At 31.2% G+C, this 57,671-nt stretch carries 51 protein-coding genes (2 of these 51 cut by a window edge); 6 read left to right on the forward strand and 45 right to left on the reverse strand.

The window, feature by feature from the left end:
• The 6 genes from ACTT9C_RS00640 to ACTT9C_RS00665 all read right to left on the reverse strand — a co-directional run.
• Positions 1–1,094: the 5' end (the start) of an autotransporter domain-containing protein gene (locus ACTT9C_RS00640; RefSeq protein WP_440922578.1), read on the reverse strand. Its footprint begins 1,306 nt before the window's first position; only the first 1,094 of its 2,400 coding nucleotides appear in the window; its start codon is at positions 1,092–1,094; its stop codon lies off the left edge, out of view.
• A 9-nt stretch (positions 1,095–1,103) separates the two neighbouring features.
• Positions 1,104–3,158, reverse strand: coding sequence for a CHASE2 domain-containing protein (locus tag ACTT9C_RS00645; protein ID WP_440922579.1), 2,055 nt, complete (start codon positions 3,156–3,158; stop codon positions 1,104–1,106).
• A gap of 57 nt (positions 3,159–3,215) precedes the next feature.
• On the reverse strand, positions 3,216–4,370 hold the full coding sequence (locus tag ACTT9C_RS00650; RefSeq protein ID WP_440922580.1) for a FecR family protein: 1,155 nt from the start codon (positions 4,368–4,370) through the stop codon (positions 3,216–3,218).
• A 115-nt stretch (positions 4,371–4,485) separates the two neighbouring features.
• Positions 4,486–5,832 carry a tetratricopeptide repeat protein gene (locus tag ACTT9C_RS00655; RefSeq protein ID WP_440922581.1) on the reverse strand — a complete coding sequence of 449 codons (1,347 nt, stop codon included), beginning with the start codon at positions 5,830–5,832 and terminating at the stop codon, positions 4,486–4,488.
• Positions 5,833–5,841: 9 nt separating this feature from the next.
• Positions 5,842–6,246: a type IV pilin protein gene (locus ACTT9C_RS00660; protein ID WP_440922582.1), complete on the reverse strand. Its 405-nt coding sequence runs from the start codon at positions 6,244–6,246 to the stop codon at positions 5,842–5,844.
• A gap of 15 nt (positions 6,247–6,261) precedes the next feature.
• The gene (locus tag ACTT9C_RS00665; RefSeq protein ID WP_440922583.1) at positions 6,262–6,741 is read right to left on the reverse strand and encodes a type IV pilin protein; all 480 of its coding nucleotides are present in this window, start codon (positions 6,739–6,741) and stop codon (positions 6,262–6,264) included.
• 135 nt (positions 6,742–6,876) lie between these two features.
• Between ACTT9C_RS00665 and ACTT9C_RS00670 the strand changes: the two genes are divergently transcribed.
• The 3 genes from ACTT9C_RS00670 to ACTT9C_RS00680 are packed head-to-tail and all read left to right on the forward strand — an operon-like array spanning position 6,877 to position 7,898.
• Positions 6,877–7,161: an STAS domain-containing protein gene (locus ACTT9C_RS00670; protein WP_440922584.1), complete on the forward strand. Its 285-nt coding sequence runs from the start codon at positions 6,877–6,879 to the stop codon at positions 7,159–7,161.
• Positions 7,158–7,457 carry an STAS domain-containing protein gene (locus ACTT9C_RS00675; protein WP_440922585.1) on the forward strand — a complete coding sequence of 100 codons (300 nt, stop codon included), beginning with the start codon at positions 7,158–7,160 and terminating at the stop codon, positions 7,455–7,457. The genes ACTT9C_RS00670 and ACTT9C_RS00675 overlap by 4 nt, the downstream gene beginning before the upstream one ends.
• A 6-nt stretch (positions 7,458–7,463) precedes the next feature.
• Positions 7,464–7,898, forward strand: coding sequence for an ATP-binding protein (locus ACTT9C_RS00680; protein WP_440922586.1), 435 nt, complete (start codon positions 7,464–7,466; stop codon positions 7,896–7,898).
• On the opposite strand, the gene ACTT9C_RS00685 is transcribed toward ACTT9C_RS00680, so the two are convergent.
• The 8 genes from ACTT9C_RS00685 to ACTT9C_RS00720 form a co-directional block, all read right to left on the reverse strand.
• Entirely contained in the window at positions 7,895–9,136 is a 1,242-nt protein-coding gene (locus ACTT9C_RS00685; protein ID WP_440922587.1) for a type II secretion system F family protein, read from the reverse strand. The genes ACTT9C_RS00680 and ACTT9C_RS00685 overlap by 4 nt on opposite strands.
• A 13-nt stretch (positions 9,137–9,149) precedes the next feature.
• Positions 9,150–10,901 (reverse strand): GspE/PulE family protein, encoded by a 1,752-nt coding sequence (locus ACTT9C_RS00690; protein WP_440922588.1) that lies wholly within the window; start codon positions 10,899–10,901, stop codon positions 9,150–9,152.
• A 4-nt stretch (positions 10,902–10,905) separates the two neighbouring features.
• Positions 10,906–12,465, reverse strand: coding sequence for a secretin N-terminal domain-containing protein (locus ACTT9C_RS00695; RefSeq protein ID WP_440922589.1), 1,560 nt, complete (start codon positions 12,463–12,465; stop codon positions 10,906–10,908).
• Positions 12,466–12,468: 3 nt separating this feature from the next.
• Positions 12,469–12,972: a pilus assembly protein PilP gene (locus tag ACTT9C_RS00700; RefSeq protein WP_440922590.1), complete on the reverse strand. Its 504-nt coding sequence runs from the start codon at positions 12,970–12,972 to the stop codon at positions 12,469–12,471.
• Positions 12,959–13,657 (reverse strand): pilus assembly protein PilO, encoded by a 699-nt coding sequence (locus ACTT9C_RS00705; protein WP_440922591.1) that lies wholly within the window; start codon positions 13,655–13,657, stop codon positions 12,959–12,961. The genes ACTT9C_RS00700 and ACTT9C_RS00705 overlap by 14 nt, the downstream gene beginning before the upstream one ends.
• A 2-nt stretch (positions 13,658–13,659) precedes the next feature.
• On the reverse strand, positions 13,660–16,047 hold the full coding sequence (gene pilM / locus ACTT9C_RS00710; protein ID WP_440922592.1) for a pilus assembly protein PilM: 2,388 nt from the start codon (positions 16,045–16,047) through the stop codon (positions 13,660–13,662).
• A 574-nt stretch (positions 16,048–16,621) separates the two neighbouring features.
• Entirely contained in the window at positions 16,622–16,903 is a 282-nt protein-coding gene (locus ACTT9C_RS00715; protein WP_440922593.1) for a hypothetical protein, read from the reverse strand.
• Between the two features lie 23 nt (positions 16,904–16,926).
• Positions 16,927–18,276 carry a GAF domain-containing SpoIIE family protein phosphatase gene (locus tag ACTT9C_RS00720; RefSeq protein WP_440922594.1) on the reverse strand — a complete coding sequence of 450 codons (1,350 nt, stop codon included), beginning with the start codon at positions 18,274–18,276 and terminating at the stop codon, positions 16,927–16,929.
• A gap of 99 nt (positions 18,277–18,375) precedes the next feature.
• Here ACTT9C_RS00720 and ACTT9C_RS00725 point away from each other — a divergent pair, with 99 nt between their 5' ends.
• A complete protein-coding gene (locus ACTT9C_RS00725; RefSeq protein WP_440922595.1) occupies positions 18,376–19,140 on the forward strand; it encodes a prepilin peptidase in 765 nt (254 codons plus the stop codon).
• A gap of 16 nt (positions 19,141–19,156) precedes the next feature.
• On the opposite strand, the gene ACTT9C_RS00730 is transcribed toward ACTT9C_RS00725, so the two are convergent.
• From ACTT9C_RS00730 to ACTT9C_RS00760, 7 genes are read right to left on the reverse strand one after another with little or no spacing between them, the layout of a single operon-like run.
• Complete coding sequence (locus tag ACTT9C_RS00730) at positions 19,157–24,085, reverse strand: PilC/PilY family type IV pilus protein (RefSeq protein ID WP_440922596.1); 4,929 nt, start codon at positions 24,083–24,085, stop codon at positions 19,157–19,159.
• Between the two features lie 2 nt (positions 24,086–24,087).
• The gene (locus tag ACTT9C_RS00735; RefSeq protein ID WP_440922597.1) at positions 24,088–24,621 is read right to left on the reverse strand and encodes a hypothetical protein; all 534 of its coding nucleotides are present in this window, start codon (positions 24,619–24,621) and stop codon (positions 24,088–24,090) included.
• 53 nt (positions 24,622–24,674) lie between these two features.
• Positions 24,675–25,292 carry a pilus assembly protein PilZ gene (locus ACTT9C_RS00740; RefSeq protein ID WP_440922598.1) on the reverse strand — a complete coding sequence of 206 codons (618 nt, stop codon included), beginning with the start codon at positions 25,290–25,292 and terminating at the stop codon, positions 24,675–24,677.
• Entirely contained in the window at positions 25,292–26,440 is a 1,149-nt protein-coding gene (locus ACTT9C_RS00745; RefSeq protein ID WP_440922599.1) for a PilW family protein, read from the reverse strand. The genes ACTT9C_RS00740 and ACTT9C_RS00745 overlap by 1 nt, the downstream gene beginning before the upstream one ends.
• Before the next feature lies 1 nt (position 26,441).
• Entirely contained in the window at positions 26,442–27,140 is a 699-nt protein-coding gene (locus ACTT9C_RS00750; protein ID WP_440922600.1) for a prepilin-type N-terminal cleavage/methylation domain-containing protein, read from the reverse strand.
• A complete protein-coding gene (locus ACTT9C_RS00755; protein ID WP_440922601.1) occupies positions 27,130–27,972 on the reverse strand; it encodes a prepilin-type N-terminal cleavage/methylation domain-containing protein in 843 nt (280 codons plus the stop codon). The genes ACTT9C_RS00750 and ACTT9C_RS00755 overlap by 11 nt, the downstream gene beginning before the upstream one ends.
• Positions 27,947–28,960, reverse strand: a complete 1,014-nt coding sequence (locus ACTT9C_RS00760; protein ID WP_440922602.1) for a type IV pilus twitching motility protein PilT — start codon at positions 28,958–28,960, stop codon at positions 27,947–27,949. Before ACTT9C_RS00760 ends, ACTT9C_RS00755 begins: the two co-directional genes overlap by 26 nt.
• A 162-nt stretch (positions 28,961–29,122) precedes the next feature.
• Here ACTT9C_RS00760 and ACTT9C_RS00765 point away from each other — a divergent pair, with 162 nt between their 5' ends.
• Positions 29,123–31,366 carry an autotransporter domain-containing protein gene (locus ACTT9C_RS00765; protein ID WP_440922603.1) on the forward strand — a complete coding sequence of 748 codons (2,244 nt, stop codon included), beginning with the start codon at positions 29,123–29,125 and terminating at the stop codon, positions 31,364–31,366.
• 400 nt (positions 31,367–31,766) lie between these two features.
• Here ACTT9C_RS00765 and ACTT9C_RS00770 read toward each other — a convergent pair whose 3' ends face one another.
• The 21 genes from ACTT9C_RS00770 to hflK form a co-directional block, all read right to left on the reverse strand.
• Complete coding sequence (locus ACTT9C_RS00770) at positions 31,767–33,542, reverse strand: hypothetical protein (RefSeq protein WP_440922604.1); 1,776 nt, start codon at positions 33,540–33,542, stop codon at positions 31,767–31,769.
• A gap of 94 nt (positions 33,543–33,636) precedes the next feature.
• Positions 33,637–33,981 carry a hypothetical protein gene (locus tag ACTT9C_RS00775; RefSeq protein WP_440922605.1) on the reverse strand — a complete coding sequence of 115 codons (345 nt, stop codon included), beginning with the start codon at positions 33,979–33,981 and terminating at the stop codon, positions 33,637–33,639.
• A gap of 11 nt (positions 33,982–33,992) precedes the next feature.
• Positions 33,993–34,364, reverse strand: coding sequence for a peptide-methionine (R)-S-oxide reductase MsrB (msrB, locus tag ACTT9C_RS00780; protein ID WP_440922606.1), 372 nt, complete (start codon positions 34,362–34,364; stop codon positions 33,993–33,995).
• A 4-nt stretch (positions 34,365–34,368) separates the two neighbouring features.
• Positions 34,369–35,262: a histone deacetylase family protein gene (locus tag ACTT9C_RS00785; RefSeq protein ID WP_440922607.1), complete on the reverse strand. Its 894-nt coding sequence runs from the start codon at positions 35,260–35,262 to the stop codon at positions 34,369–34,371.
• Between the two features lie 6 nt (positions 35,263–35,268).
• On the reverse strand, positions 35,269–36,000 hold the full coding sequence (locus ACTT9C_RS00790) for an FkbM family methyltransferase (RefSeq protein WP_440922608.1): 732 nt from the start codon (positions 35,998–36,000) through the stop codon (positions 35,269–35,271).
• A complete protein-coding gene (locus ACTT9C_RS00795; RefSeq protein WP_440922609.1) occupies positions 35,997–36,947 on the reverse strand; it encodes a D-2-hydroxyacid dehydrogenase family protein in 951 nt (316 codons plus the stop codon). The genes ACTT9C_RS00790 and ACTT9C_RS00795 overlap by 4 nt, the downstream gene beginning before the upstream one ends.
• Positions 36,940–37,833, reverse strand: coding sequence for a DMT family transporter (locus ACTT9C_RS00800; protein ID WP_440922610.1), 894 nt, complete (start codon positions 37,831–37,833; stop codon positions 36,940–36,942). The genes ACTT9C_RS00795 and ACTT9C_RS00800 overlap by 8 nt, the downstream gene beginning before the upstream one ends.
• 4 nt (positions 37,834–37,837) lie before the next feature.
• Positions 37,838–39,079, reverse strand: a complete 1,242-nt coding sequence (locus ACTT9C_RS00805) for an NAD(P)/FAD-dependent oxidoreductase (protein ID WP_440922611.1) — start codon at positions 39,077–39,079, stop codon at positions 37,838–37,840.
• A 50-nt stretch (positions 39,080–39,129) separates the two neighbouring features.
• Complete coding sequence (gene rodA, locus ACTT9C_RS00810; RefSeq protein WP_440922612.1) at positions 39,130–40,254, reverse strand: rod shape-determining protein RodA; 1,125 nt, start codon at positions 40,252–40,254, stop codon at positions 39,130–39,132.
• Positions 40,254–42,128: a penicillin-binding protein 2 gene (gene mrdA / locus ACTT9C_RS00815; RefSeq protein WP_440922613.1), complete on the reverse strand. Its 1,875-nt coding sequence runs from the start codon at positions 42,126–42,128 to the stop codon at positions 40,254–40,256. Before mrdA ends, rodA begins: the two co-directional genes overlap by 1 nt.
• A gap of 491 nt (positions 42,129–42,619) precedes the next feature.
• Positions 42,620–43,840, reverse strand: coding sequence for a rod shape-determining protein MreC (gene mreC / locus ACTT9C_RS00820; protein ID WP_440922614.1), 1,221 nt, complete (start codon positions 43,838–43,840; stop codon positions 42,620–42,622).
• 5 nt (positions 43,841–43,845) lie between these two features.
• A complete protein-coding gene (locus ACTT9C_RS00825; protein WP_085148877.1) occupies positions 43,846–44,880 on the reverse strand; it encodes a rod shape-determining protein in 1,035 nt (344 codons plus the stop codon).
• Positions 44,880–46,457, reverse strand: coding sequence for a 2-isopropylmalate synthase (locus tag ACTT9C_RS00830; RefSeq protein ID WP_085148880.1), 1,578 nt, complete (start codon positions 46,455–46,457; stop codon positions 44,880–44,882). The genes ACTT9C_RS00825 and ACTT9C_RS00830 overlap by 1 nt, the downstream gene beginning before the upstream one ends.
• Before the next feature lie 86 nt (positions 46,458–46,543).
• Positions 46,544–47,566: a ketol-acid reductoisomerase gene (gene ilvC / locus ACTT9C_RS00835; protein WP_440922615.1), complete on the reverse strand. Its 1,023-nt coding sequence runs from the start codon at positions 47,564–47,566 to the stop codon at positions 46,544–46,546.
• A 21-nt stretch (positions 47,567–47,587) separates the two neighbouring features.
• A complete protein-coding gene (ilvN, locus tag ACTT9C_RS00840) occupies positions 47,588–48,136 on the reverse strand; it encodes an acetolactate synthase small subunit (protein WP_440922616.1) in 549 nt (182 codons plus the stop codon).
• Entirely contained in the window at positions 48,136–49,902 is a 1,767-nt protein-coding gene (locus tag ACTT9C_RS00845; protein ID WP_440922617.1) for an acetolactate synthase 3 large subunit, read from the reverse strand. Before ACTT9C_RS00845 ends, ilvN begins: the two co-directional genes overlap by 1 nt.
• A 53-nt stretch (positions 49,903–49,955) precedes the next feature.
• Positions 49,956–50,864, reverse strand: a complete 909-nt coding sequence (gene miaA / locus ACTT9C_RS00850) for a tRNA (adenosine(37)-N6)-dimethylallyltransferase MiaA (RefSeq protein WP_440922618.1) — start codon at positions 50,862–50,864, stop codon at positions 49,956–49,958.
• 3 nt (positions 50,865–50,867) lie between these two features.
• Positions 50,868–52,280: a Do family serine endopeptidase gene (locus tag ACTT9C_RS00855; protein ID WP_440922619.1), complete on the reverse strand. Its 1,413-nt coding sequence runs from the start codon at positions 52,278–52,280 to the stop codon at positions 50,868–50,870.
• Between the two features lies 1 nt (position 52,281).
• Entirely contained in the window at positions 52,282–52,467 is a 186-nt protein-coding gene (locus tag ACTT9C_RS00860; RefSeq protein ID WP_440922620.1) for a DUF2065 domain-containing protein, read from the reverse strand.
• A gap of 6 nt (positions 52,468–52,473) precedes the next feature.
• Positions 52,474–53,343, reverse strand: a complete 870-nt coding sequence (gene hflC / locus ACTT9C_RS00865; RefSeq protein WP_440922621.1) for a protease modulator HflC — start codon at positions 53,341–53,343, stop codon at positions 52,474–52,476.
• A gap of 1 nt (position 53,344) precedes the next feature.
• Positions 53,345–54,460, reverse strand: a complete 1,116-nt coding sequence (gene hflK, locus ACTT9C_RS00870; RefSeq protein WP_440922622.1) for an FtsH protease activity modulator HflK — start codon at positions 54,458–54,460, stop codon at positions 53,345–53,347.
• A gap of 51 nt (positions 54,461–54,511) precedes the next feature.
• Between hflK and ACTT9C_RS00875 the strand changes: the two genes are divergently transcribed.
• Positions 54,512–55,339, forward strand: a complete 828-nt coding sequence (locus ACTT9C_RS00875; protein WP_440922623.1) for an Mrp/NBP35 family ATP-binding protein — start codon at positions 54,512–54,514, stop codon at positions 55,337–55,339.
• On the opposite strand, the gene ACTT9C_RS00880 is transcribed toward ACTT9C_RS00875, so the two are convergent.
• The 3 genes in view from ACTT9C_RS00880 to ACTT9C_RS00890 are tightly spaced (at most 17 nt apart) and all read right to left on the reverse strand, a layout consistent with a single transcriptional unit that may run on beyond the window.
• Entirely contained in the window at positions 55,331–57,166 is a 1,836-nt protein-coding gene (locus ACTT9C_RS00880; RefSeq protein WP_440922624.1) for a carbamoyltransferase family protein, read from the reverse strand. The two genes, ACTT9C_RS00875 and ACTT9C_RS00880, sit on opposite strands and share 9 nt — an antisense overlap.
• A 1-nt stretch (position 57,167) precedes the next feature.
• Positions 57,168–57,317, reverse strand: a complete 150-nt coding sequence (locus ACTT9C_RS00885) for a DUF5989 family protein (protein WP_440922625.1) — start codon at positions 57,315–57,317, stop codon at positions 57,168–57,170.
• 17 nt (positions 57,318–57,334) lie between these two features.
• A protein-coding gene (locus ACTT9C_RS00890) for a hypothetical protein (RefSeq protein WP_440922626.1) crosses the window boundary here: on the reverse strand, positions 57,335–57,671 show its 3' portion. The gene runs 896 nt beyond the window's last position; only the last 337 of its 1,233 coding nucleotides appear in the window; its start codon lies off the right edge, out of view — the gene reads right to left on this strand; its stop codon occupies positions 57,335–57,337.

A 57,671-nucleotide genomic window follows, 5' to 3' on the forward strand; every position in this document is an offset into this window, starting at 1 on the left:
CCATAAGGACAGTCTAATTTAAATTGGTTTATCTGGTGGACGCCAGTACCTGCTACGTTATCTAATAAATACAAATTCATTCCATCTCTAGAAAAACCAAATCCACTAGGTTCTCCGAATCGATCATCGGCATCTCTGTTCATAAAAATTGCACCAACATGAAACCTTCCAGCTTTAACTGCGGTTGAAACGTCATAGTTTTTTGCTAAATCAAAATGATAAATGTATTCTTGTTCTTTATCTGTATTACCAACTAAAACAAACAAAACACTACCATCAGAGTTAAATTCTAAATCCATGCCTTCTTCATCTTCACCATCAACATCCTCAATATCGAGATCATATAAGTCGACTTTATGGATTTCTGTTTTTGAGGAAATATCATAAGCTCCTGGTAATTGATATGTTGCAATAGTTGGAGAATTATCAGCTTCATCTAAAGCAAAAATTTTTGTTCCATCTCTATTAAACTCAATACTATTTTCTTCACCGTTTAAAGTTAAATGTGTTTCAAATGTTAAAGTATTAAGATCGTAAGGTTTGCTTGCGGTAAACTTTCCAAGTCTTTGACTATCATCTAAAAAGAAAAATAATCTTCCTTGTTGATGAATTTCTATATCCTGTGATTTTTGACCTAATATATTTCCAGATTGAAATTTTGGGTCTGTCCCTTTCAGGTGATCACAATTAAAAGTTCCTGCCCTAATAGCGTCAGATAAAATTTGATAATTTTCAAGAAGCTTATTTTGACTTATTGAATTAGCTGCCATTCCAGACATATTCTTATTAGATGTAAAAACAAAACTTCCATTCTCATCAAATTCAATGTCAGTTGGCGCAGTTGTTCTGTCATTGGCAAGAAGACTATTTCCTGAGTTATTTCCTCTACACTGTTGTTGCGGTACATTACCCAAAGGCGTATTGTTATTACCACCAGGAATTAAAGCGCCAACAAATTCAACAGATAAAGTCGCTGCAATAGCTAAAGTTGAAAAATACATTCCAAATAAAATTAAAAATATATTTTTCTTAAAAGTTCCTTTTCTTAAGATTTTAAATATCTTTTTTAGCTTAAATTCCTCTAAAATTTTCATGATTGAGTTCTATTTCTTTTTTTTTATTAGTTCAGTGTTGCTAATATTTATAGCCATACAAGTAATATCATCTCTTAACTTTTCAGCACCCCAATTCAATTCTTTTTCTATAGACTCAACAATGTTTTTTGGTGTCACTTCCGACATGCCATCTACAATTTTTTGAACTCCTTCAGCCCCTAATTCCTCACCATTTTTTAAATAACCCTCGGTTACACCATCGGTATAAACCACAAATGTTTTATCTTTAAGGTTCATAGTATTTGATTTAACCATCGACTCTGTAAAGTATTTAACAATTCCAATGGGTGGCATTTCTGATTTTATATATTCATAATTTTTATTTTGATCAAAAGTTAAAATACTTTCATGTCCTGCGTTGATAAAAACAAGTTCTCCAGTTTTAATGTTTAATTTTCCAAAAACTGCAGTAACAAACATTCCTTTAAACTTTGCCTCAACGAGTTCATTATTCACTCCAAAAACTACTTTTTCTAATGGGAACTTTAAATTTGTTAAGGTTCTAAAAATAGAGGATGCTTTTGCCATATACATACCAGCTTTTACCCCTTTTCCTGAAACATCGGCTAAAGTAAAAAAGTATTCCTCTGGTGTTGCTCTTACCACATCAAAATAATCTCCAGATACATCTCGAGCTGGTACGTTTTTGGCAAAGATAAAGTTTTCAAATTTTGATATATCTGGAAACAAGCTTTTTTGAACTCCAGCTGCAAGCTCACGCTCTTTTAAAAGTTTAGCTTCTTTTTGTAAATTATCTAAAGCTATTTTGTTTTCCTCAATAAATCTAAAATATAAACCGGTTAAAAAAGTAACTGTTACAATAAAAATTGGGTAGCTCATGTCTACCAATTCTGATCTAAATTTATAAATATAAAAACCAATAACTATTATCGCTAAAATATTTCCAAAAAAGATGGATAAACTTAATTTTGGTTTTACTCTTTGAGACAATATAAATGTAATGAGAGCAACGATAATAGAAAATAACAGCTCAAATATATACGTATTAGGATTTCTTATTAAATAAGATTGATCTAAAATATTCTCAATTACATTGGCATGAACTTCTACACCTGGAATAGTTATCCCAAGAGGAGTTTTAACTAAATCAAAAAGACCTTGCGCAGAGGCACCAATTAAAACGTATTTATCTGTAAAAAAATCTGTTTGAAATTTTCCATCATAGACATCACCTGCAGATATGTACTGATTTTTATCTGACTTTTTGTACTTAATCCAAATTATACCATTGGGGTCTGAATTAATTTTATAGGGTCGGGCACTAATTCTTTGAATTCCAACTTCATTTAATTCAACATAAATATTTTTCTGTTTTGAACCCACTCGAACCATTTCTAATCCCATGGTTGGGTATATCTTCTTATCAAACTGTACCACGAGTGGTAATGATCGGATAATACCATCTAATTGATCTAAGAAAGAAATTGAACCTAAACCTTTCACATCTTTTTCTAATACTTCAAGTGAACCAATTGAATACGGATATGAATAAGTAAATTTCTTTGGATCACCACCTTTAGATAAAAATCTCGCCTTAGCTTTTCGATCATAATTGGAATGTGAGGGAACATTGCTCCCTAAAACTGCAATTATTGATTTAGATTGCTTAAGTTTATCAGAAAAAATTTCATCCGGACTTTGTAAATTCTGAAGCTCTGCTATATCAGATGGAACTAAACCATATGATTTTATAATTTCATCGGGAGACTGTTTATCTTTTTCAGTAAAAAAAATATCGAAACCTATCGCTTTTGGATTTGACTCATTTATTTTATCTAGAATATCTGCAAAAACTTTTCTATTCCATGGAAACTGACCAAACTTTCCCAAACTATTTTCATCAATGTCTATTATGACAACATCTGAGTCTTTTTTTTCAGCAAATACTTTTTGATATAAATCAAAACTTAAGTATGAAATTGATTTAACAAATGCAGGATTAATAATCTTTATTAATATAAGGAAAACTAATAAGATTAAAAAGGTAAAATAATTAGTGTATTTTTGAAAAAAAGCTTTCACAGAAAGAATTTAACTCTAATTATAGTAATGTAAATGGTATTGAGTAATTACTGAAGATTACTTCTTTTTCTTTCTTTTCTTTTTCTTAGCTTTTTTCTTAGCTGTTCTTTTTTTCTTTTGAATTTTTTTCTTTTTCTTAGGTTTTTTCTTAACTACTTTTTTCTTTTTCTTAACAACTTTTTTCTTCTTAACAACTTTTTTCTTTTTAACGACTTTTTTCTTCTTAGTAGCTTTTTTCTTCACAGCTTTTTTCTTTTTAGAGGCTTTTTTCTTCACAGCCTTTTTCTTTTTAGAACCTTTTTTCTTAACTGCTTTTTTCTTTTTGCCCTTTTTCTTTTCTGCTTTAGCTTTTTTCTTTTTCTTAGCTTTTTTCTTTTTTTCTGCTCTCTCAGTTTTGATAGCTACTTTTTTCTTTTTATCTTTCTTAATATTTTGTTTTATGATTGATTTAATTTCTTCTTTTTCAAACCCTAGAGCTTTTAATTCTTTTTTAAGTTCTTTTTTAATCGCTTTTCTTTCAGCTTTTGTTGAGTCTGGGCTTAATTTTGCGACCCTTAATGACTTCATTTTTTTGTTGAATTTCTTTAACTGATTTTTAGTAATCTTTCTTGCCTGGCCAGGAGCTTTACCTTTTGACATTGATGTAATGCTATAAGGATTATCTAATAAAGTAGATCCAAAATTGTTTCCAACAAGAACTGCTCCAGGTCTCATACCTAAAGTATTATTTTTTCCTGGACCAATTAATAAAGTGTCAGTCCTTCCTTTTGAAACGATTGTTTGGAACTCAGTTCCTCTTGAACCTAGTGTACCCTCAGGAACTTCAACGGTTAAGCTATCAGGATTTTTTTTACTAATTAGTCCTGATATTACTTTTAAACTTCCTTGTTTTACGCTCGCAACTATTTTTCCATCATTGGTAGCTGGATCAAAAATAAATGTATCCATTACAACCTCTGAGTCTTCGCCAATTGTAAATGTTGATTGGTCTAGTAATAAAATTTGAGTACCAGAGCCTGCACCAGCAACAATTGTTTCATTTAAATAAATTTTGTCGCCAGTTTTTAATTCTCTAGTTTCAGTTTTAACTGTGCCTGAAATTGCTCCAACAATTCCAACTAACTGTTTCTCTATGGTCAGCTTTTCGTTTGCTTTAACGCTTAAGCTTCCAAAAAACAATAAAGCTAAAATTATTGTTAAAATTTTCTTCATACGGTTGAAAAATAACAGACTAATTAGAAAAATAAAATATTTTATATTCAAAATGGGTCTTTTAAAATGGCTTAAAATAACAACTTTTAATAATTTTATAAGAAAATAACAAAGTTTACTTCATTATACTTAGAGATTTAGTAAAACTAAAAGCAAAAGAATCTGCTATATAATCGTAGTTTAATATATTCCCTTCAGATATTAATTTTTCATAAGATAAGTTCATAAATAAAGTTCTATTTGGATCTAATGCTGGGAAAAAATCTCCTAATGCTTTTGTAATCATTATATCAGAAGTCATAGAATGATCTGATCTAATTCTGTTTGAATTCACGGTGGTATCCTCTTTTTTATAATCATTAAAACTATGAGAATTACCAACAGATATAAATGCCCATGGAAATGCAAAATTTAATACCAGGCCGACATCATAAGTTTCAGCATCATTTCCCGCATCAACAACAGAATCATTATCAGTATAACCTAAACTTAAAGAAGAGGATATTATCTGGGTAATTATTAAATCGTAACCTAAAGTATAATTATGTGATATTGAATTAGTTTCTTGTGCAGTCAAGTCTGATGAATTATGATTTGCTTTAGAATCTGAGTATGAATATCCATAACTAAAAGAATTTCTTTCCCCAACCGAAAAAAATCCTCCAATACCGTACATAAAAGAAAAGCTATCAGCATCATGTTGAGCATCAGATTTATTTGCTATTAAATAAGGACTTAAGCTTTGATTTCCTAAGGTAGTATCAAAACCAATAGTAAATCCGTAACTCTGGAAATCATCATCAGCTTCTTTATATTGATTAGATGTTGTGTGAGCAAAATTTAATAATAAAGATGACTCTTCACCAATAGGTCTGGTTGCAGTTATTCCTAAAGATCCACTTTCTGTTCTATCAAATAATGCTGAATTAAATTCTGCTATTGCATCAGAATCCATTTTGGTTCTAGTTTTTGAAACACTATTTACGTTATCAGTAAAGTTTAAACCAAAACCAATATCTGCTGCTATATTCCATAAGCTAGGTTCTCTATCTAAAATTTCTTCTTCAATTTCTTTTAAACTCTCTAAATCTTCTGGACTAAGATCTGTTCTTAGTTTCATCTCCTCAATAATTGTGGTGGCCTTCTCCGGTGAGTCTACTTGGACTAAAACAGATAATAAATATAACTTGATCTCAATATTTTCTGGATAAATCATAGTTAATCTCTCAAGAGTTGAGATCGTTTGTTTGTAGTTTCCCATTTTACCTTGTTGCTGTGCATACTTTAAATTCAAATCTAGATCATTTGGTTTTTGTAAAATTTGCATATAAGTAATATTTTTTTCTGAAGAAAAAGAAGGTGAGATTGAAAAAAATATAAAAAATAATCCTAAGAATAAAAGATATCTTACTTTGATATCAAAAATTTTTCGCAAAGAAACATTGTCAGTGTATAATTTCATAAATTTTAATTAACAAGAAGATCTATCGATAGAGCTATTTCTTCGTAAAGTTAACACACATCCATCTCCATTATCAGCCTTTACAGTAAAATCTATAGTTGAGCCATATACACAAAAATTAAAATCAGCCTCACTATCAATTACTTCAGAACCATCAAACAAATTTGTCTCGACAGCAGTAGAGCTAGCACTGTCAGCTGAGCAAGTATCACCGCTAACATAATATTCGCCTGTCATAGAATAATATTCTGTCTCTGCTAAAGCTATTTGTTGTAACATACTTTCAGCTGATTTTTTTTGAGCACCACCAACATAACCATTGTAAGCTACAGTGCCAACTGCTGATAAAATTCCAATAATCGCAACAACAACTAGAAGCTCGATTAATGTAAAACCCGAGCTTCTAGCTGTCATAAATTATTTAAATTATTATTCTACTGTAACTACTGCTTCTAAAACAGCCTCACCATCAGCAGGTAACATTTTAATTTGTATGTCATTACCGGTTACAAAAAGTTCCAACTGTCCCTCAGTTGTTGGTGTAGCAGCAGCATCAAGTTGTACTGCAGCATCGTCTGAACTTGAATGTGGATTTTTATCCTCAGAATTTGCGACAAAGAATTTAGCGTAATTAGCAGCCGTTGGACCAGCAGTTCCGTCACCATCGTCAGTCTTATCACCATCACAATCTATGCTTCCACCTAATGCTTTTTGACTATCGTCTAAAACACATTTTTGAATCTCAGCAGTTAAATATTTTACAGATTGAGAATGTAATGTTTTTGATGCATTTTTTTGCGCTGAAGCTGTGTAACCTGTATAAGCAACGGTTCCAACAGCAGCTAGAATTCCTATGATTGCAACAACAACAAGCAATTCAATAAGAGTAAAACCTTTATTATTTTTCATTTATCCCTCTTTAAATTAATTAATATGTTCGCATAATGATAAATTTTTTTGCATATGTAAATACTTTTAACACTGCAAATAGTGGCGTTTTTTTTATGGAACTTTAAGATTTTCTGCCCATAATGGACAAATATAATGTCATATAAAATTGAAACTAAAGATAATACCAAAATAGTGCATCTTGATGGAGAAATTGATATGGAAGTAGCTGATAAAGCAAGACAAACAATTTTGCCTTTAATCGAAGCTGGTCATGATGTAGATTTAAACTTGAGTAATGTAACTTACATGGACTCTTCAGGAATTTCAGTTTTAATTGAGAGTAAAAAACTTTCAGAAGAGAAAAAAACAAATTTTGAGTTAAAAAATGTAAGTGAACCCGTTGAAAAAGTTTTAGCAATGGCAAGAAAGTTTTTATGAGTTACAAGATTTCAGAGGAAGGTAATATAACAACTGTTCACCTTGATGGAGAAATTGATATGGATGTAGTCGAAAAGGCTAAAGAGGTAATTTTTCCACATATAGACTCTGGTAAAGAAGTTCACTTAAATTTAAGTCAAGTTCAATACATGGACTCTTCTGGAATTTCAGTTTTGATTGAAAGCCATCAAAAAGCATTAGAAAAAAATACTAAAGTAATAATCAAAGATGTCAGCAAATCTGTTCTAAAAGTAATCATGATGGCTAAATTGGAGCAAATATTAAACTTAGAATAATCTCAAATGAGTAGTGCTACTCTTGAAAACCACAGTGAAAAAAAAGCTTTTCTAGTAAAATCATCCAGTTTGAAAGAAGTTCGGACTTTTTGTCGTGATGTATTTGAAAAATTAAAAATAGAACAAAGTCTAAAAGATGAATTAGTTTTAGCTATCGCTGAAGCTGCACAAAATATCGTAAAACATGCATATAAAGATAATCAAGATTCAAACGATATTATGGTTGTAAAAATAAGTTGTGAGGATAACAAATTACAAATTGCTTTTTATGATATGGGGACTCCAGTTGATCCTAAGAAAGTTAAACATAGAGAAATTGATAATATTAAACCAGGTGGCCTTGGTACTTTTTTTATTCAAGAAATAATGGACGCCGTTGAGTTTAAAGATGGAAAAAGAAAACCTTGGATTAATCATTTAGTGCTGACTAAACAACTTTAACCAATTAATGCACCCACGTTGAAAATCGGGGAGTACATAGCGATCATTAACCCTCCTATCATAACACCCATAAAAACAATCATTATAGGTTCAATTAAACTTGATAAGTTTTCAACAACAGTATCAAATTCAGACTCATAATATTTAGCAACTGAACCAAACATTTCATCTAGTTGTCCTGTTTGTTCACCAACAGAAATTAATTGAGAAAATGTCGGTGGAAATAAGGGGTCTTTGAGAAACAATTTTGTTAAAGTGTCACCAGAAAAAACACCCTTTTTAACATTCTCTAAAGACTCTAAAACAACAACATTGTTACTTACAGATTTAGCGATCTCTAAACTTTCTAATAAATTAACACCTGCTGCACTCAAATTTCCCATGATCAATGATATTCTAGCTAACATTGATTTTAAAATCATTTCACCAAAAATTGGTAATTTTAAAACTCGTTTATGCCATGCGTATCTAATTTTTTCATTCTTCGCAGTTAAATATTTAAAAGTTATAAAAAAAGTTATAAGTGATAACAAAAGAATAAGACCACCAGTACCTCTTAAAAAATCACTCATAGCCATAATGGTAGCTGTCGCGGCTGGGAGTTCTATGCCCATACCATCATACATTTTAGCAAAAACAGGAACTACTTTAATTAACATAAATGCACTAACTGTAATTGCTACAGTAAACATTATACTTGGATACATTAAAGCTGATTTAATTTTCTTTTTAATATTCTCTTTTTTCTCTAAAGCTTCTACTATTTTAAGTAGAAATACATCTAATTTACCACTAGCCTCTCCAGCTTTGATTAAATTTATGTAAACGTTGTCAAAAAGGTCTGGGTATTTTTCGAAACATTTTGAAAGTGTAACACCTCCTTCTAAACTTTTACGAATATCTTCTACAACATCTTTCATTGCTGGACTTTCCAATTGATCTCTCAACATGGCTAAAACTTGAAGAATTGGTAATCCAGCCTTAACCATAGTTGCAAACTGCTTAGAAAATATAAGCACATCTTGCACTGTAGCCTTTTTTTTACCAAATAATGAAAAGCCAGATCCTTTTTTCTTATCTTTTGTGTCTTTTTTTGTTTTTTTTGAGGATCTTATTAAATTCGTAATTATTATTTTTTGCTCTTTTAACTTGTGAGAAGCTTCATCAACATTAAGAGCCTCAATATCACCCTCAACATATTTTCCATCTGAAATTCCTTTATAACTGAATGCTTCCATAAAACTTTAAATTTTATTCAGAAGATAAAACTCTTTCGTATTCTCTAAAATTAAGATCGCCTGATGCTATCATTCTTTTTCCCATATCTTGCATGGTTTGGAAACCTTCCTTAACTGCAATTTCTCTTAATTCCGGTGTTGTCGCTTGTCTTAAAATAGCTTCCTTAATTGGTTTTGATACAACCAATATTTCATAAATTCCTTGTCTTCCTTTATACCCAGTGTCATTACACTTAGCACAACCTTTACCCCTAAAAGCTTTAACTCTCGATGCCTGTTCAGCACTAAAGCCTAGGTCTTGTAAAACTTTTGGATTAACATCATCATCAGGGATTTTACAGTCTTTACAATTTCTTCTCGCAAGTCTTTGAGCGACAACCAATTGACAAGCCGCACTTATTAAGTAATCAGGTGTTCCCATGTTTTGTAATCTAGTAATTGTGCTTGGTGCATCGTTGGTGTGAAGTGTACTAAATACTAAGTGTCCAGTTAATGCAGCTTTTAATCCAATATCAACTGTCTCTTTATCTCTCATCTCTCCAACTAATATTATTTCAGGGTCTTGTCTTAAAAAGGATCTTAAGGCAGTAGCAAAACTAAATCCAATGTCATCTTTGATTTGAACTTGACCCACTCCATCTAATTCATATTCAACTGGATCTTCTGCAGTTAAAATATTTAAATGAGGTTTGCTCACTTCTTTTAAAATACTATACAATGTTGTAGACTTACCAGAACCAGTAGGCCCAGTAACAAGTATTAAGCCTTGAGTTGAATGAATTGCTTTTCTCAAACTGTTTAAGTCCTGCTCTTCAAAATTTAATTGTTCTAAAGTAATGTCTCCTGCATCTTTATTTAAAACCCGCATTACTATTCTCTCATTATTAGCTGTTGGCAAAATTGATAAACGTAAATCTACTACCTTACCTTCAATTTTAAAATTGATCGCACCATCTTGTGGTAGTCTTCTTTCTGCAATATCAAGTTTTCCCATAATTTTAAATCGAGTAACGACAGCACCATAATTATCATGCAAGAATTGTTTATACTGTTCTTGCTCTTGAAGCATTCCGTCTTGTCTATATCTTACTCTTGATGAAAATCTATATGGCTCTATGTGAATATCACTTACACCTCTTTTAATTGCTTCTGCAACTACTGCAGTACTAAATTTTATTACCTCAGACTCATTTTCAATTGCTTCAATGTCTTCCTCTGGGGCATTTTCAAGAACTTCACCAGCTTCACCAAGATCAGAGTCAAAAGTTTTTTGTTTTTCTTTATTTTCTTTTCGAATTGTATCTGTAGTTACCTCACCACTTTCACTTGATAGTCGCTCAATAAACTCAGAAATTTGTGTCAAAGGTGCAGCGTGTAACTCAATATTTTTTTTTGTGATTGCTTTAAGATTTCTCATTAAAGTTAATTTAGAACTATCAGGAATTGCAATGTGTAAGGTTTTTCCGTCGATTTTAAATGGCGCAACAAAGTTGACTTTGATATAATTAGAAGGAAGAACAGTTTTTATATCTTCCGTAATTTCAATTTTTTTTAAATCTACAATTTCTAAATTTTGCTCTTTAACTAAAATTTCAAGAATCTTTTTTTCATCAGTTAATTTTAAGTCAAATACCGCCTCTATTTGTGATGAGTTTGCTTCGCTGCTCTTCTTTTTAATGCTAATTAAATCTTTTCCAGATATAACGTCATTATCAATTAAAACGTTAATTAAATTAATTTCGCTTTCTCTACTTATCTTCAACATAATATTACAGTATTCTTGGTGCTATAAACACCAACAATTCATTTAAAGTATCAGCTTTTTGTGTTCCTTGAAACATTTTTCCAAGTATGGGTACCTTGCTGACACCAGGTACAGTGGATTTATTTGAAGATATATTGTTCTTTTTAATTCCACCAATTACAACAATATCCCCATCAGCAACCAATAACTTCGTTTTTATTTCCATCGTATTGATTCCAACTGATCCTGGGTTTGTTCTGTCAGGCGTATCATTGTTTACTTTTACATCTAATAGAACATTTCCATCTCCAATTATACTTGGAGTAACGGTTAAGACTAAAGCGGCGTCTTTAAATGTATCTTGGCCATCTCCTCCAGAAACAGGTATTTGTACACCTTGTTTAATTTGGGCAGTTTGATTATCTAAAGAAAATAACTTTGGATTTGAAATTGTTTTACTTAAGCCCTCTTTCTCTAAAGCTTCAAGCTGAAGTTTAAGTACAGCAGATCCTGTTTTTCTTAAAACTCCGATACCACTAGTAGCACCAACAACATTAAAATTGTAAATTCCATCAGCTCCAGAAGCACCAGCATCTGCAATCTGAGCAGTACCATCACTTAACGCTGCACCAGTACCACTTGCTGCACCAACAGTACTACCACCTGATGTACCACCAACTCTTACACCTTTCCTAGTATATGCGGCACCAAGTTTGTTACCTAAAGATCTTTCAAAAGCAGAATTTGCTTCAACAATAAATGCTTCCATTAACACTTGTTTAGTTCTTACATCTATTTCTCTAACAACTTTATCAACTACATCTAAATCTTTTTCTTTACCTCTAACAATAATTGATCTGGTAGTTTTTTCCTCTGTTACCTGTATTGGAACAAATGAAGATCCACCTGCACTAGACGTAAACAACTCTGTAAGTGTTGCTTTAGCTTCGGCAGGAGATATATAGTACAATCTAAATATTTCAGAAATAATTGGCTCTACCGAGTCTTCTAATTCTACTTTCTTTTTAACCGCTTGTGCTCTTGCAGATTTATAACCTTCCTGTGAAGTTAAAGTTGCTGGTGTAGCTACCCTAATAATATTACTGCCAACATCTATGTCTGCTGCATAATTTTTCATATCTAATAAAGCATTGAATGCTTTGTCCCAAGGAACATCGATTAATTCTGCAGAAATCGCACCCGCCACATCTTCACCAACAAGAATGTTAATGCCTCCGACTTTAGCCATTAACGTCATTGCCTCTCTATAATCCATGTTCTGAAATCTAAAAGTTACTTTTTGTTTTAATTTTCTAAATTCATCAGGAATTAAAAGATAATTTTTTTGTTTTACCGAGGATATTTTTTTTCTTTTTTTAAGTTTTACTACATCTGCCTCAATTGGAACTGGGCCCATTTCAGCACTTTTTTCTAATTCCTTTTTTCCAAGTTCTTTGACGTCTGTTTTTATTAATGGGGTATCGTGTTTAAAAACTTTTGTCTTTTTTCCTTGCATTGTACAGCCCGTCATCAGAAGGGTAAGACCGATTAATATGGGAAGAGCTTTTAAAAAATTACTTTTCATAAATTATTTTGCTCTCTCTATTATTTGATTTTTAAAATTTATTGCTACTAAAGATCCACCGTCTCTTTCAAAAACTACTTCTTTAGTGTTAACGCCAACTAATTTGATGCCAGGTGATATCTCTTCAAACAATCCTAATGTTAAAATTTCTCCGTTTTCATCAATCATCGATGCATACAAATCATCACTTGAACCAATTACACCAACTAATTTAAAATTAAATACACTTAGTTTTCTTTTATCCTCATCAGAGTTTGCAATTAGCTCTACTCCACCTGTACCACCTAAAGAACCATCTCCAACAAAAGGATCGTTTAACGGTAGTGGCTCTTCTTTGCCAGCAGCGTTTTGATTATTCGCAGCTTTAAGAGCTTGGTCTTTTTTTATTTTTTGATTTATTTCTTTTGCTTTTTCGACAATATTCTGTTGGGCATCATGACTATCTGCATAGACTACAGATGAAAATAATAGATAAATAAAGGTTAATAATATTTTAAAAAAATTCATCTGCTAATCCTACTATAGTTAATGTGCCATTTACTTTTATCGCTCCGGTTGTATCGTTACTTTTTACCACTTGGATAGACTCTTTGTCAAAGTTTAACATCTTTTGAGAGAGTGAAAGCTGTCTCTTAAATTTGATATATCCCAAGAAATTACCAGTAATCTCGAAGTTAACTGGAATTGTGTAGTAAGCTATGTTTTCAACCTTTTTTTTCTTTTGTTTTTTGCTCTGTTTTGCTTTCTTTCCAGCAGCTTTTGCTAAGGCTGCCTTTTTTGAAACCTCTTCAATTTTTCCTTTTTCAATCCTTGAAATAACTAAATCATTCATTCCTGCAAATTCACTCAATGTCTGGTAAAGCCCTTCGACCTCTGCTCTAGAGTGAAATAAAGTTGAATATTGTTCATATCTAGGTCTTAATTTTTTAATCTTAACTTTAGCTAAGTTAATATTATTTATGAATTGTTCGGTCTCACCTTCTTTTGCCCTCATATCGTCAAGCTGAGCTTTTTTCTTGTTTACAATTGGATTTAATACTCCGTAATAAATAATTAAAAAGAATATTACTGCACCAAACGAAACTCCAATTTTAATCCATGTTTTCTTTTCGACATTTTGGAGCTTAGTTTTAATGTCGTCCATAGAAATATTTTTTAAATCCAAATTTTTTAAGTCAATATTAAAATTCATAACTAAACATTTTTAATTTTTACAAATACTCTAAAACCTTTCATTGTTGCTCCACCCTGAGTCCTTTGAGGTAATCTCATAGATGATAAAGAGGCTTGATCTATAAGTTGTTGTTTACCTAAATTTTCTATAAACTTTAGGATGTCTTGGTCGCTAGCTGCTATACCTTGAATTGTTATTAAGCTTCCTCCGTTATAATCAACTTTATCAAATCTTACTCTTGTTGGAACACTCGATGCAATTTGTGCCAAAACTCTATAAGTTAATTCTTTATTTGATTTAAGTGTTTTGCTTAATTTTAAGGTTGTTTGCATCAATTTTAATTCTTTAGTTATTTTCTTCAATTCAAGATTTTTTTGTTGGTGCAAATTTATAACTTTATCATAGTCTTCAAGTTTCTTGTTGTAGCTATGTATATTCCAAAATGATAAAGTGAATAAGATTAAATAAAGTGCAGCTATTCCTCCTGCCAAACCTTTGAAAGCAAAACTCGAAATCGCTTTCATCTTTTTCTTTTGGAACATGCTTTGTCTATCTGGAAGTAAATTTATGTTTTTTGCGGCTGTTACAAATTTGTAATAACCAAAAACATCTAATTTTCTAAAAGCTAAACCTATTGACGTAGTTAAATAAGATCTATTTTCTTTATTAAGCTCTTTATCGAATTGCTGAGGTACTTGTAATCCTGAGACAGGATCAAACAAGTTAAAGCCCACATTCATTAAACTTTTTCTAAAATATGATAAGTATTCCTCAACATTATCGACGTCTGAGACAACTTTTATATTTCTAATTCTTTTTTCATATTTAGTCTCAAAATCTTGAATTGCTTGTTTTACTTGAACTGCGTATCTTCTAACAAGTCCTTCTTTCTCTTCGATGACTTGGGACTCCAATAAAATCTTTCTATCTTGGCCTCTTAAAAAAATGTCAGTTATTATTGGGTTATTATCATATAAAATCATAAGATAATTTTCATCTAAACCAAATTCTAAAACGGCTGTTAAATTTGTGTCCTCAGCTTTTTTTGTTATTTGATTTATTTGATCAACTGCAGATTTTAGTGCAAAGCACTTTACATCTATAATTACTGGATTTAATCCACTGTTTTTAACAATAGAAACATAACTGTTAATATCTGTAAGCTTGGATGCTACAAATAAAATATCCATCGTGTTATCTTTTTCATTTCTGTTTATTACCTGATGAAAAATAGAATAGTCATCTAAATTATCTGTTAGTTGAACTAAATTTTCCCAAAGAGAATTCGTATCAATTGCTTTTTGAAGCTCCTCATCTTTCATTAATGGAGCAGTAACAACTCTGATTATTGCACTTGTAACCGGTATCGAAATTGCAACATTATTTGTATCAAGTTTTATTTTTTGTAAAGCTAAAGATAGTTCTTCTGTAAACTTATCAGCATTTTCAATTACTGAACTTTCGTCTGCTATTTCAACTTTTTGGGTAAAAAATTTTTCTAAAACCCATTGATTAGATTTATTCAAGTTTACTTGAGCTAAACGAATTTCTTTATTATTTAACTCAACACCAATAATTTCCTCACCCTGTATTGAAGATTTTCCAATTTTTGATTTTAGTTTATCAATAAATTTAGTAATTGCATTGCTTGAACTTTTCTTAGAGGATGAAGGTAGTTTAATTCCATCCAAAGATGGTTTTTTTAACTTAATATTTTTTAGTTTTCCAAAAATATTTGAAATTTTACTTTTTGGTTTTGTGTCCTCTGCATTATCATTTCCATCATTGATAATTTTATTTTGATCATTTTGTAAATTTTGATTAACAATATTTTCATTTGGAGTTGAAGGACTTGGTATCGGAATTTCTGTTGGAGGTTTTGTTTCTACTGAAGGCGCAGATGGCTCTTCAATTACAGGAGCTGGAGTATTTTGTTGCTCTTCTGCTTGTTTTTTTTGTTTTTCACTCTCGGCTTGAACATCATCAAACCATTTTTCTAAAATAGGTATAGCATCATCTAAATTTTGAGTTCCAGATGAAGATATTTTCTGTTTTCCATCTATATAAAGTCTTCCAACCCAATTTTTCGATTTTAGTTCACCCTTGTATTTATCTTGTCTTACATAAATGTGAAGTCTTCCGTCTTTTTTATGTATAACAGTATTTTTTTCTTGTTTTTCTTCATCTGATGAATCATTTTGATTTGCATTTTCCTCAAGATTTTGATTTTGGTCATCTATATTTGATGTTTCATCAGCATTCTCTGATTTTTCAGTAGGATTTGTTGTAGTTTCAACTTCGGATTGATTCTGAGTGACCTCATCAGGTTTATTTTCACCTTCAGACACATTGGCTTCCTCTGCCTCTTTATTTATTTCCTCAAAATCTTTTTTATCTTCGTCGGTCATAGTTTAAATTAATACAACTTATAATTTATTTTTTCAATTCTCATACACTTCTCTAACACAAAATGACAATAAGTCTAACACAAAAATAATTCTTGATGTTCATTTTAGGTCAATAAAGGTAATTTTTGTTGATTTATATAGGTTTTTTTAAAAATTTATAAAATAAAAATATTTTTGACAATTTTTTAGATTCTAACACAAAAAAAAATTAAATTTGTGTTAGAGTATTTCAAAATTAGGATTTTGAATAAAAGTCAATAAAATCAACAATTTTTTTTGAAAAAGATAAATTCACAATTTTTGTGTTAGAGTAAAGAATATTTGTGTAAGAGTTTATACTTTTTTTTTATAATTCAAAAAGTCAATAAAATCAACAAAAATTATTTTTATCAAATTTTGTGTTAGAGTTATCATTTTTCCTTATAAATTTCAAAAAAAAATCAAAATTTCTTTAGATGCTACCGTAACGAGAGCTCAAAAAATAAATTTTAGAATTATTATATACAATTTATGGTGGATTTTAAAAAAATTATCATAATTTTCACTTCAAAAGTGAATTTTAAGGAATAAAAAATTAATTTGGTTCTCCTTTAATGTCAGTTGACAGTTCTTGATACAAAATAACAGAAATTATTTTTAAATTCTCTATTACTCGCTCATAATCCCAAGATAAATTGATATCATTACAATTTAGTTCTGTGTAGTAGTATACTTTTGCGTTTGCGATAGATGGATCTATGTCTTCTACTATTAAATTAAACTCTTTTGTTTTTTTTTCTATTGCAAAGTTGTAACGACAAACATTTGTTGATGCCCAAAACAAAATTGTTCCAAGCACTATTGCAAACAAAATCATTACCTTTGATATATGAAACAATATTATTCTCCATCAACAGCTAGTATAGTTAAATCATCTTTTTGAATTCTGCCTGAACTTATTAAGTCTTCAATAATTTTTTGTAATCTTTCATTGTTTGATATGTTTTGATATTTCTTAATATAATTTTGAAAACCCTCTGGTCCTAACATTTGCCCAGCTTGATCTTTAATTTCTGTAATACCATCTGTAAAGATATACATTGAACTCTTTTCAAACGAAATTTTCTTTTCTGTAAACTTTACTTTTGGAGCAATACCTAAAGGTGGTCCTGCATCTTCAAACTTTGAAAAAAATTTATCGTTAGAATATATTAGTGGAGGTTCGTGGCCAGCATTAGATAATATTAATTCTTTTTTATTCTTATCGTAAATTCCTATTAGCATTGTCACAAACATTCCTCTTGAAGTGGTCTCACATATCTCATCATTTAAAATATTTAACAACTCTGAAGGTGAAAAAATTGTTTTACTTAGACATCTGTATAAACTAGAAGCTTTAGACATTAACAAAGATGATTTAATTCCTTTTCCAGATACATCAGCAACACCAAAACCATATTTACCTTCACTGATCTCAGAAAAATTATAAAAATCTCCTGATACTACTTTTGCTGGTATGTTAATTCCTGCTATAGGAAAATTTTCTTTTATGTTTTTCGATAACAATGTTTTTTGTATTTCTCCTACAATCTCAATTTCTTTTTGAATTCTGTTCTTTATAATTAAATCTTTTGCCATTTTAGCATTTCTAATTGCTAGCGCTGCTGGACCTGATAAAGTTTCTAATAACTTTCTATCATTCTCTTCAAATAGTTTTGTTTGACTCTTTTTATTTAAACAATGAATTACTCCAATACATTCATCTGAAACTATTAAAGGTGCGCATAGCACTGAGTACGTTGTAAAGTTTGTTTTATTATCTAAATCAAAATAAAATTCTGCTATTTCTCTAACATCTTTTCTTACATCCCCTACTCTAATACATTTTTTATTTAGCACTGCTTTGCCCATCACACCTTGTGAAATTGGTATTTCAAAATCTTCAAGATATGATTGATACTTTGATGCTATGCATTGAAAAATTTGTTTTTTTTCATCAATCAAAAAAATGTTTGCAGCTTGAGCATTAATTCTTTTAATTATTAATTCTAATGAGTCTTGAAGTGTTTCCGTTAAGTCTAATGACCGAGCCAACTCTTGGTTCATTTTAGTAATCAATTCTAAATCTTGATGTTTAGAATCTACAACTTTTATCGGAGCCTCTTTTTTAGAATTAAAAAACATGTTATTTAGTATTTGAAATTCACTTTCTTTTTGAATATTATCAATTGAATGGAAATCATAATTCATGCGCCTAATTTCTATTTGCACCTAAATGATGCACTTTTATTAGTACAATATTGCATAAATGGGCTCATAGAATTTTCCTCTCAAATTAAACTATAAGTAGTGTTTTATATTACAGCATTTATTTTAGGAAGTATATGGGGAAGTTTTAGCAATGTTTGTATTAATCGGATCCCTAAAAATATCAGTATTTTAACAGCTCGATCGTTTTGCTTATCCTGTAATAAAAAAATCAATTGGTATGACAATATTCCATTGCTCTCTTTCATAATACTTAAAGCCAAGTGTAGACACTGTTCAACTAAAATAAATTTTGAGTATTTTTTAGTAGAATTAATTTCTGCAATTAATTTTTTAGTAATTTTTTATTTTTTCGGATTAACATTTGAAAGTTTATTATTAATTATCTTAAGCGTCTTTTTTGTAATAATATTTTTCATAGACCTAAGACATTTCATAATTCCAAACGAATTAACCTTTTCATTAATGGCATTAGGTTTTATTAAAAGTTTTCTTACTAATCCAAGTTTATTTATATTCCCTGATTATGTTCAATCTTTGATAGGTGGTGTCACTGGATATTTTGTAATTTGGTTTATAATTTTCATATACAAAAAATTAAAAAATATTGAAGGAATGGGGTTAGGTGATGCTAAACTTCTATCTGCTTTAGGATTTTGGTTTGGATGGATTGCTTTACCATTTATTCTAATATTTTCTTCTGTGATAGCTTTGGTGATAGCTATTCCAAGTTTAATAAACAAATCTAAAAATATGAGAACCCAAATACCATTTGGACCATACTTAATTTTAGGATGTTTGTTTTATTTATTTTTTAATGATCAAATTATAAAATTTCTATCTTAATCAAAAAATTATTCTATTAGAAACTACTATCTCTCCATCCACCTTTATTTGAAATTACTTCACCGGGAACTGATAAAATTCTAACTAGTGTCTCCTCATCTGTAGCTGGACCAGCAACGTTAGCGAAGAGTTGGTCACCAAAAATTACTAATTCTGAAAGCACACCTTTTCTTACATATCCACAAACATTTCCAACTGCTTGGTTTACATCTTCTGGTGGATTAGCAAGTTTAAGCTCTTCAGATCCATTGTTACCACATTCATCATCTGCAACACATATAAATGCCGCTCCTTGATTACATTTTAAATTTCCTGGTGGTGGTTGATATATTGGAAAATATACATTTCCTCTAAACAATGTGGGTCGACCTGATGCCTTTCTAAAATTTCTCTCTGAAAATGTAGGAGCACCACCCGAGGCTGATGCTTTATCTCTGTCCATTCCTATTACCCAAGCATTTTCTTTTTGTGCAAGATTAATGCAACCGGATATTTTACCAGTTCTATCAATACACTTTCCACCATCTCCCAGATCTTGATCTGGTTGGTTTGGATCGACGGGAGCATCGCTGACAGCTGTATTATCAATTGATCTTGCATCATTAGCTCCTAAATGTGCTTTAATATCAAAATCATTTGCAGTTCCTAAAGGCAGCTCTTCATCATACAATTGTTTAAACAAAGGATAATCAGGATCGATTATCCCATACATAATGTTATCCATATTTTCTTCTCTTCCTCCAAGATCTGAAAAGTTTCCTGTACCACCAAAAAGATAGAATTTACCATTATCAACTCCAACTCCTGCATCCATGCCAAAATAAGAGTACCTAGCGTTGTCAGTGTTTGCATCTAGTCTAAATAAAGTTGTTTGATCAAACATCTTAGCTGTTGATTGACTTGTTAAATTAAACTTGGTTATTTTGCCTTCCAAATCATTGACATAAACCATAGCTCCTCTCCACGGAATTGAAAATGCTGTATCAGGTGTTATTACTACTGGAGTTGCAGGGACTGAATTAATAATATCACTACCATTCTCAGTAGTTACTGTTGCACCATCTGTATCAAGCACTTGAGATTTTGTATCTACAATTCTAATTGGGCCTCCATTTAAATGAGCACCATAAATTCCTCCTGCGGGAATTACTCTTGATCCTGCATCCGTAAATGTCTCTAAAGACACCACAAATAATGCAGAACCAGCGCATCTGTCAGAGGCAGCCATTCCGCCCCCCATAATTGCTACATATTTATCTTCTGAAGGATTACTTGGATTATCATAGGACGGTATTCTTACAATTCTAGGAGTTGACCATGTTTCTCCAAGCTGTGAATAATTATAAACCATATCTGTCTCATTAAAACCTGAACCTTTACAAGTTGTTTGAATAGAAAAAGGAGTAGTGGATTTAGATGCACTACTTCCTGGTGTTGCATCAGGACTTATATAAGGATTATAAATCATGTCTTCTTTAAGAGTTACTTTGATTTTGTTCTGAACAATTGTTGCACTTGCTATTGCAAGAGGTATTGGCTGTCCTCCCGGGTTATCCTTAAACGCTTGTATTTGCCCTTTAGGGACAGTGTCACCGTTACTCAAACCGGGCATAGTGATGCCAGAAAAATGAAAAACCTTTCCTACATAACACGACTTATTACTAGTGCTCGTATAATAGTCATCTGTAGTGTAACAAGGAGTTGCTCTGGTATTTTTTTCTGTATCTACAATGTTGCCCTCCGAGCTATTATTATCATCAGTTGTTCTAGCTGCAGTATAATTTCTAAATGCTTTTTGACCTTCTTCCGACGTAGCAATATTAGCAGAACCTGAATTATATGGATAAGATGTAATTTCTCCATCTGCCGCTGCATGTAAAACTTCATTATTAACTATATCATTATAAATCGAAAACATATGTATTGGTCCTTCACTACCGTCTAATTCATCTGTAATATCTAAAACAGAAAAACCAGCTCCTCCTCGACCATACGGAACAAATAAAATTGTTCTCCAACTTTTTGAAGTGTCTACACTGCCATCTGAATTTACTTTATTTATTAGTACATCGTGCACGACTGGTGAGCCATCAACACCAAAAATAGGATTGGTACCGCCACCATCCTCAACACGGTTATCAACATTGCCGTCATATCCCTTGTTTACAATCTGAGGTAAATTAGTTACGACGAAAGGAGGTATAAATCCCCAAATTTCTTTTCCAGTAACAGAGTCAATCGCATGTAAGACTCCGCTATTAGAGCCAGCGTAAATAATATTTTTTCTAGATGCTTTTTTAGAAATAAATGATTGATAATTATTTGTAGCTCTAAAGTAAGATTCTTCGTTGACACTGTTAAATTCTAAACTTGCCTCTGGCGGCCCTACCTCAATAAGTTGAGAATGATAAATGTCTCCCATGACATGCTCTCTGACTTCTTTAATATTGCAATCTCCATTATAATCAAAATAATCAATACCTCTCATAAAATCTATTAAACCTTGAGCGTCATCACTTGAACCATCAGTTCCTACTAATGTGCAATGTGATGTTGTATTGTGATAATCTTGAACTACGTATCCTCGAAGTTCCATCAAACTAAACACTGATTCAAAATTATTTGGGTCTGTAAAATTATCCCAATTACCATCATAGTCAGCATTTTCAAGAGCTGTCCATAATTTTCTTGTATCACTTGCTTCTTCTTCATTGGCTTGTTTACGTATTTCTAAGGATGCATCCCAATTACCATTGTCAGCTAATCCATCTCCATCTAGATCATCTGCTATTGTCATATCAACATTTCCTTGCTCATCAATTGCTCTTCTAAGTAACTTTCCTCTCCACTCACCAAACTGTTCGTAAGAAAATTGTGCTTGATATAGAGATCCACCTTCTTGAATACTTGCTGTGATTGATGGAGCTGTAAATGCAAGTCTTTCAGCAATGATTTGTCTAATTTTACTAGTCAACTCTTGTTTCAAACGATCTGGGGTTTTAGCATTTATTACTGCTTCACATTCTTTATCGCCTGCTACGCCACCTGTGCAACTACCTATTCTAGCTAATTTTGTAAATTCTTTTTTCCCTTTGGTAGATATACCACCACCATAAGCTACAAATAATGTTTTAATACCTTTATTTCTTAAAACTGTTAGTCTATTAGATGTTGCTCCATCTGTATTTGCCATCGCACCATCACCTATGACAATTACGTAATTGAGCTGACACTCACTATCAAGTGTTCCATCACCATCTGCATCCCACAATTTTTGACCTGCATTTTCATCAAAAAAATAATCATAAGCCATTTGAGAAAATGCTCTAGAATCTGTTCCCCAAGCTGTTTGTGTTAAATTGTCTAAAGTTGAAACAATATTTGCAGCCCCTTTTGGACCTACTGCATCAGTTAGACAAGAATTTTCACTACAGTCTACACTTGTTCCCTGAGGGTGATTACCATCCCAACCTCCATAATATTGGCAAAACTGCCCTCTATGACACTCAGCACCACTAAAATCAACACCATTTCCTTTTCCAAATACACCATCAATACCAGAATTCCAGTGTCCAAAACCAAAATAGGCTCCACTTGTCAAAGTTGAGTCTTGTACAACAGCTTTGATAGCTTCTTTAGCTCCTTCCCATCTTTGAACTTTTGAACCTCCAATTTGTTTTTGCCATGCATCATCTCTATCAGTAGCATTGAATTTACTTTTAAGAAATTCATCTATCATTCCGTACTTTGTACCAACTATTACTTTAGTGCTTGAGGCTCTAATACTCCATGGTTCACTAAACTTAACATCATCTGCATCTAGATCACCAGCAGCAATCGCTGTGCCATCATCGTTTTTATTCATATCTTTATCGTTTGATCCTTTACCGATTGAAGTAACTACGGTACATGCTCCATCAGAAGAATGATCATGAGAAATTTTTTGTATTTTATGTTTTAATCTAGAAGTTGTATATATGAGATTATCATCGTCAGGATCGATAACAAGTCCAGAAGGTGCGTCTACATTAGAGCAAGATCTTAAATTAACATTATCAAGTCTAAAGGCTCCATTAACTGCAGTTAATTGTTTTTTTAGCAAACTATTTTCACTTTTCGCAAACCAAAGGGCAGCGCCATCGCTAGTGATATCAAAATCAGAAGTTGTGCCTAAAGTACAAGTTTTACAATTTAGTGTAACTTGTGTTTCCATTGTATCTAAATTTATAACTAGCAAAGCATATTTTCTATTAGCAGGCTGACATTTATTTTTTATTTTTACAAAGAGATATGGAATTGAATTTATAACTTTTCCTCTAAGTCTTTCTACATTTCCATTAGCACATAATGAACCTCCTTGAGCTGAGAAAACATTACTATGTCCTCGTAATCCAATTACAAATCTGCAATTTTGCCCACTTGCATCAAACCCGTAGATAGCTCTTTTAGAAAGTGTATCTCCAGTGTTCGCTCGAAAAAAAATAATTGTCTCTCCTGAAATATCGACTGAAGGATGATTAACAGTTAGATTTTCAAATATTACCGGATCAGCATTGGCAATTATATCAACATCTTCATTAGCAACTCCATTATTATACATACTGTTTGCACAGCCATTAGCTCCTGTAAAAGATATTTCATCAAGCGCATCTCCAAAATTTGCATCTCTTAAGCCGTTCGTGAGTATACGGAGCAACCCTTGACTATTTTTTGCTTGTGTAACTATAATTTTTCCATCTGGTGCATATTCAGCTCCATTAACCCATTCCAATGACTCGTCTGTTGCACCGACATCATTTTTCATACTGTCAGAGCTATCAAGTAAAATTAAGATATTAGCCTTTACGTCACCTTCACCAGCTCCTGGTGGTACAGGTTTTGAATTAAGATTATTGCTTATGAATAAAGTAAATAAAAATACCAAAATAAATCTATAGTATCTCATAATTAAAATAAATCCTCTTCAACATGCTCACCCTCAATATATTTCTCCATGTTTGCGTTTGTAATTTCAAGAGTTTCAAAGGGATAGCCTAATTGTTCTGCTCTACTATACCATACTAACAAATTACCAACGCTTAAATCAACAAAGCCAGTCCAATTTGGTTGTTGACTTTCATCACCAGGGTCTTGGATAAAATCTCTGGTAAATTTATACACCTCATTCAACTGATTTTTTTTAGGGGATGTTAGTTTTATAAGAGCAACTTTAGACTCAAAAATCATTACTTCTAACGTAGTATTCTTAAATCCACCTGAGGAGCAATAATCACTAGCTGATTCATCATAAATAACTGAAGTTTTTGGTTCAAAGTTTTTTTCATCATATGTGTCTAAAAAATCAAATTTTTGCACTGCAATTTCCACAGGTGTTTCAATAGGAACGTTTAAAATTTCACATGCTACAGATTTACTGAATATCAAAGAGGATAATAAGATTGATACAAGTATTTTTTTCACAATTACAAATTTTAATTTCATTATTATTTTATTTCAAGATAGATATTGTCCAATTCATAACCTTTAAAATTATCTTAATTAGAGACAATTAAAGTCGTTTCTAGAGGGATAAGTATTTCTGGATTTGAAACGTCTCCCTTCATACCACAGCCATAGATTCTATAGGTAGTCCCTAGTCTTTGAGTAGTTTCAGAAGTTTTGGCAACACTAGAACCAGTGGCTTTGAAATTTGAGCTACCTGCATTTACTGAAAAGAATTCATATTTATATTTTTCTAATTTTTTTTCTTCTTCAGAATTTTCTGTTACTAAAGGTCTTATAAGTGTCAAAAAACTTTGATCCTGAATATGTTCAGTTACTCGAAAATCAGTATCTCTAAATAAATTTTTAAAGCTTTTAAAACAAGGTGTTTGAGTTGGAGCCGCAGCTAAGTCTCCATTACGTGGAATAGACCTTTCTCCTCTTAAACCTGTATCATCTATCTTACCCATTATCTTGTCTATTATACTTTTTTCTGCCTGCATTAATGCTGTCTCTGCAACATAAAAAGTTTGCTGATACTCTTCGCTACTATTGTTACCTTGGTGATCAGAAGACGCAATAACAATTAATCCACCGCCCATCAAAGACATAGCTAATAGAAGCACCAAAGATAAAACTAATGCAAAACCTTTACTATTATTTTTTTTCATCATTGAAATAAATCTTTTCCTATATTTCTTGCATAAACTGTAACAACTACTGAGTCTCGTAATTTTAAATCTCCAGTAGCACCAGCAGCAATAGTGTTATTTGTATTTGTCGTACCTGTTCCAGTAGTTGTCGTGTTGGCAGATGCCTTCCTCTCACTCAACAACTCTATAGGTTTTCTTTTATTTCTCGGAGTACGAGTAAAAAAATTATCTTTTGTGGTAAAAGTTAATCTTATATCAACACCCCTTATATCAAATAATCTATCTCTTATACTAACATCGCCACCTTCAGGCATTGGTCTTGGATACTCACCTGACGTTTTGCTTTTAATAACTACACCATATTGATCAAAAGGAATAAATTCCATATCAACGACATTATCTCTTATTAATTCTCTTTTGATACACTCTGGACAAATTCGATTACCATCGTCATCTAATTTATCAGTAATCCAGCCATCTGAACTTGTGATAGGCCAAATGCAATCTCCATCCTTTCTTGCTTGATGCCAATATTCTAAAGATTTATATACCCCGTAACTTGGTTCTTCTACTGTTCCAGTTTTTTCTGCGAAATAAGTAATTCTATATTTCTTAAATGGCTGCAGTAAATCATTATAATTAAAATCTTCATAGACGATTTCAATTTGATCACAACACATATCGGTCGAAAGTTTGGTTATCAATGAACCATCATATTCTGTCCATCTTTGAGCTCGATCACTGAAGGGAGCTTTTAATGCAACATCAGGTGTTATTTTATTATTTCCTAAAAGTTTTTTTCTAATTACAATAGGATTATGACTTTTGCTTTCATCATCATATCCGTTTTCAAAAGGAAAATAACTTGTTCTTGGTAGTGCAATGCCATTCGGACAAGAGGCGGTTGCTTCTGCAAATTTTTCAATAGTGTATGATCCAGCATAATATTTATATCCTGCCATTCTTACGTCTCTCATTAACATGCTAACTAAGTCACGACTAGTTTTACTAATCTTAGCTTTCTCACTAACCTGATTGTAGGTTTTATTTACAACATTGTAAGATGTATACATCGCACCCATCATCAACGCTGTGATTACAATTCCAATTAATATTTCTATTAAAGTAAGACCGTGTTCACCCTTAATTCGTTTTTTAATATCCATTTTAACCACCATCTTGCTGTTGTGCATTTAACGGATCACCATCTTGATTCCCACTATCTTGATTTTCATTTAGTCCCTTTAATTTGTAATCTGCTTGGAAATATAAAAAATTTGTTTTTTTACCGTCATTTAATTTAATTTGAATTTTTCCTATGTACATAATGTCATCCGTAATACTATTATTTTCAACATCACCCGATCCCCAAGATGGGCTAAGTTTAAAAATTTGAAACTTTCTTGTCTCATTCGTTCCCTTACAATTCATGTAATCCTTTGAATTTAAAATTGCACCCCATTTTCTATACTTCATGTCAGAGGCGGCTACTATTTCTCCAGGAGTATATGTGCCATATACATTTCCTGAATTTGCGTCTTTAGTACCTCCCTTGCTACAGGAATCAGAAAGATCATGCATTGATATACCCGCATCTGTTTCACTTTGACTCAATGTTAATAGAGCAATCATTTTTTCAGAAAAATTATCGCCTGTAATTCCAGTAGATCTATTTCCCAAAGTATCCTCAGCAATCATATTGGTTAAAAAGTTTGCTTTAGTTCTCTCACTTGAAATACCGATTGATGAAACCGAATAATTAGTCATTTGCAATATAGCAACAAAACCAATACCAATGATTGCAGTGGAAACAATAGCCTCTAAAAGTGAAATTCCCTTAATATAAAAATTATTTTTAACCTTCATCATCTTCCTCTTCCTCAGGTGCTTCATCCGACCAAGAGCCAACATAACTCCCAGATGATTTTTTAACTTGCCACTTTGCTTTACTGATATTTCCATATCTCGACCATTTAATTGCATTTAGGTATAAATTTTTTTGATCATCCAGATTTATACCACATCCAAATGCAGTAGATGTACACATGACTGGCAAAGGTTCATCTTTTATATCTTTGCTCGCACCATAATTGGTACCTATGTTACAATCATCCGATCTTTTCGCACTACATAATAAAATAAAATTTATAGGAGTTCCATCATCAGCTATAATAGTATCATCACCTCCATAAAATTTGCCATTTCTCGAAAAACAAATAGCAGCAGTACCATCAAATGTGGTAGTTACATCTGTAACAGTAATATCATAAACAAGATTACTAATTTCAGCAGGCGCATCTGCTTTATGGGTATCCCAATTTGCATTTTCTGAAGTTGCTGTTACCCCTACTCCAGGATCGCATCTTTCACCGATTTTGTCAGTATCATTCCAATCATCACTGCCGTCATTTATTTTTGTTGCAAGAGTACTCATAGTTAATCCTCTTCCCTCAACAAATAAACCATCATCTGTTTGGTTAAAATATATCTGAACATATGCCAAAGCACCTCTCTCGGTTTGCGTGTAAGTATTTTTGATTAAAGCAGCAATTTTATCTACATCACTTCTAACTGCTCTCTCTTTATTCCACTCTGAAAAATTTGGATAAGCCGCACCACTAATAATTGCTACAAGAGCCAAAACAACTAAGAGCTCTAAAATAGAAAAACCTTTAATGTTCTTTTCCTGCGGAGGCATCAATTTTTCCAGCTTTAACTAATTCTTCCAATGATTTAGTCATGGTGATCATACCATCTTTTACCGCTGTTTGCATGATGCTAGGTATTTGATGAATTTTTGCTTCACGAATAAGGTTTTGTATAGGCGCTGTACATTTCATCACCTCAAAAGCACCACAACGGCCTTGACCATCTTTTGTTTTTAAAAGTCTTTGGGTAACTACCATTTTTAATGATGTAGAAATTTGTGCCCTAATTTGAGCTTGTTGCTCTGGTGGAAATACGTCAATAATTCTATTGATTGTATTTGGAGCTCCACTTGTATGTAAAGTTCCAAAAACTAAGTGACCAGTTTCAGCAGCGGTTAAAGCTAATGAAACAGTTTCTAAATCTCTCATCTCTCCTACTAAAATTACATCTGGGTCTTCTCTTAATGCCGCTTTTAAAGCAGTTGAAAATGTCTGAGTTTGTTTTCCTACTTCTCTGTGCGAGACAATACTTTTTTTGTCTTTATGAATAAATTCTACTGGGTCCTCAACTGTAATAATATTTGCAGTTCTAGTTTTATTTATTTCATTGATTATAGCAGCTAGTGTAGTTGATTTTCCTGAACCAGTTGGACCGGTAACTAGCACTAGGCCTTTGTGCATATCAATTATATCATAAAGAACGGGTGGTAGATCAAATTGCTCCATTTCTGGAATTACGCTTTCAACTCTTCTTAATACTGCAGCTGGACCATTAATTGTTTTATAAAAATTAGCTCTAAATCTTAAACCACTCAAGGTTACAGATGAGTCTAGCTCATGAGTATCTTGAAATCTTTTCATTTCAATCTCATTACAATTAGTTGATATCAAATCTTGGAGATCTTGAGCTTTAACCATGACCTCTTGAACTTTGTGAATTTCACCAGTTTGTCTATAAGCTAATGGCCATCCACTTCTGATATGAAAATCTGAAATTTTTTTATTATTTTTTGCTAATTCTTCTAATTTTTCAAACATAATTATTTTTATCTAGAAATTTATTTAAAGACAAGATTATACTTTTTTATAGTTTCCCAAAGAACTTAATTGCCCAATATGGTTAAAAAAATTGAGAATTTTCAACAAATTTCAAACGATTAGGGTGATGAAATTTTAAAAAAATTTATGTAAAAAACCTTGATGTCTTTATTAAAAAAAATACTCATTATATTTTTCTTTTTGATACCATTTTCAAATTCTTTTGCTGCAATGGTAACTAAGATAGATGATCAAGTTTTCCAAGATGCAGCTGACGATAAAGATACTAACATGGGGGGTCCTGAATTTAATAAAGATGGTACCAAAATGTTTGTGAGTTATCACAACGTCGTTAATAAACTAGCTTCAGGTGCAGACGATTTTATAGCTGAATACACTCTTTCCACACCTTTTGATATTTCAACAGCTACTTATGCTGGTGATAGTGAAAGATGTAGCGCAGTTGACCCAGATCATGATAACTCTATGCCTGCCGGCGATAATGCAACAACAAAGTCAATAATAGCATTCAAATTTAGTGATGATGGAAAAAAAATATTTACAGCTCAAAGAGGGATGAATGAAAATCCAGGAAATTCTTTTGTAAACCGATTTGACTTAACAACTCCGTTTGATGTTTCAACATGTACATACAATTCAGATGTGGATATCGATACAACTGCATTACAAAACGGAACTAATGCTGGAGATAGAAGCACAAATGACAGAAATAATTTACAAGGTATAGAAATAACCAATGATGGTACAAAATTATTTGTTACAATGAATGAAAATGGAGGTGGTCAGAATATAAAACAATATAATTTTGGTACACCGTATGATTTAAGTACTCTCACCCTTGCATCAACTGCAATAATTTTAGACAATAACAATCCTTTTGGCATGGAGTTTAGTAAAGATGGAAAAAGGTTATTTCAATCTTTTAGAACCACTGGCACAGTAGTGCAATTTTCACTTAGCAATGCTTTTGATTTATCGTCATCTACTAAAGATGGTGAGTTTAGTTTGAAAGCTCTTGATGACGATCTAGGTGATTTGATTGGTATTAAATTTAGTTCAAACGGTTTAAAAATATTTGCAGTAAACAGAGGGGACTCGAAAGTATTTGAATATAGCCTTGGTTGTGCTTTTACACTTGTTGCAGGTAGTTGTCCTTCTATTACTGAAGATAAAGATAGAACTGGAATGGCATTAGCTCAAATAGAAATTGCTAAAAGAACTATTGATCATTCAACTGATACTGCATTAAACCGATTAAAGTGGATTAGAAGAAATAAAGATAAACAAAATTTAACTAATTTAAATATTAATTTTAAATTTACTGATCAAAGATTAGCTTCTTTAACCGAAGCTGTTAAAACTTCTGCAGCTAAAAAGAAAAAGAAAGATAAAGAAGAAAATGTATTTTACTGGAGTGAGGGCAGTATAGCAATTGGCAGAATTGGTGATACCAGTATTTCATCTACCAAAAAAATTGATACGGATGCAATTACATTTGGTGCAGATAAATTTACAGATGGAAATGGAATTAAAGGCTGGGCATTTAGAATTGGTAGAAATAATGTTGATGTGGGAACTGCTGGAAGTAATTTAGACACCGATACTTATAACATTACCTATTATTCAACGTCACCAATCAAAAATGATACAAAGTTCTTAGATAGTGTAATTGGTTTTGGTAAATTAAATTCTGACTTATTAACTGTTCTAGAGGGAGAAAAATTAGCAGCTGAAAGATCCGGTCATCAAATATATGGAACAATAAGAATAAAAGATGAGATAAAAAAAGATAACCTTACTTTAATTCCTTCAGGTAGATTTGATATTGGTCATACTTACTTAGGGTTTTATGAAGAAAGTGGATCAGGTGGTATTGATGTTGAAGGACAACGTATTATGTCTAAAAAAATTCGAGCTAGTCTTGCAGCCGTTGAGGATCTGTCTGGTGATAAATACGATATAAAAAGACATGGTAAGATTGAATACATTGCAGATATCGATCGGTCTTCTGATTTTGAATATACCTACGTCAGTGATAGCAGTGTAAATTTTAATAACACTTTGGACACAGGAGCTTTACATAATATTAACGGTGAAATTGGTATTGATATTGTTTTACCTGATAGATTTAGTATTTTTTTAATCTATGAACGTAATCAAGCACTAGGCTCAGGACACACAGATAAATTACATATTGCATTGGGTTATTTACCTAATAAAGAAACAAATTTCGCTTTTTCAATAGATGGTGTTGATAATTTTAAATCGAATTATGTTCTAAGTAAAAATATTAATGATTATAATATTGATTTAAAGTTGACTAATGATTTAATGCGTCCAGAGGAATACGATGAAGTATCCTTCAATTTAAAACGTAAATTCTAATCTAAAAAAAGATATAATAAATTACCCAAACAATTAGAGAATACTCAAAAAAAGACTTTGATAATTGAAGCTGTTTTTCACTAAACTTTGAAATTAAAAATTTCTTTGAGAAATGAAAACCTATGTGAACTATTATTATGCCAACTATAATTCCGATTATTGTAGATTGAATTGAAAAGTTCTTATAACCAAAATAACAAGCTGCAATTAGGGTTAGCCAAGAAACGTTAGAAATAAATACTTTAAAGATTAGACCAGTTTTTTTACTAAATACCGATTGTGTTTTTATAATTGAATAGGACCAAATAACTCCAGTTAAAAAACTAATATATTTTAATATCATTTAACAACTTAAAAATTTTATCAAATCAACTATAATAGGTTATCGATTTAACTTAAATTAAAATAACGATTTGTAATATAATTTAGCTTGAGCGCCATAGGTTTCTTGGCTTGAATAAAGAGTATCTAAATTAATAGAAAGTAAACTATTTTCTAAAGGTTGAAATTCATAATCTATACCTGCAGTAACAGTAATTTCTCTTGATAGATCGTCATCTTGATTATACTCAGCTAATACATTATTAACTTTAAACTCTTGAGTATTTTCTGTAATTACCTCTCGGTAATCAGTAAGCCAACTTAAATATAATTTTGACTTATCATCACTTAAAATCAAATATTCATCACTCAATGCCACTGATGCATTTAGAAATTCTTTTTTTTGCCATTTATAATATTCGCTTTCTTCATGATTAGGCGTTAATCCGTAACCTAACGAATAACTAAAGTCAGGTATTATATTGTTTAAAAACTTTCCTCCATAAATGGCATCATAACTAAAATACTGGTCATCTATATCTAAAAATCCGGAAGTGGTTGTGTTTGTAAGAATTCTTCTATCACTTTTATTCTGAGTAAATCCCCAAACAAAGAAAGTTTCTATATTTGAGTTAAATTTAGTTTGTTTTTCATCTGAAATAAAACCACCTGAGATACTTATACGATCGATATTATGATCTTTGGAAAATTCTTGTCTTCCAGTTTCAACAGAAAATAGTCGATTTGAGTTTTGCCCAGGTTGAATTATGTTTGCTCCAGCTCTTAAGTTATTATGTTCTAACCTCAACGTTTTTCTTTTGCCCTGTCTTCGCTCAAAAGATGAGAATATTTCTGACCAAGTATCGTTTTGATTTAAATATTGCTCACTTCTTTTAAATTTAGTAATAGACTTTCTTAAATTAATTGATTTGTGTCCAAGTTGCTCATCTAAAATTTCATTTCCACCTTGTCCAACTGAACCAGCAGAACCTTTAACGATGACATTTCCATCAAGATCCTGTAAATCATAAGTCCCTGAACCTGTAGTATCATAGTAATATGATTGTCCTATACCGTGGTTTACTTTTATTGTGTGACCAGAGCCTGTAATGTTAATCTTTCCAATAACAACACCTTTATCCTTCAAGTTTAATGTTGCTCCAGCACTTCCTGATAAAGTAATTGCATTAAAAGTTGGACCATCTTTATTTTCAATTTTTCCACTATTAGTTAAAGTGGCTGAACCACCCATTACAACTACTGCATTTTCTGAGTTATGATAAATGTGCCCACCTTTAAAGTTGTTTAACGTAATATTTGTAGAGTCATCGTCTGATTTAATTGTATTTGTCCCATCATCATCATCATCGGTAGCAAAAATTGTTCCATAGTTATTGATAGTAATATCGTCAGTTGTGCCAGTATTCTCCAACATAGAGATGGTGTTTGTGTTTGCTTTAATTATTCCACTACTATTATTCGTTAATGAACCAGTTTCTACATCAGTAAAATTAATAGCTTTAGATCTTGCTGAAATGATTGTTCCACTGTTAGTTATGGTTAAGTTAGAAGAGGACTCACCATTGATAGTGTTTGATTTATCAACTGTTGTTTCTGCAGTAGAACCAACCTCAATGATAACTGTTCCATTTGCCTTTTCATTAATTTTAATAATATTATTTAGTTGATTTCTCAATGTAGATGAATTCGAGATTGTTAAAGTTGTATTATCTGCACTAAAAGTTTGTCTGGCTGTAGTCACACCACCGTCATCAATATCAATTGAATATGCCAAATTTTGATAAATTATGACAAAAAATAAAATTTTAAATAAGTGTTTTAATTTTTTACACATAAGAGCGATTTATAGTAAATTTGGCTTTAACTTTCATCTTTTAAGTTTAATTGAATAGGGTCTACTTTAAGCCTTTTACCTATTAAATTGTTAATTATTCTATTACTTCGAGCTCCTCAATTATACTCACAATCTTCTTGCCACTTATTACTGCATTGACTCTTGCGCATTCATAATAGGCAAACGAAGTTTCTTCTGCTATTTCTTTCATCTCTAAACATCTTGATCTATTTTCCGTATACAAATGTTCTGTTAATCTTGGAGGATCACCTAAATACATCATAAGACCTATAACTTCACCTTCTTTCTGGAAATCTGCTTTTTCCTCTATTTCTGCTACACGATTATCAACACCAATCTCAAAATCTTTAAACGCAACAAAACCTTTGTATATAATAAAAACTAGAATTAAATAAAAAATAAACTTAATTTTACTCATTTTAATTTAAATCATTTAGTCTCTTTAAAAACTAAACATACACCATTATTGCAATATCTTTTTCCAGTTGGCAAAGGTCCATCATCAAAAATATGTCCGTGATGGGCATTGCAATTTTTACAATGATATTCTGTTCTTGCATAACCTATTAAATGATCAGTTTTAGTTTCAAATACATCTGGCAGTGATTGATAAAATGATGGCCAACCTGACCCACTTTCATACTTAGTTTTTGAGTCAAATAATTTTACATCACAATTTGCACAATGATAACTTCCTTCTCGCTTTTCATTATTTAACTCACTTGAACCTGGTGGTTCAGTGCCATCTTCAAACATAACTAATTTTTGTTCTACAGTTAAATTTGAGTTCTTTTTGCTCATACCATTAAACTAATTTAGCACACGATTGATGTAAATAAGAATGTAATTCTATAAGCTTCTTAGCGTCTTTATTATACCCACCACCTAAAACACCACACAAAGGAATACCTCTTGAAAAGAAGTTTTCAGTGACAACCTCGTCCCTAGCTCTTATACCATCATCTGAAATTTTTAGTTTACCCAATCTATCATTAAAATGAATATCAACACCAGCAATATAAAAAACAAAATCAAAATTTTCATCGTTTAGTTGTTTCATATAAAACTTTAATATTTTTAGATAATCCTGATCTTCCATATTGTCGTTTAGATCAACATCAAGATCACTCGTAGATTTTTTAGCTGGGTAATTTGTTTTTGAATGCATACTAAAAGTAAAAACATTTCGATTATCTTTAAAAATATCAGCACTTCCATTACCTTGATGGACATCTAAATCTAAAATCAAAATTTTTCCAGCTAAACCTCTATCAAGTAGGTATTGTGCAGCAACAGCTACATCGTTAAAAACACAATAACCAGCACCACCATAAAAATTTGCATGATGACTTCCTCCTGCTGTGTTACAGGCTAGGCCATAATTTATTGCCAGTTTGGATGCCAACACTGTGCCTCCAGTTGCAACTAGAGATCTTTTCACCACACTATCAACTAAAGGAAAACCAATTTTTTTAACACTTTTTTCATCTAACGTTTTATTTTTGACATGTTTTATATATTTTTCACAGTGAACTCTTTTAAGTGTTTCATCAGAACAAGGGTAAGGAGTGTAAAAACTTTTAACTAATTTTTTTTTAAGTAAATAGTCAGCCAATTCTCCAAATTTATTTATTGGAAATCGGTGATCATCTCCAATTTTAGCAAAATAATCTTTGTGATTAATAATTGGAAGTTTCATAAAAGTTTAAATATGAGTGTTTTTATAGATTGAGTTTACACCTATTTTTTTTAAAAATTTAAAATTACTTTTTTTGAGTATTTGCTTAATCTTTCTACTTTTGTTCTTGGAAAAATTATTATGGTCTAAAATCTCAATACAAATCAAATTTATTTCATATTTTTTAAAATCAATACTTTTAATCACTTCATATTCTAAACCCTCTAAGTCAATATTTAAGAAATCTACTTTATTGAAATTATATTTTTTTAAAATGTTATTAATATTCTCTGTCTTTATTTTTTTTTCTTTAAAGTCTTTTTTATTAAGCGAAAAATTTTTTTTTAAAAAATTTAAATGATTTATATCCAAAGTATTTAAAGGGGAAAAATCATCTACAAAATATAACTTTTTATCAGTTTTTTTATCACTTATTGCACAATTAATATTAATATCTTTAGATCTAAAATAATCGAATAACTCGATTGTTATGGGGTTTAGATCCACGTTTATCCCTCTCCAATTTCTCTTGTAAAATTGAAATGTATTATTATGCCTAGTTGGGTGGAAGCATCCTAGATCTACAAATTTACCTTTATAATCATTTTCAAAAAAACTATTAATGTATTTATCCTCATCAAATTGAGAACCACCTCTAAGGTACTTAAAATTTCTTAAATATATATTATAAAAAAAGTAAATTTTTCTAAAAAAAAGAATTTTAGAATTTAGTAAAAATCTTAAACTTCTTACCCTCATTTTATAACTCTGATAGGATTATCGTTTACACAAGACTCAAGGGCTTCAATCATTTGATTATAATAAATATTATAATTTTCAGCTGTAACATATCCAATATGAGGAGTTAATAAGGCGTTAGGTAAAAATCTGAGTTTATTATTTTCAGGTAAGGGTTCCTTTTCATAAACATCTAAACCAGCTCCAGCTATTTCATTTGTGGATAATGCAATTATTAAATCATCCTCATTTATTATCGGTCCTCTTGAGGTGTTAATCAAAAAAGCAGTTTTTTTCATTTTATCCATCTCTTTAATTGTAATACAGTTTCTGTATCTCTCGCCACCTTGAACATGAATAGATAAAAAATCTGAGTTCTTAATTAAATCCTCTTTGCTACAGGGTAAAACGTCTAATTCTTTGCAGGTATCTAAATTAAGATTTTCACTCCATGCCATTACTTGCATACCAAATGCTTTTCCAATTTTAGCAACTTGGGATCCAACTTTTCCAAGACCAATCAGACCAAGTATTTTTCCTTTTAATTCTACTCCAATAGTAGACTGCCAATATCCTTGATACATATTGTCTATTTCTTCTTTAAGGTTTCTCGCTAATCCAAGTATTAGAGCCCAGGTTAATTCAGGTGTTGGATTTATATTGCTTTCGGTTCCACTAACAATGATTTTTCTTTTTTTTGCAGCCTCTAGATCGATTGACTTATTTTTTAAACCGCTGGTAATAATAAATTTTAATTTAGTAAGATTTTCTATTAAATTTTTTGTAATTGGTGTTCTCTCTCTCATAATCAGTAAAGCCTCAAATTCAGACAATTTATCAAGAGCATCTGCTTCATCCTCGAAAGGCTCACTAAAAATTTTGATCTCGTACTTTCCTGCTAATTTTTCAAGATCAACAAATTGTTGAGATACATTTTGATAGTCGTCTAAGATGGCAACTTTAAGCATTTTTAATTTCCTTATTTGATAGAAATAAACCTAATATAATTAAAATTGCACCAATCAAGTGAAAAAATTTAAATTGCTCATTATAAAATAGTATTGCCATTATGGTGCTGAACAACGGAATTAAAGATAAGAAAATACCTGCTCTATTTGCACCTATGATAGAAACAGCACCTGCCCAACAATAGTAAGATCCTATGCTTGGGAAAAGAGCTAAAAATATCAAAGTGTAGACTAAATTTATATCAAACTTAATTAATTCTCCATTAGAGTATTCATATAAAAATTGAGGCAACACAGTTATCAAACCAAATGTACAAATAACATGAACTAAACTTAATAACGGAAGAGTAAATTTTTTTTTCTTTAAGAGAGTTGAGTAAACTCCCCATGTGATAACACCTCCTATCATTATCAAATCACCTTTATTAAAATTTAGGGAAAACAAAATGTCCAACTTAAGTCTGGTAATAATCGCCAGAATACCACATACTGAAATGATAAGCCCTAAAATTTGATACTTATTAGTTTGTTCAACTTTAAACAAAAAACAAAGTAAAATTATTATAGCTGGAATAGCTGTATTAAAAAGAGATGCGTTAATAACTTGGGTATGAATTAAAGATAAGTAAGTAAAAGAATTAAATAAACCAACACTTGTAAAACCTAAAAAAAATAACAAAGGTAGATTATTTAAAATCGTATTTTTATATTTTATTATTTCTTTAAAAGTAAAAGGTAACAATATAATCCAAACAAGAAGCCAACGATAAAACACTAAAGTTAAAGGAGGTATCTCAACCAAGAAAGCATACTTGCCAACCATAAAATTACCAGCCCAGAATAAAGTTGCGCATACCAGCATGATATATGCTTTGGTATTTTGCATTTTACTAATTGAATCTTGTTGAGCTATAAGGGGCTAAATTTAAATTGGTGTTTTCTTTAGCTATCATTCCGGAGACAATCTTTCCAGATATTGGACCTAATGTCCATCCTAAATGATGATGACCGAAACAATAGAATACATTTTTATGATTTTTTGACGGACCCATAACTGGTAAAAAGTCGGGTAATGTTGGTCTAAATCCTAACCATTCATCTTCATGATCGGGTAAATCTCCTAACATGTACTTAGCATTATTAATCAAATTGTTAATACGAGATTTTGATAAAGGATTTTTCAATCCACCAAACTCGACAGTTCCTACAACTCTTAATCCTTGTTCCATTGGAGTAATTCCAAATCCTCGATTTGAAAAAATAACTGGTCTTTGTAAAAGATGATCACAATCTTTAAAGTGAACATGATAACCACGTTCGGTATCTAAAGGTATTTTTTCATCTAAATTATCAGTTAATTTTTTTGAAAAGGCTCCACAGGCTACTACGACTTTATCAAATAAAAATTTATCTGTATTAGTTTTTAATATTGGTTGTTCATCTTGAAAGTCTATACTTTTAACATCCGTTTTTTTAAATTGCCCGCCCTTCTTAAGAAATAAATCAAAAAATTTAAGCAGAATTTTTTTTGGATTTCTAGCATGTCTCGCGTAAGGATAATAAACACCAGCATGATAAAAAGGTTTTATATTAGGCTCTAAATCATGAATTTCTTTTTTATTTACAAGTTGTTGCTGAACTCCTAATTCGTTTCTAACATTAATTTCTAATTCTCTGCTTTTCAAATCTTGATCGTTCCAAATATACAAAATTCCTTTGTTTTCAACTAAACCTTCAATATCAACTTCATCAAATAATTCATCATAGGCTGGTAAGGCTAAATCTAAAATTTGATGCATATTTTTTGCAGTGTGCATCATTTTATTTTTTGTGGTGTTCATTATAAATTTCATAAACCAAGGGATCATTTTTGGAACATAGTTCCATTTAAGAGCAAGAGGTCCTGTTGAGCTCATTAGCATAGCGGGGACATCCAATAAAATATCAGTTCTATTTAAAGACAATGAAGCATAGGGAGAAAAATGACCAGCGTTTCCGTAAGATGCTACAGGGCTTCCTGGATTTTCTCTATCAAATATCGTTACATCAAAACCTTTTTTCTGCAAAAATAGAGCATTAGAAATTCCTTGAATACCACCTCCAACAATACCTATTTTAAGTTTTTTATTCACCTGACGACTATATAATGAAATTTTAATTAAGATTAAGCGACAAATTATACTTATGCAATGGATTGTTGGCTATGAGTTTTGGCACTCATCACAATTCCAAATCCTATCATCGTGGCTAACATTGATGAACCACCATATGACATTATTGGCAAAGGCGAACCTACAATAGGAAGTAAACCTAAAACCATGCTCATATTAATTACAACATATATAAAAATTGATGTTCCAAAGCTGTAACAAAATAATTTTGCAAAATAACTTCTAGAGAGGGCACCTATTCTGATAACTCTATAAATTATAATACTATAAATTAAAAGTAACAAAACTGAACCTATAAAACCGAATTCTTCTGAAAAAAGTGTAAATATAAAATCTGTATGTTTCTCTGGTAGGAATTCTAGATAACTTTGTGTTCCTTTTAGAAAACCTTTACCAGTGATACCACCTGATCCAACGGCAATTTTAGATTGAATAATCTGATAACCAGCTCCTAAAGGATCTCTATCTGGATTAAGAAAAGTTAATACTCGAAGTTTTTGATAAGGTTTTAGAAAAGAAATGATAATTGGTAATGAAATGATTGATAACAAGCAAGAATAAAAAAAATATTTATGATTTAACCCAGCAAACCACAATACAACTATTCCACTTATTGCAATAAGTAATGAAGTACCTAAATCTGGTTGTATAATTACTAAACTCATTGGAACAAAAATAATAATTAATGAGAAACAAATAGTGTAAAAGGAATTAACGTGCTGTGATTTCATTCTATGAAAATATTTTGCCAAACATAAAATGATAAAAATTTTCATTAATTCAGATGGCTGAATATTTAAAAAATATAAATCAATCCATCTTTTAGATCCTGACGCAGTAATACCAAAGTTTATAGTCCAAATTAACATTCCTAAAATAACTGCATAAGATAAATAACCAAGAGAAAACCAAAATTTTATATTGATAAATGAAATCACAAGCATCATTAAGAAGAAAATTGCAAATTTTATAAAGTGACTTCTTGTATGAAATAAAATTTCACCTCCATCAGTAGAGTACATCGTAGCAAGACTAATAAATCCAAGTATAAGCAGACATGATAAAAGGATATAATCTAAATTTCCAAATTTTTGGAAAAAACCATTTTTATTGTTAAATCTTCTGTATTGGTACATTAGATATCCAAATATTTTTTGTTGTTATAATTTTTTCTTATTTCATGTCTATCAACAATCATTTTAAATAATTCTTTAGCTAATGGAGCTGCAACAGTTCCTCCAGAGCCACCATGTTCTATAATTATACTTAATGCATACCTTGGACTTTTATAAGGCCCAAAGGCTACATATAAAGCGTGATCTCTCTCTTCATAAGGAATTTGAAATGTTTTGAGATCCAATTCACGATCTCGTTCAGTTATTTTTTTGACCTGTGAGGTTCCAGTTTTACCAGCAAATCGATATTTAGGATCATCCAAACGAGATCTGTAAGAAGTTCCTCTTACTTCATTTGTAGAACTAAACATGGCATCTTGAACAATTTTAATATTTCGAGCCTTTTTATATAATGGCGTGAATTTATCTGCATATTGATTGTCATCATTTGCCACTATTTTTGGATAAATTTTATATCCTCCATTAGCTATTTGGGCAGTCATCAAACATAATTGTATTGGAGTTGTTTGAATAAATCCTTGACCAATACCAGTAATTATTGTTTCACCAAGTACCCAATTTATTCCTAACGCATTTTTTTTCCATTCTGTATTAGGAACCAAACCTTTCTTTTCGTTATCGAATACATCTTTAAAAACTTTCTGCCCCAGTCCAAATTTTTTTGCAGTAACGCTTAATCGATCTACACCTAATCTTCTTGCGACTTCATAAAAATACGTATCACAAGATTGCTTCATTGCTTCTCTTAAATTTACAAATCCATGTCCTTCTTTCTTCCAACAATGATAAGTTTGCCCGTACAATTCTAAAGGATTTTTGTGTCCTTTGCATTGAACTGTAAAATCTGGTTTAATAATTTCATTTTCTAGAGCAGATAAGGCAACTATAGGTTTTATGGTTGATCCAGGTGAGTAATTTCCTGATAGTGATTTATTAACTAAAGGTTTCATTGGATTGTTTCTTATCAGTTGCCACTCATCTTGACTTATTCCAAAGACAAAAGAGTTAGGATCAAAGGATGGGGAAGAATGCATTGCAATTATTGCACCCGTATAAATATCCATTACGCATATTGATCCTGCTTTTTCTTTTAGTAACTCATTACTTAATTCTTGAATTTTTGTATCTATTGTAAGTTTGATTGTTTCTCCCTTATCTCCTTTTTGAAATGCTAATTGACTAATCCTTCTGCCATAAGCATTAACCTCATATCGCTCTACGGAATTTGATCCAATTAATTTTTTCTCAAAAGATTTTTCTAAGCCTGTTTTTCCAACTTTTAATCCAGGTACAAATTTTTCTTTTATATTTTCATTTGTTAAAAGGTCGTTTTCATTAGCCTGACTAACATAGCCTAAAACATGAGTGAAATTTTCTTTATACGGGTAATCTCTTGATATTGAAATAACTGGTTTAACACCATTAAGATCATAAAGGTGATTATTAATTTTGGAAAATTTTTCCCAACTTAAATTATCTGCTACAATTAATGTTTCCCAAGGTTGTATTTCATTCTTTTTTTTTACAATTTTTTTAAATTGTTTTTCACTTAATTCTAATAATTCTTTCACACGATAAATTACATATCTAAAATCCTCCACCTCCTCAGGTATGATATGGAGTTGGTAAGCCTCAAAGTTTCCAGCAATCGTATTTCCAAAATAATCTTGAAATTCTCCTCTGATAGGAGGTAATTTCCATTCTCGAATTCTATTTTTGTCAGATAGTGTTAAGTACTTTTTATTCTCTTTAACTTGTAAAAAAAATAATCTACTAACTATTCCACCTAGAATAATAATTTTAGCTGTCGCAAGAATAAACATTCTTCGATTTAATGAATTTAACTTAGTTGCGCTGTCACTTATATTAATCATCTAAACTTTTTAAATACCTCTTAAAAAAGATTGAAAATATTATGTAAAATAAAAACGTAAAAAAATTATTTACAATGAAAAGTGTAATATCCAATTCATAAGAAAAAAACAAAAATAAAACTGAGAAATTAATTGAATTTATCAAACTAATGATAAACAAAAAATAGAACCAATCTTTTATTAAATTTGGACTAATTGTTATATTTCTAAGGTAAGTGGCAAATATACAAATTAAGATATATGACATAGAACTTATGCCCAAGGGTAAACCAACAACAGTATCGTTAAATAGCCCTGCTAAAAAAACTAAAAAGTAATCAAATCGCTGGTATGCTTTTAAAGCAAAATAAAAAATTAATATAAATGGAAAATTAAATGAAAAGTAATCAATGTTTAAATAATTAAAATCAAATTCATTAAATACAGATATAAATAAAGCAAGAATTGGTAACCAAGTGTATATCTTGTAAAATAAATTTTTCTTTTGAAATCTAATCACTTATTTTTCCTTTTCTCATAATGCATGCTTTATATTCTTCGGTGCCTACTTGAAAACCTGTGCTAAAGAGCTTTTTTGATTGACATTTTGAACTATAGATTAAATTTAATCTCAAAAATTCTAGTTCTTCTTGGTCTAAATTATGCTGTTGAATAACACTTTTTTGAAACTCATTTTCTGACTTTAATATCTCAACTTGTTTAGTTAATTCGTTAGTTAAAGTATTTAATTCTTTGTTTTCCTCTAAAAATTTAGTGTTACTATCTTCTAAAATTTGCAACTCATCACTTATTAAGTCTAATTTTATTTGCTCAGTATTTGAAGAGACTTGTGTTTGATCATTTTGATCAGTTTCAACAGGTGTAGGAATAATCTCATCAATTTCTGCAAAAACATATTTTAATTGACTAAAATCGCTATAAAAGTTGATCAAAATTTTTTCATTTTCATCTTTTAAATCAATCGTTCCGACAGGAATTCCACTTTTGAAAATTGAGCCAGTTCCAGATGTATATGCAATTCCTTTATCGTCAATTTTGTTTATAAGATCATTCTTGATATATCTAATTTCACCTTTTTTATTTCCATTCCCAACAACAATTGCTTGAACATTTCCTGGGGTGATTGAAACAGGAATATTTGAATTTAAGTCAGTTAGCAACAATACTCTTGAATTTGTATAATTTACCTCAATGACTCGTCCCACAAGATAGCTTCGATCATAAATATTTGTTCCAATTTTTATTTTTTCCTTACTGCCTTTGTTGATAATAATTGATCTTAAAAAAGGACTTTCATGATCAACAATTACTTTTGCTAAAATTTTATTGGAAGTAATTGTATAACCATCAATAAGACTTTTGAGTTCCTCATTTTCACTTTTAATAATTTTTGTTGAAATATTTTCAGATTTTAATTGATCTAGTTCCTCTTTCGTTTGTTTATATTCTTTATAAAAATTGGTGTATTCATTTAAATTTACATAAGAAGATTTGATAAAATTTTCTGGGATTGAAACAATAAATGAAGAGCGATAAACAATTTCTTTTATCACTGACTTTGTTACAGTTATAACCTTGAAATTAAAACTTGATAAAACAATAATAACAATCGAGAAAAAAACTAAAGTTAATAAAGAAAATTTTTGTTTTGTACTTTTATTTAAAAAAGCAGATCTAATTGCTATTATAAAATCATCTCTGCTTTCGGCCATCTTTCTTAATATTCAGTCAGCATCGTAGAGAATGTTTGTTCTTGATCCAAAGCTTTACCAGTTCCGATTGCAACACATGATAATGGGTCCTCAGCAATGTGCACTGGCAATCCTGTTTCTTTAGAAAATCTTCTATCTATATTTTTTAATAAAGCTCCGCCTCCTGTCAAAGTAAGACCCATATCAACAAGGTCTGCTGATAATTCTGGTGGTGTGGCCTCAAGAGCATCTTTAATACCATTAACCATTTCTCTTAAAATACCATCTAATGCCTCTGCTGTATCTTCTTCGGTAATATTGACTTCTTTTGGAGTTCCCGATCTTAAATCTCGACCTTTGACAGCATAAGTATTATTATTAGATGGTATAGCGGTACCAATTTCTTTTTTAATTTTTTCAGCTGTGCTATCCCCTATCATAAGGTTATATTCTTTTCTCATATAGTTAACTAATGCACCATCCATAGCATCACCTGCAACTCTTAGAGATTTTGAATAAACTAAACCTCCTAATGACATGACAGCAATCTCACTTGTTCCACCACCGATATCAACAACCATTGATCCTGTTGCCTCTGATATTGGTAAACCTGCACCAATTGCTGCAGCTATAGGCTCCTCAATTAATTGAACTCTTCTAGCGCCTGCCGCTAAAGCACTATCTTGAATTGCTTTTCTTTCAACTGGAGTAGAGCCAGTGGGTACGCAAATTAATATTCTTGGATTTGCGAATGTTCTGCCTTTATGAACTTTTTTAATGAAATGTTTGATCATTTCTTCAGTGACAATAAAATCAGCGATAACACCGTCTCTTAAAGGTCGAATTGCACTAATATTTCCAGGTGTTCTTCCTAACATTGTTTTTGCCTCATCCCCTACAGCTAAAACTTGTTTTTTTCCAGTTTGCTCTACAATCGCTACAACAGATGGCTCATTTAAAACTACACCTTGTCCTTTAACTACAACTAATGTGTTGGCAGTTCCAAGATCGATAGCCATGTCTTGACTCCATATTTTTTTAACACTATCAAATATTCCCATTATATACTCTCCTTTAATTTTTTTGGTTCGATATTTTTATATAAAGATTTTTTCTCTCTCTTGATAAGCATTTTGTTTAAAGCATTTAAATAAGCATTTGCCGATGCTACTAAAGTATCTGTATCAGCTGACTGACCCACTGTAGTTCTATCATTTTCCTCTATCTTTACACTTACGGTAGCCTGTGCATCAGTTCCTTCTGTAACTGCATGAACTTGATAAAGAGACAATTTTACATCATGAGGATAAAGTTCTTTTATGCATTTAAATATTGCATCAACTGGACCATCACCAGTTTGAGAAGTCTTTTTAACTTCTCCAAAAACATCTAAAGTCATGTCAGCCCTTTGGGGCTCACCAGTTCCAGCAAATACTTTTAATGATTTTAAATTAATCGCATTTATCTTATTATCAATAATTAAACTATCGTCGACTAATGCAACAATATCTTCATCATAAATATGTTTTTTCTTATCCGCCAAAATTTTAAATTTTCCAAAAGCTGCTTGAACTACATCATCTGTGACATCTGCATAACCTAAATCGCTTAATTTATCCTTAAATGCATGACGTCCAGAGTGTTTACCCATTACTAAAGATGTTTTTTTTACACCAACACTTTCTGGTGTCATTATTTCATAGGTCTCTCTATTTTTTAACATTCCATCCTGATGAATTCCTGATTCATGAGCAAAAGCATTCTTTCCAACGATTGCTTTATTAAATTGAACAGGAAAACCCGTGGCATTAGATACAATTTTAGATGCTTTGCTAATTAGTTCAGTTTTAATTCCTGTTTCATAAGGTAATAAATCATCTCGTGTTTTTATAGCCATCACAATTTCTTCAAGTGCTGCGTTACCCGCTCTTTCACCTATTCCATTTATAGTACACTCAATTTGTCTAACCCCTGCTGATAAACCTGATAAAGCATTGGCAACTGCTAAGCCTAAATCATTATGGCAGTGCGCGGAAATAATAGCCTTATCAATATTTGGTACATTGTTTTTTATTGATGTAATAGTTTTTGCAAATTCTTCAGGTATAGAATAGCCAACTGTATCAGGAATATTAATTGTTGTTGCTCCACATTTAATGGCAAGTTCTATAGTTTTATACATAAATTCTAAATTTGTTCTTGTGCCATCCTCACATGACCACTCAACGTCATCTGTAAATTTTTTAGCATAAGTAACACTTTCTTTTATAGCGCCTAAAACTTGTTCATCTGTCATATTAAGTTTATGTTTCATATGAACTGGGCTTGTTGAAATAAATGTGTGGATACGAAATCTTTTTGCGAATTTTAAAGATTCATGACAAGCGTCTATGTCTTTTTTTGTAGCTCTTGCTAATCCACAAGGAATTGAATTTTTTACACTTTTACTGATTGCACTTACAGCCTCAAAATCACCTGGAGATGATATTGGAAAACCAGCCTCAATTATATCAATTCCCATTTCATCAAAAACTCTCGATATCTGAATTTTTTCCTCAACGCTCATAGAGGCCCCTGGTGATTGTTCACCATCCCTCATAGTTGTATCGAAAATGAATACTTTATCTTTCTCAGCCATATAAATATTTTTAGTGATCGAAATATACAACCTATCGTTTAGATTGCAAAATAAAATAATTATTTTAGCCCAATTTAATCAATATTTTACTTCTTATCGCTATCCACTAATTTCTTCTTACCAATCCACGGCATCATTGCTCTTAGTTTCGTACCGACTGTTTCTATAGAGTGTTTTGCTAATTCCTCTCTGGTCTTAAGAAAATTCTTTTGACCATTTTTACACTCATCCATCCATTGTTTGGTAAACTTTCCAGATTGAATGTCCTCTAGTACTTCTTTCATTCTTTTCTTAGTTTCTTCCTTATTAATAATTCTAGGTCCTGAAACATACTCGCCATACTCTGCAGTATTTGAAATTGAGTAATTCATATTTGCAATTCCACCCTCATAGATAAGATCAACGATTAATTTTACCTCGTGCAAACACTCGAAATAAGCCATCTCCGGTTCATATCCTGCCTCAACTAATGTTTCATAACCATTTTTGATTAATTCTACAAGACCTCCACAAAGAACAGTTTGTTCTCCGAATAAATCTGTTTCACATTCATCTTTGAAAGTGGTTTCAATAATTCCAGATCTTCCTCCTCCAATAGCTGATGCATACGATAAAGCTAAATCTCTTGCTTTACCTGTACCATCTTGATGAACAGCCATCAAACAAGGAACTCCACCACCTTTTTCAAATTCGCTTCTTACAAGATGTCCGGGTCCTTTAGGAGCAACCATAAATACATCTAAATCTTTTCTCGCTTTGATTAAATCATAATGAATATTTAAACCATGAGCAAAAGCTAGACTTGTGCCCTCTTTTAGTCTTTGTTCGATGTGATTTTTATATATGGTTGCTTGAAGCTCATCAGGAGTTAGGATCATACAAACGTCAGCCCATTCTGCTGCATCGGACAAGTTCATTACTTTCAAACCTTTTGATTCAGCTTTTGCTTTACTTGCTGAACCATCTCTTAAAGCAACAACTACCTCTTTTACTCCGCTATCTTTTAAATTGAGAGCATGGGCATGCCCTTGACTTCCGTAACCAAAAATAGCAACTTTTTTATCTTTAATTAAGTTTACATCAGCATCTTTTTCATAAAACATCTTCATTTTTTCTTCTCCTTTATAAATTTATTTAAATGTGTCAGCACCTCTGGTCATTGCTATTGCCCCAGTTCTTGAAGTGCTTGTAAGACCATAGGGTTTTAATTTTTTACTCATTTTATCAATTTCTCTTCTTAGAGCGGTTATTTGTACAACCACTGATTTATTTGTTTTATCTAAAATCACTGGATTAAATTTTTTGCATTCCTTAAGACACTTTTCTATCTTTTTTTTCTGTGCAACAATCTTAAGTAACGCCATCTCTTTAAATATAACTTTTTTATCTTCTCTTTTAAAATCTGCAACTTTATGAACTGGAACTAGTTTTTTTAACTGAAGTTTGATTTGATCAATAACTTGTGGTGTTCCTGTTGTTACTATTGTAATTCTAGAAATATTCTTCGCTGCATCAACTTCTGCTACAGCTAAAGACTCTATATTGTATCCTCTACCAGAAAATAACCCAACAACTCTTGCCAACACACCAGACTCATTATCTACCCAAACCACAAATATATGAGTATCTAGTTTACCTTTCTTAGTGGGTATGCTGTATGCTGATTTTGGAGATGACATTATACTAATGATTTCCCTTTGCCAGTAATCTTGTTTTCCTCTTTATCATTTGGACCTAAAATCATCTGATTGTGAGGCTTTCCAGACGGTATCATTGGAAAACAATTTTCATTAGGATCTACATGACAATCAAATATCACCGGGCCCTTATAATCGAGCATCTCTTTAATTTTATCATCTAATTCTAGAGGATTATCAGCCTTGATACCTTTGCATCCATAGGCCTCAGCTAATTTAACAAAATCAGGTAAAGCTTCAGAATAACTTTCTGAATAATTCTTTTCATGCAGAAGTTCTTGCCATTGTCTAACCATACCCATGTACTGGTTATTCAAGATAAATATTTTGATAGGTAAATTATATTGAACTGCTGTAGACATTTCTTGCATTGTCATTAACACTGATGCCTCACCTGCAATATCGATTACAAGTTTATCTGGATGAGCAATTTGAACACCTACTGCTGCTGGAAGTCCGTATCCCATAGTCCCAAGACCTCCTGATGTCATCCATCTATTAGGTTTATTAAATTTATAGTGTTGTGCAGCCCACATTTGATGCTGACCAACTTCAGTTGTGATAAATGTATCTTGATTTTTTGTAAGCTCATATAATCTTTTTACAGCATGCTGAGGCTTGATCTCTTTATCGCTATTAATAAAACCTAACGAGTCTTTCGTTCTCCATTTCTGGATTTGTTCCCACCATTTTGAAATTCTTTGTTTATTCGAATCTTTTAATCCATTTTGTTTTTTATTTATTTTCTTGATAGCTGACTTTATTACTTCATTAACATCTCCAACTATTGCAAGATCTACTTTTATAATTTTATTAATTGATGATGGATCAATATCAATATGAACTTTTTTTGATTTTGGAGAAAACTCATCGATCTTACCCGTTATTCTATCGTCAAATCTTGCACCAATGTTAATTAACAAATCACAATCATGCATTGCATTATTAGCTTCATAAGTTCCATGCATACCTAGCATTCCAATAAATTGATTATCATCCCCTGGAAATGCCCCTAACCCTTGTAGAGTTGATGTGATTGGAAAACCAATTAATCTAACAAACTCTTTTAAAGTTTCACTAGCTTGAGGACCTGAATTTATTACTCCACCTCCGGTATAAACAACTGGTTTTTTTGCTTTTGAAATTAAATCAATTAATTGATTAATTTCATTTTCAGAAAATTTATTATGTATTTTTCCATTTAATTTTTTTTCTTTTTTAAATCTTGCATAATTAGTTTTTGCAAATTGGATATCTTTAGGAATATCAATTAATACAGGTCCAGGTCTTCCAGTTGTTGCTACTTTAAAAGCTTCATGCATTACTTTTGGTAATTCTTTAATATCTTTAACTAACCAATTATGTTTTGTGCAAGGCCTCGTGATTCCTGTTGTGTCACATTCTTGAAAAGCATCAGTGCCTATTAAATGAGTAGGTACTTGTCCAGAAATACAAACTAAAGGTATTGAGTCCATATAAGCATCAGTTAATGCGGTGACAACATTAGTGGCACCTGGTCCTGAAGTTACTAAAACTACTCCAGGCTTGCCTGATGATCTTGCATAACCTTCTGCTGCATGGCCTGCTCCTTGTTCATGTCTAACAAGTATATGTTTTATTGATGAATGATGTTTAAGTTCATCATAAATTGGTAAAACTGCTCCACCTGGATAACCAAAAATATATTCAACCTCTTGATCTTCAAGACATTTAAATACAATTTCTGCACCGGTATATAATTTAGACATTCAAGCAATCTAGCTGAAGTTGTGCTAATTGGTCAAGGCTAAGTAGAGAATATCTAAATTTTTTTTAAGAGCTTTTCCAAACCATCTGGATTAACTTTATTCCAATCTTTCATATGTCCTCGAGCCCAGGTGCTCTGTCTTTTGGCATATTGCCTAGTCTTTATTGATATTTTCTCTATTAATTGTTCTGCTTGGATTTTTTTTTGAAGATATTGCTTAATCTCACTTATTCCAATTGCTTTACTAAGGCTTTTATTTTTTGGAACTTTCAATTTAATAAATTTTTTAACCTCTAAAATTGCTCCTAGTTTAATCATATTTTCAGATCTCTTATTTATTCTTTCTATTAAATCTTTTCTTGGAAAATCAATAAATATTTTAAAAAAATCATTACTAGCGTATTCTGACTTAGTATTTTTAAACCAGTTAATCATAGATTTTTTTGTAAATGATTTAATTTCATATGCTCTTAAAGATCTTTGTACATCTAGAGAATTAATTCGATCTTTAATCAAAGGATCTATTTGTAATAACTTTAGAAAAAATTTTTTTTGTCCTATTCTTTTGTGTAAATTTCTTACTTTATTTCTAAAATTAACAGGGATTCTAGGAATATTTACTAATCCCTCTGTCAAAGCTTTAAAATAAAGACCAGTGCCTCCTACTAATATTGGTGTTTTATTTATTTTTCTACATTGCAATATTTTTTCTTTTGCCATTTTAAGCCAATCTCCTGTTGAAAAATTTTTTTTCGCATTTTGAAATCCGTATAAATGATGTTTGATATTTTGATAATCTTTTTCAAAAGGTCTTGCTGTTAAAATCTTTAACTCTCTATAAACTTGCATGCTATCAGCATTTATAATCTGACCTGAAATTTTTTTTGCTAGTTCAATTGCAAATTTAGATTTACCAGATGCAGTAGGTCCATAAATTAAAATAATTTTGGATTTTAAATCCATAAACTAATCTAATTTAACGCCTATATATCTTTTTTGATTTTGACTATTATAGATCACAAGTAAAATAGTCTTCTGGTTACTATTCAAAACTTGCTTTAGGGCTTGATTTAAATCCTCAACATTCCTTATTTTTTTCTTCTGAGCTTCTAGAATAATGCTATTCACTTCTATCGAGCCAGTCAAAGGACTATTATTTTCAATACTTGTAATCACTAAACCATTTGTTTGGTTAGGTAAATTTCTTGTTTTAATATCTTGGTCAGAAAGTTTTCTTACTTTTATATTAAGGTTTTCAATTAAAGTTTCTTTTGGTAGTTCTTCTTTTTTTTCTGAAATTTTAAAATCTTCTGAAGTCTCCAGTCTTCCAAGTGTAATCGTTTTGATAATTTCTTTTTTATTTCTCCAAATTTTTACTTTTACTTTTTTTCCAACTTTAGTTCTTGCAACAATTATTGGGAGTTCTTTCATTTGATTTATTTTTTCACCATTGAATTCCAAAATAATATCTCCACTTTTAACTCCAGCCTTTTCAGATGGGCTATTTGGTGCAACACTTGCAACCAGAGCTCCTCTTGGTTCATCTAACTTTTCTACTTCTGCAATTTCTTTTGTTACATCTTGAATTCTTACTCCTAGCCATCCTCTTTTTGTTTCTCCAAATTCAATTAATTGATCAATTACAATCTTTGCACTGTTTGATGGTATTGAAAAACCTATTCCAACATTTCCACTTCTTCCAAGAATTGCCGTATTAATTCCAATCACATCACCATTCATATCAAACAAAGGACCACCTGAATTTCCAGAATTTATAGATGCATCTGTTTGAATATAATCTTCATATCTTGATAATCCAATTGATCGATTTCTTGCAGAAATTATTCCTGATGTAACTGTTCCACCTAACCCAAATGGATTTCCAATAGCTATAACCCAATCGCCTATTCTTGCTTTATCAGAATCACCAAATCTCACAGGTAAAAACTTTTCTTTTGACTCAATTTTTAAAACTGCAATATCTGAAAGAGGATCTGCTCCAATAACTTTTGCTTTAAACTTTTTTTCTCCGTTGACCTGAACTACGATATCCTCTGCTCCTTCGATTACATGATTATTTGTTACTAGTATTCCTTTTTCATCAATAATAAATCCTGAGCCAAGTGCTGAGGATTGTCTTTCTTGAGGTGTTCCAAATTCTTTAAACATATCACCAAATGGTGATCCTGGTGGAAATTGAAAATTTGGGAAAGGATTACTTCTTGTCACTACCGTTTGAGTTGTAGAAATATTCACTACTGAGGGCATTAATTTTTCAGCTAAATCTGCAAACGAATTAGGTATATTTTGAGAATTTGATATTGATGAAAAACAAAATACTAATAATAAAGAGAGAAATATTGTTTTTATTTTCATCATTTTAACTTTTTGCGTAATAAATAATTATAAAACCTATTAAAGCAAAAATTAATCCGCCAGTACGTAATTGACTATCTTTGATTAACTCAAGCTTTTTTAACATATTCTTCATTTTTGATGGAAATAAGGCATATAAAATTCCCTCAATAAAAAAGAATAGACCAAATGCAATGATCAATTCTTTCATCAAAGTTTACTCTGTTTGTGGTTTTATATTTCCAAAAAATTTAAAGAACTCACTGTCAGGAGATAAAATTAAAGATGTTTCTCCACCTATTAAAGCTTTTTCATAAGCTTGCATAGCTCTATAAAATGCAAAGAATTCTGGATCCTGTCCAAACGCAGCGGCAAAGATATTATTTCTTTTACCATCTCCTTCACCTTTCATAATCTCTGATTTCTTTTGAGCCTCAGCTAAAATTACTGTTACTTCTTTGTCAGCAGTCGAGGTAATTGTAACTGCCATTTCAGCTCCTCTTGCTCTAAATTCTTTTGCTTCTCTCTCCCTTTCGGTCTGCATTCTTCTAAAAATCGCGTCACTGTTAGCTTGGGGAAGATCCGCTCTTTTAATTCTAACATCAACTATCTTTATTCCAAAATTTTCAGCTTCATTATTTACACCCTCTTGAATTAAAGCCATTTGTTTGGTTCTATCCTCTGAAAGCAAAGTTTGAAGTTCTTGTTGTCCAAGAACATTTCTTATTCTAGAATTTATAATGGTAGCCAATCTTGATCTTGCAACCCTTTCATTTCCAACTGAAATATAAAACTTAAGAGGATCAACTATTTGAAATCTGGCAAATGCATCAACGATCAATCTCTTTTGATCAGAAGCAATTACCTCTTCAGGTGGAGTATCCAAATTTAAAATTCTCTTATCTAAAAATACAACGTTTTGAATAAAAGGAATTTTGAAATTTAATCCAGGTTTTAGAATTATTCTTTTTGGATCTCCAAATTGTAGAACAATCGCTTGATTAACTTCTTTAACTATAAAAATTGAAAAGAATGCAATTGCTGCTAATGCAACAATAATTCCAGCTGTAATTTTTCCTGCATTCATATTAATTTGTCACTTTCTTTTTTTGTAGTTCAGGTAAAGGTAAATAAGGAACGACACCTGAACCTGCATTTTTTTCGATTATTACTTTATCAATATCGGCTAAAACTTTTTCCATTGTCTCTAAATACATTCTTTCCTGAGTTACAGATTTTGCGTTTTTATATTCATTATAAATTGCCAAGAACCTGCTTGCTTCACCCTCTGCCTTTGCTACGACTTCTTTCTTATATGCCTCAGCAGCTTGTAATATTTTTTCTGCTTCCCCTCGTGCTCTTGGGATAACATCGTTTGCATAAGCTTCTGCCTCATTTTTTGATCTTTCCATATCAGCTCTTGCAGCCTGTACATCTCTAAATGCATCAATTACCTGATCTGGTGGGTCTGCTTTTTGTGTTTGAACTTGTGTTATCTGAATACCACTAGTGTATTCATCTAAAATCTTTTGAATAATTTCTTGTGTATCTGTCTCTATGACTGATCTACCTTCAGTTAAAATAGGTTGAATATCAGATCTTGCAATTACCTCTCTCATTGCTGTTTCTGCTGCAGCTTTAACTGTTCCCTCTGGGTCTTGAATTTTAAATAAAAAGTTTCCTGCATCTTTTATCACCCAGAAAACTGAAAAATCGATGTTAACAATATTTTCATCTCCCGTAAGCATTAAGCTTTCTTGAGGAACATCAGCTACTCCACCTTGAGATGTAAAACCACTATCTCTCTCAGATCTGAAGCCAATATCTATTCTATTAACCTTCGTAACTTTTGGAGTCAGTACAGATTCTACTGGAAACGGTATATGGTAATTTAATCCCGGTTGAGTGGTTTTTACAAATTTTCCAAATCTTAAAACTACACCTTGTTCATCTGGTAGTACTCTGTAAAGTCCACTAGCTAACCAAACGAACCCTAAAATAATTAACACCAAAACGGCTTGCTTACCACCTGATGAACTACCTCCTGGTAAAAATTTCTTAATCTTTTCTTGAAACTCTCTTATAATTTTATCGATATCTGGAGGAGTTGGGCCTCGGCCAGAGCCATTGCCACTTCCGCCACCGCTTCCACCTGGGGGTGTTCCCCAAGGACTTCCACCGCCTTGTCTAAAATCATCTGGCATATGGCAATCTATATAATGTCTTTATGAGGAAAAACAAGTTAAGATCCAAATATGCCAAAGGAAAAACCAGAATTAAGTGACGCAATGAGAGCTAAAATGAGTGGAAAATTGCCTAAGAAAAATCCAATTAAAGGCACAAAGTTTACAATTGCAATTTCAAGTGCAAAAGGGGGTGTTGGAAAATCCACTTTCGCAACAAACTTGGCTTTAGCTCTAAGAAATGTGGGGTGTAAAGTTGGTTTGTTAGATGCTGATATTTATGGTCCTTCAATACCTAAAATGTTTGGGATAAATGAAAAGCCTAAAAGTGATGGTCAAAAATTAGATCCTGTAATTAAATACGATATTCAATGTATGTCGATTGGTTTCCTAACAGATCAACAAACACCAATGATATGGAGAGGTCCAATGGTTACAAGCGCAATTAGAACATTTACTCAAAAAGTTAACTGGAAAGATCTGGATTTTATTATTATAGATATGCCACCTGGCACTGGTGATACACAGCTTACTTTTTCTCAAGAAATAAAAATAGATGGGGCAATAATAGTATCAACTCCTCAAGAGGTTGCTTTATTAGATGTGAAAAGGGGAATCAAAATGTTTGATAAACTTGGCGTAAAAATTTTAGGTTTGATAGATAATATGAGTTACTTTATTGGAGATGACAATAAAAGATATAATATTTTTGGTGAAAGTGGAGTTGAAAAGACTGCAAAAGAATTTGATAAAAAATTTTTAGGAGAAATTCCTATTGATCCCGAAGTGGGAAAATCAGCAGATATAGGTAAACCGATTGTTGAAGAAAATTCTAATAGTAAGATCTCAAAAATTTATCTAGATTTAGCAAAAAATGTCAAATCTTTATATTTAGTCTAACTCAAATTCTTGGGTGTAGTCCTTTTTTAATTTTGGGTTTTGTTTTTTTTTATCAAGAATACAATTTCCAATAACAAGATAGTCTAACTCTGTTCCCATAAAACAATTGAATGCATCAGTTGGAGAGTTTACAATTGGTTCTCCTCTTACATTAAAAGAAGTATTTACGATTACCGCACATCCTGTTTTGTCTTTAAATTTTGATAATAAATCATGATATATTTTATTTGTAGATTTATCTACAGTTTGAATTCTTGCAGAATAATCTACATGAGTAACTGCGGGTATTTCTGACCTTTTTATATTCAATTTATCTATTCCAAAAAGACTTTTCTGCTCATCGGTCATTTCAATTTTTTTTTCAGGATTTACTTCGGCCACTAGAAGCATATATGGACTCTCAATATCCATATCAAACCATTTGGATAAATCTTCTTTAAGCACTGAAGGTGCGAAAGGTCTAAAGCTCTCTCTATATTTTACTTTTAAATTTAAATTTTTTTGCATTTTATCCGATCTTGGGTCACCCAATATAGATCTATTACCTAACGCTCTAGGACCAAACTCCATTCTACCTTGAAACCAACCTACAGCTTTTTCATTTGATAAATTTTCTGAAGTTTGATTAATCAAATCCTCATACTCCAGAGTTTCGAAGTGTGCTCCCACAGAATCTAGTTCTTTTTCAATTTCAGTTTGAGTAAATTCAGTTCCAAGATATGAACCTTTCATGTCATCGCTTGTATTTACAACTCTTTTATTTTTATTTTCTATATGCCACATAGCTAATGCTGCTCCAAGAGAACCTCCTGCATCTCCTGCGGCTGGTTGTATCCAAATTTTATCAAATATTTTTTCTCTCAAAATTTTTCCATTAGCAACACAGTTGAGTGCGACTCCACCTGCTAAACATAAATTTTTTATTCCAAACTCTTTTCTTATAGATCTTGATAACTTTATCATTATTTCTTCTGTTACTTTTTGTATTGATGCTGCTATATCCATATGAAACTGAGTTATTTTTTCATTAAGTGGATTACGAGGTTTTTGGCCAAATAAATTATGAAAATTATCATTAGTCATTGTAAGACCTGTAGCATAATTAAAAAATTTTTGATCTAATCTAAAAGTTCCATCATTTTTTATGTCTACCAACTTTTTTATTTTATCCTCATAAATGGGATTTCCATATGGAGCTAGACCCATAAGTTTATATTCACCACTATTTACTTTAAAACCTGTGTAATAGGTAAATGAAGAATAAAGTAATCCTAAAGAATGTGGAAAATGAATTTCTTTCTTAATTTCTAAATTTTCATTTTTTCCTATTGCGACTGTAGTAGTTGCCCATTCACCTACTCCATCAGCAGTTATTATGACAGCCTCATCAAATGGTGATGGAAAAAAAGCACTTGCTGCGTGACTTAAATGATGATCAGAAAAAAAAATATTTTTATCACTTTTAAAATTTTTATCATGAGATTTAAGTTTATTAAAAAGAAGATTTTTTTGAAAAAGTTTTTCTTTAACCCATATTGGCATTGCCTTAGCGAAAGATAAAAATCCTCTAGGAGCAAAAGCAACATAAGTTTCTAACAACCTCTCAAATTTTAAAAATGGTTTTTCAAAAAAAACTATTTGATCAACCTCACTCAGTTTTAATTTTGAATAGTTCAATACAAATTCAATTGCATTATGGGGATAGCTTGGATCATGTTTTTTTCTTGTAAATCTTTCCTCTTGAGCTGCTGCAATTATTTTTCCGTCTATTAAAATACAGGCAGCACTATCATGATAAAAAGCAGAGATGCCTAAAATAGATTTCACTTTAAAAAATTGTATAAATAAAAGGAGCCACCGCAGTACCCTGGGTTAATACTATTAAGCCCCCAAACAAAACTAAAAAAATTATTATGGGTAGAAGCCAATATTTTTTTCTAACTTTTAAAAATAATATAAATTCTTTAATAAAGCCCATTGATCAAATAACTGAAATTAATTATCTATGACTTGTTTATATATTTCTTGAGAAATTTGTTCTACTGCTTTTTTGTTATAATGAGAATGCATTGAAAAATGATAGAAAGATAATGGATTTTGGTGATATTTAAATAATTTTTCATAAATATCTATTAATTCAATATTTAGATCATCGACAATATTTAAAACATCTTGTCTAAAAAAATCATTCTTCTTCAACATATGATTATTGTCTAAAAATCTCGTAGAAGATGGCAAATATACAAAATATAGTTTTGCGTTAAGTAAATCTGTTTCTTTTTTAGCTTCAATCAATACTTCTTTTAAGAATTTAGTAGATTTGTTATAGTCT

Source organism: Candidatus Pelagibacter sp. (genome assembly GCF_052049575.1).
Taxonomy (GTDB): domain Bacteria; phylum Pseudomonadota; class Alphaproteobacteria; order Pelagibacterales; family Pelagibacteraceae; genus Pelagibacter.

What these genes read in the sequence shown, in the direction of transcription:
- ACTT9C_RS00655 (WP_440922581.1), bottom strand. Translation starts at nt 5,832, where the DNA reads ATGAAATTATACACTGACAATGTTTCTTTGCGAAAAATTTTTGATATC.
- mreC (WP_440922614.1), bottom strand. Translation starts at nt 43,840, where the DNA reads ATGGCCGAAAGCAGAGATGATTTTATAATAGCAATTAGATCTGCTTTT.
- ACTT9C_RS00770 (WP_440922604.1), bottom strand. Translation starts at nt 33,542, where the DNA reads ATGTGTAAAAAATTAAAACACTTATTTAAAATTTTATTTTTTGTCATA.
- ACTT9C_RS00680 (WP_440922586.1), top strand. Translation starts at nt 7,464, where the DNA reads ATGAGTAGTGCTACTCTTGAAAACCACAGTGAAAAAAAAGCTTTTCTA.
- ACTT9C_RS00720 (WP_440922594.1), bottom strand. Translation starts at nt 18,276, where the DNA reads ATGAATTATGATTTCCATTCAATTGATAATATTCAAAAAGAAAGTGAA.
- ACTT9C_RS00855 (WP_440922619.1), bottom strand. Translation starts at nt 52,280, where the DNA reads ATGATGAAAATAAAAACAATATTTCTCTCTTTATTATTAGTATTTTGT.
- ACTT9C_RS00750 (WP_440922600.1), bottom strand. Translation starts at nt 27,140, where the DNA reads ATGAAGGTTAAAAATAATTTTTATATTAAGGGAATTTCACTTTTAGAG.
- ACTT9C_RS00745 (WP_440922599.1), bottom strand. Translation starts at nt 26,440, where the DNA reads ATGGATATTAAAAAACGAATTAAGGGTGAACACGGTCTTACTTTAATA.
- ACTT9C_RS00665 (WP_440922583.1), bottom strand. Translation starts at nt 6,741, where the DNA reads ATGAAAAATAATAAAGGTTTTACTCTTATTGAATTGCTTGTTGTTGTT.
- ACTT9C_RS00730 (WP_440922596.1), bottom strand. Translation starts at nt 24,085, where the DNA reads ATGAGATACTATAGATTTATTTTGGTATTTTTATTTACTTTATTCATA.
- rodA (WP_440922612.1), bottom strand. Translation starts at nt 40,254, where the DNA reads ATGTACCAATACAGAAGATTTAACAATAAAAATGGTTTTTTCCAAAAA.
- ACTT9C_RS00765 (WP_440922603.1), top strand. Translation starts at nt 29,123, where the DNA reads ATGTCTTTATTAAAAAAAATACTCATTATATTTTTCTTTTTGATACCA.
- ACTT9C_RS00755 (WP_440922601.1), bottom strand. Translation starts at nt 27,972, where the DNA reads ATGCCTCCGCAGGAAAAGAACATTAAAGGTTTTTCTATTTTAGAGCTC.
- ACTT9C_RS00660 (WP_440922582.1), bottom strand. Translation starts at nt 6,246, where the DNA reads ATGACAGCTAGAAGCTCGGGTTTTACATTAATCGAGCTTCTAGTTGTT.
- ACTT9C_RS00740 (WP_440922598.1), bottom strand. Translation starts at nt 25,292, where the DNA reads ATGAAAAAAAATAATAGTAAAGGTTTTGCATTAGTTTTATCTTTGGTG.
- hflK (WP_440922622.1), bottom strand. Translation starts at nt 54,460, where the DNA reads ATGCCAGATGATTTTAGACAAGGCGGTGGAAGTCCTTGGGGAACACCC.
- ACTT9C_RS00790 (WP_440922608.1), bottom strand. Translation starts at nt 36,000, where the DNA reads ATGAGGGTAAGAAGTTTAAGATTTTTACTAAATTCTAAAATTCTTTTT.
- ACTT9C_RS00650 (WP_440922580.1), bottom strand. Translation starts at nt 4,370, where the DNA reads ATGAAGAAAATTTTAACAATAATTTTAGCTTTATTGTTTTTTGGAAGC.
- pilM (WP_440922592.1), bottom strand. Translation starts at nt 16,047, where the DNA reads ATGACCGACGAAGATAAAAAAGATTTTGAGGAAATAAATAAAGAGGCA.
- ACTT9C_RS00735 (WP_440922597.1), bottom strand. Translation starts at nt 24,621, where the DNA reads ATGAAATTAAAATTTGTAATTGTGAAAAAAATACTTGTATCAATCTTA.
- hflC (WP_440922621.1), bottom strand. Translation starts at nt 53,343, where the DNA reads ATGAATGCAGGAAAAATTACAGCTGGAATTATTGTTGCATTAGCAGCA.
- ACTT9C_RS00690 (WP_440922588.1), bottom strand. Translation starts at nt 10,901, where the DNA reads ATGTTGAAGATAAGTAGAGAAAGCGAAATTAATTTAATTAACGTTTTA.
- mrdA (WP_440922613.1), bottom strand. Translation starts at nt 42,128, where the DNA reads ATGATTAATATAAGTGACAGCGCAACTAAGTTAAATTCATTAAATCGA.
- ACTT9C_RS00885 (WP_440922625.1), bottom strand. Translation starts at nt 57,317, where the DNA reads ATGGGCTTTATTAAAGAATTTATATTATTTTTAAAAGTTAGAAAAAAA.
- msrB (WP_440922606.1), bottom strand. Translation starts at nt 34,364, where the DNA reads ATGAGCAAAAAGAACTCAAATTTAACTGTAGAACAAAAATTAGTTATG.
- ACTT9C_RS00670 (WP_440922584.1), top strand. Translation starts at nt 6,877, where the DNA reads ATGTCATATAAAATTGAAACTAAAGATAATACCAAAATAGTGCATCTT.
- ACTT9C_RS00695 (WP_440922589.1), bottom strand. Translation starts at nt 12,465, where the DNA reads ATGAAAAGTAATTTTTTAAAAGCTCTTCCCATATTAATCGGTCTTACC.
- ACTT9C_RS00785 (WP_440922607.1), bottom strand. Translation starts at nt 35,262, where the DNA reads ATGAAACTTCCAATTATTAATCACAAAGATTATTTTGCTAAAATTGGA.
- ACTT9C_RS00715 (WP_440922593.1), bottom strand. Translation starts at nt 16,903, where the DNA reads ATGATTTTGTTTGCAATAGTGCTTGGAACAATTTTGTTTTGGGCATCA.
- ACTT9C_RS00705 (WP_440922591.1), bottom strand. Translation starts at nt 13,657, where the DNA reads ATGAATTTTAATATTGACTTAAAAAATTTGGATTTAAAAAATATTTCT.
- ACTT9C_RS00830 (WP_085148880.1), bottom strand. Translation starts at nt 46,457, where the DNA reads ATGGCTGAGAAAGATAAAGTATTCATTTTCGATACAACTATGAGGGAT.
- ACTT9C_RS00685 (WP_440922587.1), bottom strand. Translation starts at nt 9,136, where the DNA reads ATGGAAGCATTCAGTTATAAAGGAATTTCAGATGGAAAATATGTTGAG.
- ACTT9C_RS00795 (WP_440922609.1), bottom strand. Translation starts at nt 36,947, where the DNA reads ATGCTTAAAGTTGCCATCTTAGACGACTATCAAAATGTATCTCAACAA.
- ilvN (WP_440922616.1), bottom strand. Translation starts at nt 48,136, where the DNA reads ATGTCATCTCCAAAATCAGCATACAGCATACCCACTAAGAAAGGTAAA.
- ACTT9C_RS00875 (WP_440922623.1), top strand. Translation starts at nt 54,512, where the DNA reads ATGCCAAAGGAAAAACCAGAATTAAGTGACGCAATGAGAGCTAAAATG.
- ACTT9C_RS00700 (WP_440922590.1), bottom strand. Translation starts at nt 12,972, where the DNA reads ATGAATTTTTTTAAAATATTATTAACCTTTATTTATCTATTATTTTCA.
- ACTT9C_RS00760 (WP_440922602.1), bottom strand. Translation starts at nt 28,960, where the DNA reads ATGTTTGAAAAATTAGAAGAATTAGCAAAAAATAATAAAAAAATTTCA.
- miaA (WP_440922618.1), bottom strand. Translation starts at nt 50,864, where the DNA reads ATGGATTTAAAATCCAAAATTATTTTAATTTATGGACCTACTGCATCT.
- ACTT9C_RS00775 (WP_440922605.1), bottom strand. Translation starts at nt 33,981, where the DNA reads ATGAGTAAAATTAAGTTTATTTTTTATTTAATTCTAGTTTTTATTATA.
- ilvC (WP_440922615.1), bottom strand. Translation starts at nt 47,566, where the DNA reads ATGAAGATGTTTTATGAAAAAGATGCTGATGTAAACTTAATTAAAGAT.
- ACTT9C_RS00800 (WP_440922610.1), bottom strand. Translation starts at nt 37,833, where the DNA reads ATGCAAAATACCAAAGCATATATCATGCTGGTATGCGCAACTTTATTC.
- ACTT9C_RS00675 (WP_440922585.1), top strand. Translation starts at nt 7,158, where the DNA reads ATGAGTTACAAGATTTCAGAGGAAGGTAATATAACAACTGTTCACCTT.
- ACTT9C_RS00845 (WP_440922617.1), bottom strand. Translation starts at nt 49,902, where the DNA reads ATGTCTAAATTATATACCGGTGCAGAAATTGTATTTAAATGTCTTGAA.
- ACTT9C_RS00860 (WP_440922620.1), bottom strand. Translation starts at nt 52,467, where the DNA reads ATGAAAGAATTGATCATTGCATTTGGTCTATTCTTTTTTATTGAGGGA.
- ACTT9C_RS00825 (WP_085148877.1), bottom strand. Translation starts at nt 44,880, where the DNA reads ATGGGAATATTTGATAGTGTTAAAAAAATATGGAGTCAAGACATGGCT.